The organism is Puia sp., from assembly GCF_035546395.1.
In the GTDB taxonomy this organism is placed as follows: domain Bacteria; phylum Bacteroidota; class Bacteroidia; order Chitinophagales; family Chitinophagaceae; genus Puia.
On sequence record NZ_DASZXR010000018.1, the window covers coordinates 115,344 to 165,728 of the forward strand.

Consider the following 50,385-nt stretch of genomic DNA (forward strand, 5'->3'; position numbering starts at 1 on the left):
TGTTTGATTTGCGATTATCATTTTGTAAAAGACGCTAGCAATTCTATTCCAGAATTTTCAGCCCCTCCCGCTGCCCACTTTCAACCTACTTATACCGATTATCTTTCACAACGCTTAACTTCTATCGGTCTCGCCTCGTCGGACCGAGGGCCTCCATCATTGATTTAACACTGAATACGCTTATTTGAGATCGGGGCATATTATGTCTTGTCCTTTCTGTTTACCTGGCAATCGCATTGAATTGTAATGTATGCGGAGGCATCAACGATGCTTACCGGCAATATTTCAATCCGGCTGCCAATGTGAATTACTATGGTGGTTTAAGCGGGAAGTTTTTTTATGGAATTAAAAAGTGGTATGAGATCTTATTCAGAAACAATTAATAATGGCTGAGCAGAAAAACAAACAAAAATCACATGTGCGCCGCCTGGCGGTATTTTCACAGCGAGCCGGTTTGGTCGCCTCCTTTCTACTTGTTGCCATGCTGTCGGTGAAAGCACAAGAGAAACAAACTATCCTTGTTTCAGTCGTGGACTCGGCAAGCAAAGAGCCGATTGCAGCCACCGTACGAGTGGCTTCCATGAACCAACATTACAAGACAAATGATAAGGGTGTCGCGTCCCTAAGCCTGAAGGCGGGGCGTTATGTGATGATCATTTCCTCGGCTGGCTATACCGTAAAAACGCAAACGCTTCTCGTAACCGAAGGGCAACAAAATGAGGCAATGGTGTTGCTGACGGTGGCAAATCATACACTGGCAGACGTAACCGTCACCGGGATGCGGAAGGAAGACGCCGAAGCCCTGGCCGTAAAGCGAAATGTAATGCCGGTGACCATTCTTTCTGCCAAACAGATAGAGAACCGTGCCGCTAATCTTACCGAATTATTAGCCAGGCAAACCGGCGTGCAGATAAGGCAAACCGGTGGCGTGGGCAGTGAAGCAAGAATTTCCATTCGGGGATTGGAAGGAAACAGGGTGCAGATATTTATTGACGGCAACCCGTTAAACACACCAGATGGAAGCCTTGGTATCAATGATTTGCCGCTTCAGATCATTGAACGCATTGAAATTTATAAAGGCGCTATCCCGGCATGGTTGGGTGGCGACGGCTTGGGCAGTGCGGTGAACGTTGTCATCAGGCATAGAGATGTCAGCTATATTGATGCAACGGCTTCGTATCAATCCTATAAAACCGTCCAGACCGGATTAATTCTAAAAAAGACATTTGACAAAAGTGGAATAGAAGCGGGCGGAGGCATTTTCACAAATAGTAGCGACAACAATTACGTCATGGAATCGCCCTACCAGCCCGGGTTAAAAATCAAAAGAGACCATGACCGGTTCAAATCATTACTCGCTGGCGGCTCTATCAGGTTTCATCGCTTGTGGTTCGATGAAGTAGAAATAGAAGGCGCTTATTTAAACAGTCAGAAGCAGCTCCAGGGTATTCAGCAAAACATTCAACACATACAAAGCCAGGGAACAACGGCAGTAGCGGTGTTAGGTTTAAAAAAGGCAAACCTGTTGAACAATAAGCTGTCCCTGAGTTACCATGGCATAATGGCCGCTATTAACGTAAAATTTGTGGACACATCCAGCTATAGTTACGATTGGAACAATCATGCCTCACCAAGTTTTTACGGGAAAGGCGAATTGGGCAACGGTCCGAATTTTACCCTGACAAAGCAGAATGAGTTTCGCCAGCAGGTGAATTTTAATTACGTCGCAAACAACACGTTCACGCTTAACCTCAATAACACTTCCCGCATCGGGCATCTTGATCAGAAAGACGATACGGCAGATGCATACGCTGGTAAGAACATTTACAACTATCCGGGGAAGCTTTCGAATACCATTACAGGATTTACCGTGGAAACACACGTAATGGATGATAAGCTTCTTTTTTCGACAGCCCTCAAGCATTATTACAACAAAGTAGATGGATACAACACGAACATTTATTTGCAAGCACCGCCAGACAAGGTCAATAATACCATCTCCAGGTTTGGCTACAATGCGGGTGTTCGTTACAATTTTACTAATTCTCTTCTTGTAAAAGCCAGTTACGAAAAAGCGTTGCGATTGCCCAGCAATGCCGAACTTTTTGGTGACGGTGTTCTGATCACACCTTCCATTTTGCTGAAGCCGGAGATAGCTTACAACAAAAACGTCGGGTTGGCTTATGATAAAACCAATGCAAAAGGCAAACGGCTTCAGGTGGATGCGAATGCATTTTACATGAACGTGAACAACCTCATTCAATTGGCCGGTAATGGCCTTACGATTGGCTATGTAAATTTTGCCAAAGCAAAAATTTATGGAGCCGACTTCGATATAAAATATGACGTCACCAGAAACTTATACGCCAGCTTCAACATCACCTACCAGAAGCTAAAAGATGACAATAAATATTTGCCCGGTACGCAAAACGTCGACAACCCAACGTATAAATTAGACATACCCAACACGCCGCAGTTTTTCACTAACTGGAGCGTAGAATATTCCTGGTATGACCTGTTAGGCAAAGAAAGCAAAACAAAGCTGCTGTACGAAGGCAGTCATTGCGCCCGGTACAACTATGGCTTCAACGTAAGTGCTTACGATGATTATTTCATTCCCTCTTTTCTTGTTCATACAATTAGCCTTGAACAGTCCTTTAAAAACAAGCGCTACATCATTGCCGCAGAAGCCAACAATTTCACCGACGAAAGAGTCGTCAATAATTATAACCAACCGCTTCCGGGACGCACTTTCCGGATAAAGCTGCGGTACTTGTTCCTTGGAAAAAAACTACTTCAACAAGAAACGAATCCATAAACAAAAAAAACATGAAAGTAACAGTAAAAGCGACACTCGCCATTACAGCAACGGCCCTTTTCTTTTCGTCCTGCAAAAAAAAGGATGATGGAGGAAGCACTACTCCCAACCTCGACAAATTTCTCATTGGCACAAACATCTCCTCCGCCAACCCCATTGTAGGCTATGTTGGCACAATGAAGGATTTAAGCGTGGGTAGTTACAACAACAGCAAGGCACGGCAATCGGTCAATTATCCTTATGTGACCTTGTATAAAAATGATGTCTTCGTGATGCCGCAACGCTACGGCGATGTGGTTAAGAAATATACAAGACAGACTGATGGCACACTTGCTGAAACGGGCAGCCTGACGGCACCGGCGGCTTCTGCTCCGCTGGGGGCAGTTGTCGAAAGTGACAGCCGGGCCTACCTCTCTTTAATGAATGCGGGAAAAATATTGGTATTCAACCCATCGACAATGGCGATATTGAATACCATTGACCTTACCTCTTATGGATTAGGAGATGGAAACCCCGATCCGAATGTAATGGCATTCAGGAACGGAAAGTTATATGTGGCCTGCAGCCAAACTACCGATGGATATACCAGTACTCGTCCAGTGCAAGTCCTGATCATAGACGTCAATAACAATTTTTCAATCACCTCCGCCACGGATAGCCGCAGCGGATGGGCAGGAAGCGTTAACGAGCAAAAATCCATCTTCTTTGATGAAAACGGTGACCTCTATCTCTATTGCGTAGCTTCCTATGGATTTGTGCCGGGCCAGAAAGGTGGATTTCTGCGCATCAAGAATGGTCAAACCAGTTTCGATCCTACTTACTTTTTTAATACATCCGATATAACCATTAGCGGGATTGCCGGAAACAAAATTGACTACCTGCAACGTTTTCGGTATGCCGGCAATGGCATTGTTTATTCAACAGGTAACATTTACGCGCTGGCCAGCAATCCTCCTGATTATGTAAATGACCGGACATATGGCTCATTCAAGGTTGATATTATCAACAAGACAATCACAAAGCTGAATATCCCGTATTCAAATGGAATGGCTGCCTCGGTAGGATTGTTTGAGAACAAAGTGCTATTTGGTATCGCAGGTACCTCGGCCGTAGGCATTTACCGCTATGATCCTGCTGCCGACACGGCCGGCAGCAAGCCGATTGTTACCACCCAGGGCGACCCACACCAAATTGAAGTTTTTAACTAGGCCATTGCCAAATATAGCATCAATTTCCGGGTGGCGAATTTGCCCTGGATTTTATGCATTGGTCGTTTAAAAGAAGAAAGTCTGGATTTTATCCATAGCCTGATTATGATTATTGCTATAGCCCGGGAAATGAGCAATCCATTGGCGTCAGCGGTGGGTTACCGCTTCATCCGCTCTTCATTAAAAGGCGCCCTTCCGGTTTTGTTTGCCCTTGCTATTACCCCTAAGATCGCGATCCATGCGCTTGTTGCCCATCATACAGATACGCACCCTTCACTGAAATATGGCAATGCCGATCAGTATAATGAGGCCGGCTTCTACCGTTATTCGCCAACAGTTAAATGAGAATGATGCTTAAGAATATTTCTTTCGCTGCTGGCCGAAAGGCCCTTTGCTTGAATATTCAGATCGCAATATTTAAAAATATTTAAATGAAAAAGAATTTATGGGGTTTAGTAATTCTGTCAGTTTTTTCAATTGCAGGATTTTCTCAAAATATATCAAATAAACACCTGGTCGGGTATGTGGCAGATAAAGCCACAAAAGAGTCGATACCATTTGCCAATATTGTGGTAAAAAAAACAGCAACTGGAACAACAGTGGATTCCACTGCAACGGATTCCAAAGGCCGCTATTTCTTGAAATATCTGCCTGTAGGAAAATTTACCTTGTTTGTAAGCGCTTCCGGATACATGAGGTTTGAAAAAGAAATGAATTTGTCTTCGGTTAAAACCAGAGAAGCAAATTTTGAATTAGTGCCAGACACCACAAAGTTGAAAGAGGTGATCGTTTCAGCCAGGCGGCGTGAAATCGAAGGCATGGGCAAGCTCTCAGAAGCCGTACATCCGACGACAGTCGTTACGCCGGAGGAATTGTTCATGAAAAACGCCAATACTTTTGCCCAGGCCGTCGCGTTCGAGCCCGGGGTATGCGTGCTGACTGCCTGCAGTTCCTGCGGGTTCAAGCAAATTCAGATGAACGGCCTTGGCGCTAATCAGACGACGCTCCTGGTTGATGGATTGCCTTTGTATACCGATGTCACAAACTTTTATGGCGTGGATGCTTTGACCACTGCAGGCTTAGCATCCGTCGATATAGCCCGCGGGCCGGGAGCTTCACTGCTGGCCCCGGGCGCCATGGGAGGTACCATGGACGTTCGCTTTCAGGATCCGACGAAGAATTCGATCACGGTGGATGGCGCAGCGGGTAACGATCAATATAAACGCTTGTCGATTGTGGCAACCACTTTTGACCCCAGCAGCAAACTAGGTGTAGTAATTGCCGCTCATCACTTTCTTAATGGGCCATGGGATGCCAATGGAACGGGTATGTCCCAGTCCCCATACATGCTGGATGAAAGCGCCCTGGCGAGAATCAACGGGTGGCTGGGAAAAAACGATAAGCTGGCATGGAACCTGCAATATGTTCACAGCTATAACGAAATTTTCGGTGCGTCGACGACTACCAACTTCCATGGTGCAACTTTAGGAAGCCCTGATTCACTGGCCACTCAAATGTTTGTCGGAGGAAACGTAAATAATAAATTTATTGGGAATCCCATAGATATTCTCGAGTGGATTCAAACGAAACGCGATCAAATCACAGGTACGCTCACTCTGTTCTCATCAAAAGATAGTTGGTTGCAGTTTCATGGGGGCTTTGTCAATCAGACGCAAGGTTCAACGTACGAGGGCGGCGCCGATTACTCGAATAAGGATAATACCGTTGCGACCGACTTACGTTGGCAGACACGTGTCGGAGCCCATACCCTTACACTGGGTGGCGACTACAATACCGAGACGCTCAGATCGCAATCGAACTACTACTACACGGAACTTGGAATTACCCCGGATTCTTACAACAGCTATTACGGCGGCGGTTACGTTCAGGATGCATGGGATTTGGGACATGACCGCGAACTCGACGTTGCTATACGCGCTGATAAGATACATGATAACTGGATTGACAAACCCAACTCCATTATTGATAAGTTCATCGTTGCGCCGCGTGCGAACTTCAAGTGGGGATTCAACGAAGACCTTACGCTTCGCCTGTCCGCGGGTTTGGGCTGGCGTTCGCCACTCACCTTCTTCGAGTTGGATCACGGTCTCCTGGACAACGGCTTCGACATCGGCGTCACCCAGTTGGAAAAGGGCTGGGGTTCCGGAGGGTCGCTTTCCTGGACGCCAGGGCTCTGGACGTTTACCGGTTCGATGTATGCTACCTGGCTCAAAGGTTTGGAGTATGTTGGCTCTAACCCGGACCCCAGCATTCAGCGGCCGCTCCTGCTTAGTGATTCCACAAAAATGTTCTTTCTTGATATGGACTTTCAGGTAAATAGGATTGTGAATAAATGGCTCGAACTCGGAGTCGGCATCGCCCACCAGGACTTTCCCAACTCATTCAAGGCGGACGAGCTTGTGGCAGCTCAGGAAACAGAAGTGAACGGTCGTATTTCCATTACGACGAAGCCCATTACCTTTTCGGGCGATGTCGAATGGGTGGCTTCGCGAAATCTGCTGCCATATGGCTACGGCGGCCACTATAGTCAATTCGCAGATGACTTGGCAAGTGCTCCCAAACTTACGACGGCGCCCAGTTATTTTGTCGTTAACGCAAAGGCAGACTATCATTTGACATCGCATTGGGAAATCTACGTGGGTGGCGAAAATCTACTTAACTACACGCAAACAGGGTCGGCTCACGACGAACCTCATTATTTTGATCAATATGGAAATTTCAACACCTCGCATATCTGGGGCCCGTTGCGCGGGCGTCAAGTGTATGCGGGAATACGCTTAAGGATGTAACTTTTGTATTCCACGCGTATTTGCTGACAGTTATATATTCTGAATTATTTAATGAAATATTATTGCAATTATCCTTATGCGCTTATTCTTTCTTTTTTTTGTCTTTCTTTTAAGTTGTGGCTGCACGGGAAACTTCAATGGTCGTGCCGGCAGGCTCCTGAAGGACAGCACGGCGATGGCCGTTGACAGCGTGGTACGGCCGGTCCTCGGGAAATATGCTATCCCGGGGATGGCAATAGGAGTAACTATCAATGGCAAGCGCTTTTATTATAATTTTGGAGTAGCTTCCAGGAGCACGTCCCGGGAGATCACGAATGAAACGCTTTTCGAGGTCGGATCCATCAGCAAGACTTTCACGGCGACCCTTGCCAGCTATGCTCAAACAGCAGGATTCCTTTCCCTTAAGGATCCGGTCAGCAAATATCTACCGTCGCTGCGGAAAACCAGCTTTGACAGTATAGCGCTCGTTGACCTGGCCACGCACACCGCCGGAGGATTTCCTTTACAGTTTCCTGAACAGATTAAAGACAGTGTCCAGCTAATGGATTATTTCAAGCAATGGCGACCCCGGTTTCCAATCGGCCGTTACCGGGTCTATGCCAATCCGGGCATCGGGTTGCTTGGGGTTATCGCGGCCCAAAGCATGCATCGGCCGTTTACCGATCTCATCGAAAAGACGGTGTTGCCCGAACTAGGGTTGACCAATACTTATATCGATGTTCCGTTGCAAAAAATGGCCGACTACGCCCAGGGATACAACGACGCCGACAGCGCGGTACGGGTGGGCCAGGGAGTATTGGCATCCGAGACCTATGGGATAAAATCCTGCGTCAAGGACCTGTTGCAATATGCCGAGGTGAACATGGGCATTGCCAGGGTCAATGAGCCGTGGCGGCAAGCCGTTATGGTTACGCATTCCGGGTATTATAAATGCGGGGTATTGACGCAGGATCTTATTTGGGAACAATACCCTTATCCAACCGATAGTGCTATCCTGCTTGCGGGCAACGCCACTTCCATGATCTTAGAACCGAATCCGGCCACCAGGATCGCGCCCGAATTACCACCGCAACAGAATGTGCTTATCGATAAGACGGGCTCGACGAATGGTTTCGGTGCGTATATACTGTTCATCCCCTCGAAGAAAACCGGTGTAGTTATACTGGCGAACAAATCATATCCTATCGATGGCAGGGTGCGTCTCGCGTATCAGCTATTGAAGCGTTTTGAATAAGGTTGCCGCTTGCCTTAGCGCGTCCCGCCGGCCGGGAACGGACCCCCGCCCAAGCGGGTCTTAAATTTCTCTTAATGCAACTTTAGTGCAGTTTAAGTATTTTGCTTAATATTGTCAGGACATTCAACTAAAAATATTGACTATGACGAGCAGAAGAAAATTTATCACTCAGGCCTCGCTCGCATCCGCCGGGCTTTTATTCAGTGCCGGTTTTCGCCGGCCTTCCGTGCAGAAAGTAGCCGGAATTCAGTTGTATTCTCTTCGGGACCAGCTGCCGGCCAATCCCAGGGATGTCATCCAAAAGGTGGCCAGGGCCGGATATGTCGAAGTGGAAACATTCGGTCTGAACAAAACGACCGGTTTTTGGGGATTATCGCCAAAGCAATTCGGCGAAGTGCTTAAAGTCAACGGTCTCCGGACTCCGAGCGGGCATTATGACATGAACCAATTCTTCGGCACCCGAAGCCGGGAGAACCTGGACATCTACATCGCGGCCGCGCATGTCCTTGGCCAGGAATATATCATTGTTCCTTCATTGCAGGAGCAGTTCATTCGCACGGAAAGCGATTTCAAGAAGGTGGCAGACAATATGAATGCCATTGCCGCGATCCTAAAGAAAGAGGGATTGAAATTAGGGTACCATAATCATAATTTTGAATGGAAGGCCGTCGATGGAACAACCTTTTACGATACGTTGGTGAAGAATACTGACCCGGGCCTGGTATATCTGGAGATGGATATGTATTGGGTAGTGCGGGCGGGACAGGACCCAGCAGTCCTTTTCGGAAAATATAAGAACCGCTTTAGACTGATCCATATCAAGGACATGGACAAGACGAATCCGGCCATCAACACGGAGGTTGGAAAGGGCAGTATCGACTATAAAGGACTTATTCCGAAGGCTGAGGCTGCCGGGGTGCGGCACTTTCTCATGGAGCAGGAGAATTTTACAAATATCGATCCGTATGTGAGCATCAAGGAGAGTGCTGATTATATAAAGAAAGTTCTTGGTTCCTAAGCCTTTGTTGGGTTGCAACGGCAAGACTGATGATTTTCCTGCCGGGGTGGCGGACGGAAAGATTACCTGAGAATTTCACTTTTCGATTTATGGCCTCCGCTAAACAGGCACTGCCGCAGCATTTTTTCGAAGCCCTGAGGGTTTAGGTTTTTGCCGATAAAAACGATACGGCTTATTCTGTCTTCTTCGGCTCCCCACGGTTTACCTTCCCCGACACTCAGATAATGCGCTACGGATTGTACAATGATCTTATGATCCTGTCCCTGTGCATGTACAATGCCTTTGACGCGATAAATATTCTTTGCCTGGCCCTGCAGAAAGACCATGAGCCGGAATTCCAATTCTTCCATGTCGAAACTGTCAGGAAACCGGAAGCTGAGGGAAGCGATATCATGGTGATGGTGGTGCTCATGGTGATGAGGGTGTTGATGGGCATCCGCATGAGCGCCGTGGTCATGGTGGCCGGCGTCGTGGCAGTGGCCGCCGGCGCCATGGGGGTGATCGTGTTTATGATGCTCATGGGAAGACGCCCCGGGATTGGCGGGATAGGCTCCCGGCCGATCTTGCTCGGGATGTTTGTATCGTAGAAAATCGAGTATCTTTTCCATAGGATACCCGTCGGTCTTGTTGCCTGAGAGAACCATGGCAAACGGATTGAGGCCCGCGAGTAGACGCATGATCTTCTCCTTTTCATGGCCGGAGAGATCCTCGGTCTTGGTGATCAAAAGTATATCGCTGAAGCTGATCTGTTTACGGGCTTCCTCGGTGTCGGCTAACTGGAATTCGATCAGTCGGGCGTCCGCCAGGCCGACGATGCGTGTCAGCCGGTAGGCGGCACCTATCGCAGGATTCGTCAGGAAAGGCAGGGCTACATTGGCGGGGTCGGCGATCCCGGTGGTCTCGATGATCAATTCGTCGAACTCGGCGCGTTTCTTCCATAATTCGAGCAGCAGGTCGAAGAGATCTTCGTTGAGATCACAGCAAAGGCATCCGTTGCTGAATTCAAAAAGACCGCTCTCTGCGCCAAAGACAAGCTCGCTGTCGATGTTCTCCTGTCCGTATTCATTTTCTATGATCAGCGGGCGGCGGCCGGCTGCGCGAAGGGACTGTATCAGCGAGTTGAGGAACGTGGTCTTTCCGGCTCCCAGGAATCCGCTGAGTATGGTCACCGGTATAGGTGATCCGGTCATTTTTCCGTTTGCTGGTGGCGGTCGATGCATTCGTCGATAAAGGAAGGTATAAGCGTAAACTCCGTTTTCAGGGTCACCCGCGATCCTTTGACCAGGATCTGCTTCATGTATTCCACGTGCTTCTTGTCGATTTCCGATGTGGAGGAAGTGGAATTGGCGCCTCCTTCTCCATCAATGGCGAGCCAGTAAATGACCCCCGGCTCATTCGCGGTATCCCGGAATACCGATTCGAAGTACATTTTTTCGCGCTCCAGTGTCGCGATCATGGGCTGGTAAGCTTCATGGTGCCACCGGACCCATTGCTGGTAGACATCCATATTGCTTTTATTCAACGTGAACCGGTATAGTGTGGAGTGGAGCGGATATTTCAATGTTCCGGTGGATTTTGCCTCAGGGCGTTTGGGAGCCGCCGCCGCTGAGGGGATCATTCGCCCGGCCCAATGGGAGATGATGCCGCCGGCGAAGATCCCGATGACCAGGAATAAAATGGATCTGTGCATTGTTTGATCTGTTTGAATGAAAACTCCCCTGTCTGAACGGGTGGCTTAGCGAAGATAACCCTTTATTCTTTTAAATCGCAACAATGTTGCAATAATTAATTTATTGTATATTTAGGCAGGAACGACTGCCGCGATGATGTGTCCTGTGAAAAATCCAAGGAAGAATAAACAGCGGCTATTTTTTAAATTGTCATAAAACCCCGGTTTTGATCATTTTGATTTGTACGGCGACTTTGATCTTCACATTTTTGGGCGGCTACTTCGCTCTCAGTCTCAAGAGCAGGCTTCATCTTATTTTGGGTTTTAGCGCGGGGGCCGTTATTGGCGTCGCCTTTTTCGACTTGTTGCCTGCCGCGATGGAAATTTCGGCAAAATATTGTTCGCCGAGGGAAATTGCCTCGATTACCGGCCTGGGATTTATTCTTTATTTCCTTATAGACTGGGGGCTGATCTTTCTCAATGCGCTTGCCCGAAAAAATAACCATGGCGGGTTGCGAGGTAGCATCGCTGCCCTTTTTTTGTCCGTACATAGTTTTTTGGATGGCGTAACTATCGGGCTGGCGTTCAGGGTTTCTCCAAAGATCGGAATTTTGATCGCCCTAGCGGTGATCATACATGACATTGCCGACGGGATCAATACCACGAGTGTGATCATAAAGGGGAAGGGCAGTTACCGGACCGCTGTTATATGGTTGGCCATAAATTCAGTCGCTCCTATTATCGGCGCCGTTTCCACGTTTTTTTTCCGATTGACTGCGGAGACGCTGGGAATATTGCTGGCACTCGTTTCAGGTTTCTTCTTGTACCTGGGAGCAAGCGATATCGTTCCTGAAAGCAGGCTGCATCAGCCGAGGTTGCAAACGTTATTGATGACCTTATTGGGCATTTTTGTGATCTTTGTTGCGTTGCGCATCGCGAGCGCATTTTAGGATGGTGCCACCATGATCTTCGGGGTATCTGATCATGCCGGGCTACAGTCGCTGGGATAGCCGGATATCCGGTAACTGGACCTCATGGGAAGCCCTGGCAGGCCTTACATTTCCCCTTGATCACTACCGAGCAGTGGTGGATGACGAAATTGCCGGGCATTTTTTTCAGATCAAGATCGATGCTGTCCATAGGATAAATTCTTCTACATTGTTTGCAAATAAAGACAGCGTGCCGGACCGGCGTATGGTTTGGGGTCCCGGTCTTTTGCAGGCTGTACAGCAGATGATTATTCGCGGTGGGAATGCAAAACAGAATCTCTTTCCGTACGAAGGCGCGCAGGGTCCTGTAGATCGTAACCCGGTCGATAACGCCACCCAGCGCTTTTAGGACGTCGTCATGCGACAGGCAGCCGGTGTGTTCATAAAACAGCGCAAGGATATTCAACCTTGGTGCGGTAATGTTCAGCGCATTTTTTTTCAGGATTTCGACTAAGTTTATATCCATAGCAGTAATAGTCACTTCCCGGCGACCCCGTGGCGCCTTGCGATAGCGTCGCTTGCTTAACTATTCAAATAATAATGCAAAGGGGTTGCGATAGTAAATTAGGTTCCTTGCCGACCGCGTGATGCCGCGGATAGCGCATTCCATATAAGGGCTTCGGTATGTCGCCGGCTCGCTTTATGTCGCAACCCGTCTGCGTGACTACCGTGAGGAAAAGAAACCAAAAATAAAGAAGCCGCTTGTTCATACTCATTTGTTTTGTTGTGATGCGATATAATCATTCGATTGTCTCCCGGCAATCAGAGCTCCGGAAACGGATCAGGCCAACGCCGCTTTTCCCAGTTTCGCGCCTCGTCTGCAGTGACCAGGCATTGCCGGATAGCGTCGCGGCAATCTTCTTTGTCGAGATCCTGCCCGATAAAAACCAATTCATTCAGCCGGTCTCCCCAAAGTTTGCTCCACCGCGACTCGATCTTGTCCTGATTGTTGACGAAAGCCGCATACCGGATGCGCTCGCTATAGGGCATGGCGCCCCACCAGGTGCCCGCTTGCTCTACCCTCAAGCTTCCACCAGCCTGGCTGAAGCTGATCGCCAGCTCCGGCCGGGAGGCCAGCCAGAACATGCCTTTTGCGCGGATGATATTTTCCGGGTATTTATCGTTGAGAAAGCGATGCCATCGTTCGGGATGGAAAGGACGCTGCGAGCGAAAAACGAATGACGATATCCCGTATTCTTCCGTCTCGGGGGTGTGTCCTTCGCCGTTGAGCTCGCGCAGCCAACCCGCATTCTGCTGTGCTTTTTCGAAATCGAAAAGACCGGTGTTTAAGATCAGCGAAGGATCTACGCTGCCGTACTCGGAACGGACAATACGTGCACCCGGGTTGAGCCGGCGCAGGGCCGCTTCGAGCAAGGCAAGGTTTTCCGGCGTGATCAGATCGATTTTGTTGAGGATCAATACATCGGCAAATTCGACCTGGTCGGTGAGCAGGTTCACGATGGTACGGCCATCGTTTTCGTCGGCGAGGCTGCGGTCAGAAAGCAGCTCCATGGTACCGAAATCCCGGAAGAAATTGCAGGCGTCCACGACGGTAACCATCGTATCGATGTAGCTGACTTTCGACAGATCGTACAGCCCGTCTTCCGTTTGGAAAGAAAAGGTTTGTGCCACAGGAACGGGTTCGGATATCCCGGTACTTTCGATAAGCAGATAATCGAAACGGCCTTCTTCCGCCAGCCGGGACACTTCTTTCATCAGGTCTTCCCGGAGCGTACAGCAGATACAGCCGTTGCTGAGCTCGACGAGCTTTTCATCGGTTCGCGAGAGCACGTCCTGGCGTTCGATGATCTGGGCGTCGACGTTGACTTCGCTCATGTCGTTGACTATCACTGCGACGCGGAGATTTTGTTTGTTGTGCAGGATATGATTGAGGAGCGTTGTCTTCCCGGCGCCGAGAAAGCCGCTCAGGACGGTGACGGGCAATTTACGGGGGGAAGAGGTAAATATCGTCATTAATGCATATTTGTTGCAATAATAGTTAAAATTCATTAAATGCAACAATATTGCAATAATTTTTACAATCTGCCGGGCATCGTCGGATCTGTTGAAGGCCGTGCTAACCGCTATCTGTCGGCGGAGTTTAGCGACGCATTGTCCTTGGCAGGCAAAAGCCTTTATGAGATCTTTACAATCGGCCACCCATCAATTGTGAAACACCGGATTGTACTGATCCAACTCAGAAACCGGTCGCGACGTCTCAGTATCCCCTTCACCCTCCGTATTCCCCTCGATAACCAACTCAAATTCCCCATCGATAAACGCCGCCGGCAACCTCTTTTCCGCCAACGCCCTCAAAAATGTCAACGGCTCGACCGAAAACTGCAACACCCTGGAGGTATTATCTATCGCCGTCCGGATCACCGCCGATTCATACCGGATCAGATCGGGCAATGCTTTTAAATCGATTGGCCGCCCGGCCAGGTACTCAAGGAAGTTCAACGCTTCGACCGAGGCGAATCCTTCCGGATAATAGCCCGAAAAAAAGTCTTTCAGCAACGACTCGAAATGGTCCTTGCCGAAAGCAATCAGCAGATACCGGAAGCAGCAAGGAATGCTCCTGACCACCATCGATGCGCGGAAGGAATACAGCAGGTCCTGCATGATCCCCGCGCCCCGATCCGCCTTCAGACACTCGTACAACGGCGAATCCGATTCCTTCTTCAGGATCAACGCCGCTACGGCATTCTCCCATTCCTCCGCCGATGGGACCGATCCGTCCAGCCGCTCCGCCGGCGCCGGCTGTGCGGGCGGCGCCCCATGACGTTTCGAAATAGTCCGCGTCCCTCGCTGATCCCAAATCCTCCGGATCCTATCCATTTCCAAACACAACGCACGATTGTCCATCGCCTCCAGGTAAGTAGGGAAGATCTCAAAAAAAACAGCTTTCACATTCGGCAACATCCGGATGGCCTCCCGCGCGATATCTTCCAGTTCCCGCGAGATAAGGCCTGCATGTGCATCCAGGTAATAGCCCTGGTATTCCCTGCCCCCCGCCAGGTGGATCTCATATACACTTTCAGGCGGGATCTGCCGGATGAATTCTCTTACCCCCTGCCTGCCATTCTTCTGATTGACCAGCACGTTATGCAGATCGAGCAGGATACCGCAACCTGCGGCTTCGACCACCGATGCCATAAAGCACCCGTCTTCCATCTCGTACCGTTGTCGCTGCAGGTAGTTGACCCCGGTCTCTATCAACAAAGGTATCGGCAGGTTGGCCGACATGTGGCGGATCGAGCCCGCCGCAACCCGCACCCCCTCCGGCGTCTGCAAGGGCGGCAACAGGAACCCCGTATTCACTTGCCGGTTGCCGGCGATCACTTTATTAAAACTGAGATGCTCGCTCATCCAGGGAACATCCCAGTCTTTGATCATCTTTTGCAACAGTGGTATTTGTTCATCTCCCGGCGGAATGCTGCCGCCCACCGGATAGCCGATGCCATGCAACAGCTTCCGGCACTGGTACCGGCTGATCCTTTCGAATTCGGCTTCATTCATCACCAGCTGCGGGCAACCATGCACTTCATTCGAAGCATCACCATTCTTTCGGAACCATATCGACTGCGGCTCAACTTCCAACACATCGATATGGTCCAGGCACTCTTCTAAAAAAGATTGCAACCCGAAATTATAGGTCAGTCCTATGCCTGCTTCAGGCAGCATTTATCTGATACCTTCGATTGCCAGTGACTCAGCGTTGACGTGATATTCCACTTCCTGCTGGAAGAAAATATCGAAACCGGAAAAGCACCCGGTATGCCCCAGCTTGGTGGCTAAGGCCGCAACGACCTTTTGTACTTGCTTGATATCGTTCGCGACACTGATGGGCAATGTGACCCGCACGGCATTGCCGTAACGCGCCATTTTTAAATCTGACATAACATAAAGTTTAGAAATGAAATAATTGCTAAAACTAGAAAATTGTATACGCGATGTCAATACCATGATAGTAGTACGTATTTCTACCAGAATTTTCTTTCAAAACTCAGGTAGTTGTACTTGCATGCGATAAACAAACCTTGATTACTTTTATATCCTCTACTACTACCACCCCAATCAAATTTTCCATTCTCTCCAAAAAAACGTCTGCTCATGACAGCAACGACGAATAGCAACTCCGTGGCCATGCTCACCGCCAATCTCACCGGCGCCGGCAAACACAGCGCCCGCCAACTCACCGAATTGCAACAGCAACTCGATCCAATCTTAGAACATCAAAATATCCGGGACATGCTGCCGCCGGCGGACTACTTCAGCCGCCTGAATGCCCCAATCGATAGTGGTCAGTCGCTTTCGACCGCGACGGCGGGCAGCACCGCCGCGGAACTCCGCGTCTTCCGGCGCGAGCTCCCCGTCCTCACCCCGCAACACCAAGCCTCCATGCCCAAATGGGCCGCAGGCATGGCCGTCGATCATACGCTCGGGCCCTTCACCGACACCGCAGGCCGAACCTACTGGTTCGATTTCTATCGAATCGTCCGCACCATCTCCGTGTCCCGCGGCGGAGATGTCTTTCTCACCGTGCCGATTCGCGGTTTTCTCAACAGCTCCGGGGTATACGAACTATCCGCGGGCAGCATCTGGATCAGAAGTCAATTGCTAACCACCACCGCACCGGCAGGCGCCTACACAGGCCTGCGCATAAAGTCGGGCCAACTCCGCTGCAACGGCGCGGTCACGATCTCGGGCAGCAGCATCCTCGTCAATGCAACGGAGCTTTGCCATCTTTCCATCGATCTCGATCAGCAACCCGATCACCCGGCTACCAACACCTCCACCGGGGAAGACGCAAAGAACATGACGATTACCCTGCCTGCAACCGCCGCATTCACCTTCCACCCCGTCATCGCCACCATCGACAAGGCCGCGGATATGAACCTCGATGTATACGGCTCTTCCTACACCTTTCATAAGGCCGCAGCGCCACCCGCCCCACAGTACCTACCCGCGCTGAATGAGATCCTCGTACCCTACACCGCCAACACGCCCGACTTCGTCCTAAACACCGTCAAATCCGGCACATTCTTTCCTACCGGCAAAAGCCCCATCGCCGCCAGCGCCTGGGCCCTCCCCGTGACAGTCGCCACCCCCGCCCAACTCGGGGTCGCCGCCGGAACAGGCGCCATCGTCATGACCCTGAAGCCCGGCATAACCACCACCTGGACAGGTTTCAATAAAGGAAGCATAACCCTAAACGATACTTATCTGCTCGCTGAACCGGGATATCTCGCGTTTACGGCAGCCCTCGCCGCCGGCAACCGCTCGAGCCAGTCCTTCCTCCTATGGAATGAAAACAACCCCACAAAGCTGGTGAGATCACAAGTAAAGCTCAACTTCCCCAAAACCTTCGTCCTTTTCTATCATTGCTTCAGCAACGGCACGGAAGCAGTCTTCGGCGCAGGCATCCCGATGACGACCGCCATCGATCGACCGCTACAAGCCGACAACGAACGACTCAAAATCGCTCCGCCCAATTCCGAATTCCTGCTGATCAAAAACCACGAGACGGCCCTCGTATACATCCTGTCGCTGAATATCCGGCAGCAGACCTATCCCCCCGGCCAGGCCGCCGACACCACACCCATCTCCTTCGCATTGGAGAATGCCTTTATAAAGACGACGCCCACCCAGGATTACTACCTGGCCGGTCAACTCACCCCCAATACCAGTGATATCGACAAAGGAATACTCCTGCTGCATTTCCCCATGTACTTCCTGCTACCCTCCCTGCCCGATCCCTATGTCACCAATTATTCCCCCTTCTTCCGGCAGGGCGTACGTACCAACCTGGCAGCCGGCGCAGCTGCAGGCGCGACAGGCGCGGCGACGAACATCGCCGGCGGCATCGGCATGGTCGACATCCTCACCTGGCCCGACCCCGCCAACGTCAAATTAAACATCGTCTTCCTATCAGAAGACACGCAGACCGCCTTCTTGCCGCAAACCACCAACGCCGCAAGCGCCGTGAGCACCGGCAAATCCACCACCGCAAATCCCGCCGGCATCGGCGAGACAACAAGTCTCGCAGCCCTCAGCACTAATATCCAGGAATCCGGCGCCGTCCTCGCCCGTCAACTGGAATCCATCGCCGCGCAGGTATTCTTGCTCGATGTCTCGACAAACGCCAGCCTCTTCGGCGTCGGCATCACCGTATCAAAGGTCAACCCACAATCCGGCGACAACCCCAGACTCAACGCCGCCGCGCCTGCCACCAATTCACCCGACGCAGCCGCCGCCGCCAGCGCCTTCCCCTTCTTCGTCGAAGACATGAGCCTCACCACCTACGCCTTCAACACCCGCCTCTGTACCCTACCCCAGGTGCAATGGGAACCGCTGACCACCATCCAGAACCCCGATGTCAGCCCCTACCCCTTCCCCTCCCCCGTCACCTCCAACGGCACCGGCATCCCAACGCTGATCGCCTCGGAGTCGGCGAGCCTCGTCCCCATCGCGCCAATCCCCGTCATCGATCGATACCTCGCCGATTACAACGCCGCGGCCTCCAAACCCATGATCAGCCTATTCTCCCTGCCCTTTGGGATGGAAGCGATAGCGCTCTTCAAGAATCCAAGCGACCCCACCCAACAAGGCGCACAGCTCTCCCTCAACGCACCAATCTTCAAAAACTACACCGGCGGCATCCAGATAAAGGTCCTCGCCACCAGCCCCAACATCGGCGCCCAATACGAATCCCCTGGCTTCCCCGGCGCCACGATACAATTGAGAAACCTCGTCGATCTCCTCACCGGTACCGTCCCCGTCGATGCGGATGGCAACCCGCTAAGCGTTTTAGGCCCCGCCGTCGACACCATCTTCAACAAGGAATTCAATCCCTCTACCGGCGCCAACCCACGCGTGCCCGTCGAACGGCTCGATATCTCGGGTTATGGCGCCACCATCTTCAGCAACTGGCTAAACCCCAACGCGGAGATCGCGGCCACCAGCCAGGTAAAGCTCGAGGTGCTGATCGGGCGCACCGCCCACGAGATCGTCCAGGTAAAAAGTCTGCTTTATCCCTGGGGCGTCCCCGTCGTCCGGACCATCACGATCGAACGGACCTCCGGCGGCGGCGTCACGCGCTATGACAGCGGCTGGAAAGCCCAGGGCGCCGGGAAATATGATTTCTCCTACATCGACGCTTCTCTAACTCCGCACCCCAACCCCTTCGAATTCCACCCGGGTGTAGTCCACGGCGTGACAAACGTCACGGCGATAAAGGACACCGGTCACACCTACAAGGGCCGGAATCCCATTGACAATGTCATCATGCAGGAAGTGCTCTTTAACGCGGATGTGCTCATCGAAGATGTAGTCAAGGGTGGCACCGCCACGGGTCTCGTTCCCAGCAAGGGCCAACGGGGTTATGTCCAGTTGTCTCCATATCAGGAACCCCTGACTCCTGCACAATTCGCCGATCTCCTCGAAGACGAAGGCGACCTCGGCGGACCGGTCGATTGCATCGTCAATGTCGGCAATTCGGGTCAGTTCATGCTCCTCTCCCGGGTGGCTGTGTATGATGCGCCCGGGGTCAGCTCACCCGTCTTCGTCACCCAGGGTTCGGGCTCGCTTCATCTTCCCAAGGAAGGGGCATGGGGTGTGGTCCGGCGCAAGGACAACACAAAAGACATCGATGTGGTGGACGAGAATGCCGGTATCCCGCTCATCCGCCAGGGTAAGCTGGGCACGACGCCGACCGAGCCCTATCGCTTTGCCGATCCGGTCGATATCTTCAACGCTTCGGCGCCGGTCTCCGACTATGGACTGCTGCATACCACGCTGGGACAAAAAGTACTGTATGTGCGACCGGAGATCACGCGCAACGTCGCCAACATCAACAGCGCCCTAAAACCCTATTTTGCCGATGCGTATACCTTGTTGACCTCGAAGAGTATCTTCCCCAACCTGGACGATGCCTTCCAGTTGGGTGCCGGCGGCACACAGCTTCAGGTCACGGGTGACGGCAAGCTAAAGCTCATCACCAATGCCACCCTCAACGTACCAACCGGTGTCACAAAAGACCTGCTTCACTCCGGTAACTCCCGCATCTATATCGACTACTCGGATGGAGCGGGGACGGCAACGGCCATCTCCTCCAGCTTCGATTCGGATGGGGCCACGCCCTGGGCCGTGAGTATGCAAAAGCATACGATCGCGATGGACCTCGAGACCTTTACCCGCGTGATCACCATCACCTCGAGCTACAGCTCCATCGCGGGTGGGAGACCGCAGATGAGCACCCCAGTCGTCGGCTTCGGCCCCGTCCTGCAGCCGATCGTCGACATCCTGAGTTTCCTGGGTGGCTTCGACATGGCGCAGGCCATGGGGGTGACCATGGGTAACAAAACGGATTCCTGGGAGCCAAAATTCAAGGCATCGCTCCTCGGGTTAAAGCTGAAATTCCAACCCAGCCATACCGAGGTGTATGTCTTCGGGAAAAAGGTCTCTGATGTGGGAACCGACGCCCCGACTCCGCCCCTAAAGATCGAGATCGAGATCGGTCTTGGCGTCCAGTACAATATGCTGCCCTTCTCCTTTACCTCCGATGATTCCTCGGTGGACACCGTCGCCGAAGGCGAAAAGATGCTCTCCATCGGCGGGTTTATAAAATTCGAAGGCGAGATCGATATCCTTGTCATGACCATCGGCGCCGTAGCACTCTACGCCTTTGGGTTAATAGAACTCGAGTTGGGAATCGATTCCGTAGACGGAAAATCCATCGAGTTCAAATTTGCAGTGGGTGTGCAGTTGGCCACCAGTTGGCCCGTCGTCGGCGATGTCTCGGTGCAGATGGGCATCGGCATGGATTTCGAATGGAAGGACACCGGTCAGGGCATGTATGGGCTCATCCTCTTCAAAGGCGAGGCCGAACTGCTGGAAGGACTCATCGATATCACCATCTCGATCGAAGCCAAGGGCGGCCAGGAGACGGACACTTCCGTTACGCCCCACGAGAGCTTCTGCGTCTGCGAGGTCGAGTTCGCGATGGAGATCTCCATCTGCTTTGTCATCAACTTCGAATTCGATGTCACCTGGCAGGAAAAACGGCAGATCTCCTAAACCCGCATCCGATAACCGATCCAAAAAAAAGCAATATGGCTACTTCCCCGATAAAATTGTCTACGCACGCTTTCCCGCAAAGCTTCGATGGAACGAATATCCTCGTAAACGTCCTGGTCATTCCAAGAGAAGACCCCCTGTCACCGCTGGTCGCCGGCGCGCCGGCCTTCGCCGATGCGAAGATCGCCCTCGCCGCCCGTATCATCCCCAGCCTGGCGTTGATGCCCGACCCGGTGAACGCCACCGCACCGATCCCGTTGGCGATCGTGTCTCCCGGCAATACGCGACCGTTCTTCGAAAAGCTCAGCACCAGCTTCAACATCACGAAGCCATCGAATATCTATGTTCCGGCCAAGGCCACGGACATCCTCCAAAAATACCTGCCGAACAGCTACCGGAATTCTTTCGCCTTCAGCCGCCCGCGCATCCCGAATGCCAAGACCGACGACAGCTATATGTGCGATATGACAAAGAAGGATGGCTCGTTGCCGCCGCCAAAGTACAGCAATGGAGATGTCAGCTGGGGTAAGGTCTTCGCGTTGGCGCTGCGGCAGCCGGTGCTCGCCCGGGAGTTGGGCTTCATCTATCAAACGCAATTCGCCGTACCGGCTACCGCCTTCGATGCCGGCGGCTGGCTCTATATCGACCTCGACGCGACCAGCGATTATTACACCCAGGTGATCGCGACGCCTGCGATGTTCAAACAATATGCGGCAAGGATCCCGGCCCTCCCCACCGCGCGGCCCTTATTTGGAGCCGTTCAGTTCCCCGTGTCTTCCACACCCGTGCCCGGCAACTTCGACAACGTCTTCAGCGAGGCGGAGGACTATGACGACGGCTTTGCCAAGATCGTGCATTCCGTCCAACCGGTCAGTGCGAACCTGCTGCTCGAGCCCGGCCAGGAAAGCAATGGCCTGCCGCCTGTCCGCGACTTTGGTATTCGTTTGGGTTGGGATGACGAGCAGATCCTGATCTGGCAAAACCGGCAACTGACCATCGACCCCATGGTCGGCGATCGGCTCGATGCCCCCATGGGCGTCCTGTCCTATCGCGTGGACGTTCGCCAAACCGGCCAGGACGACAACTCCTGGAATTCCTTGTGCAGGGTATCGGGCGATCTGACCCTATCGGGCATCGATGTAGGCAATATCGACGGCGAACTGGGCATCGAAGTGGCGCCCACGCAGCTGGACGGACAGAACACCGGCGTCTTCTGGCTGCCGTCTTACTACACGCAATGGCAGGGGACCTCGCTCGTGGTGAAAGAACTGAAAGCAGCCAAAATATCGGGCACGGACACGATCTCGACCCGGCAGATGAATGCGGTGGGCGACGAAAATGTACCGCTGGTCTATGGCGGTAGTTATGATTTTCGGGTGCGGCTCGCCGATATCAGCGGCGGTGGACCGCTCCCTACAGATCATCCGGTCTATGACGCGCCCGCACCCTTCGCCACCAGCCGCTTCCGGCGCTATATCGTCCCGCGGCTGCCCCGCATTCCGGGTTTGCTGAATGACGTGGCCCCGGTGACCCCACCCATGTCTTATAATATTTATCGACCGCTCCTCGGTTTCCCCTCTTTCCTGTATACCGGTTATCCCGATGCCTATAACCTTCTCGTCGCTGATCTTCCCGCGGCGAAGACCGAGCAACGCGAGCCGGGTTATCCCGACCCGGATGTGACGATGATGCAGATAGATGTGCTGGTGAGGTCTCCCCATCTCGATACCCTGGGGTCGCCGAACGGCAAGGAGTCCTTTTACTTTTTGTATACGGTAACGCGATCGTTTCCCGATGACCCGACCCAACCCTTCGTGCTCGACGTAAATTATGTTGACGCCCATGTTATAAAGTTCGGCGACGCGAGCGATCTCGGCGACCTGCCCCTGACCGTCGAGGGCGGCGCGTTGCAACTGCCGACGGCCCGCGACATCTGTATCCGCGTCCGGTCCGTTTGTAAAGCCGATCCCACGCTGGCCTATTTTGGCAGCGACGCCACGCGGACGGGGAGCCCGATCAGCATTTACACCCGTGCCGAGTCGAAGGACGAGACCGGTTTGTTTGCCGGCAACCTGCCTGGGAAGGAATTCCAGTCGATCATGCTCCAACCCGACCCCTATCCTTCCAACAACCTTTTGCGGGTGCTGGTAGCCAGCGGGCAGCAAAATGATAGCGCCGCCAGCCTGGTGCAACGTCTCGGCAATCAGCTCGACCTCGATGTAAATGGGACTACGCTGATGGGCAAGCCCGGGAAGCGCGTGGTCTTTGGCTGTTCGAAGGGCTTTCATCATACCCTCGCGCCCGATGGCGGCGGCATAACTTTCTCTTCGACCACCGATCTGGCCGGCCGGTGGATCGCTACGATCATGCTGGAGATAAAACGGGATTGGTCCTGGGATGCCCTGGATAACGAGAGCTTTGTAGTCAGGCGCGACGGTACCGAAGTGGGCGTCGTCGACGTGATCGACACGGTGTCGATGACGGCGCTGACGAACCCCGATCGCAGTAATATGACGATCATCTTCTTTGACGCGGTGGATCCAAAGCCCGTAAACGGGGCATTCCCGACTACGATCGACCTAGATTATACCGTCGAGCCGGCCTTTAAGTCGATACCCGTGAATGTCGATCCGGTGAAGGAGTTGACCATGACCGTACCTGTCGCGGTGCCGCCGAGCCAGGTGCCGGAGATCAAGTCTGCGGGTATTGCGTTGACGCCGTATACCTATGCCGATGACTACTCGTCTACCGGCGATCGCCAGCGCGTGTTATGGATCGAGTTGGCGGAACCTGTCGCCAACCCGGTGGATGATTATTTTGTGTTTGTCAAGGCGTATTCGCCGGACCCGATCTTGATCCCCGGGCAGAACCCCGTCCCCGATCCGCTGGAGAACGTCCCCTTTATTTCCCCCGAACTGATCCGCGTGATCACGCCCGGTCAAAGCGACGACAGTGCGGGCCTCAACGCCCGGCAGCTGATGCTGCAAAGCACGGACTCGCCAACGCATTTTATGGTGCCCCTGCCACCCGGCCTCGACCAAAGTTCGAAGGAGCTCTTCGGCTTCTTCACCTACGAACTCTGCGTCGGCCACTCCCGCATCTGGAGTACCGCCCAGGGCCGCTTCGGCCGGCCCATCCGCATCACGGGCGTCCAGCATCCCGCGCCCGCCCTCACCTGCACCATCAGCCGCAACAGCACATCCGTGATCATGTCCGCCCCCTATGCCAACCCGGTGTACGAAGGCAAGTCGCTGCTCAACAACAACCCCCAGACCGAGATCTGGGGCGCCCTGTATACCCAGGTGATGCAAGCCGACGGCGCCTCCTGGCGCAATATCCTGCTCGGCGAGAAGAGAATGTATCCCGGCAAGCGCGACACCCTCGGCAATAAAATAGGTGCCGCCGAGGACCTCTACGGCATCTGCGCCTGGTCCAACGACGAGATCTCCGCCACCCTCGAGGCCATGGGCCTCCCCGACGACAGTCCCCTCAGTGTTCTGGCCATCGAATTGTTCCGAAATCGTCTCGCCGTGCCCGAGCCCATTGGCTCTGGGTTAGGGAAAGAGCGGATCTATCGGACGTCGAGGTTGGAGCCGGTGCCGATGATCTGTTGTTGTTGAGAATACCAGTTGTTATGCCTGGGGGTCGGACGTAACAAAAATGTCTTACGAATGCTATGGATAAATATTGCATCAGTATTCCTTCATTCGCGGCAAAAGTGCCCCTTTGTTGTTCGAATAGCAGCGCCGAGTGCTTGTCTATCAATTCCGAGTTCAGCTACTATTTTGTTAAGTACTAGAAATGCGAGCTTGTTCATTTTCTACGTTTTTTGAAAAATTTCATTGTTCGCAGCTAATATAGGCACGCTTTAATTTAAGTAATATAGACATATTCAGCGTTTGTCCCAAGTTTTTCAGTCAACGCCAGTACAAAACAACCGTCAATCGGTTGATGGATGTCCTTTTAAGGATTAGACAATTCATACTCTTTTACCACTTCAAATCCTTCCTTTATTTCTTTGTCAAAGGAAGCATATAATTCGCCAATTTCGTCACTCGTTGATCTAATTTTATCGACCTCATACAAGCTGAAACACATATCTGCCATTCGATATAAGTAACTTTTGAAATCAATCAGGTGCACCAGTTCATTTCGATTTCGCCAGACGGCTACAAAGACATTTTGAACGAGTTCTTCCAACTTGGATTGCGGCAACGAACTTCTCGATAGATGCCTTACAATATCTTTGGCATATCGATCAAAAATTATTTTGAATGCATCTTTATCTCCTACACTGATCCTTTCCAAAAACAATTGCTCCACTATTCTATTTTGCGGTAGATTTATCCGGTCAACTATCCAATATGGTGCATTACTGTTCGGGAATGACTTGCAAGTAAGATAATTAATCGAAGGGTTATTCAGCGAAGTAAAAACTACCGTCCTGTCACGGCCGCCATAGTGATTTATTGCTCGCATTTGGCATGTCGAGAAGACTGAGCCGCTGACGACCCAATTGTCAACACTACAGACAATGTTATTCGGAGCAAGAGCTGTGGACCTGGGAGCCGGTGAAGACTGTTCGACTAATTTTGAAGTGATCAACTGCTGAAAATTTCTTTCAGTAATCGCACTTAACGCCTTCGAAAGCACGAAGCTGGCTTCTACTTCATTAAAGTCACTCTTCACGTCTTTTAATGCACGAGCAAAGTAACTGCACAAGTAATAAAAGTGTTTTCGGAACAAACCATTCAAATCAGAAACTTCAATATTCAACGCGTCCTGATACGTCAAGCTGATGTATTCCGTTATCGTTTGGTATTTCCCGTAGCGATCCTGCAAACTCTCCTCCAAAGTCTTTTCTATTGGCAAGTCTGCCATCTGATAGAATTCGTAAACATATTGCTGAACATCCTTTCTATCATAATTTTCAAGGAACAGCAGAATGCTTGACAAATGCTCCGCCTTCGGCAGTGTTCTCCCATTGGTCCATTGGGAAATAGCCGGTTCCGAAACCAACAGGTAACTCGCCCATTCAAATCGGGAGTATATCCCGGTTTTATCTAACAGATTACTTAAAGCGATTTTAAATAACGTTTCCATGTTTTTTCATTTTTGATCAATCCACAGGGGTTGATAGCTGGGTTCTTCAAGAACAATTGGTCTTTCCAAACCCGTTTGGATATTGATTTTTGCCAGTTTGAGCAGTTCCTGGGCCGCGTACCATGCCAGGGTAGCTTTTCCCGGACCCGCAACAAAGATGTTGGGAAATTCCGGCGCGAATTTCGCAGACGGGAAAATCCAGGGTAAGTGGCCATCGCATTCGGTCTTATAGCAAACACTGAAGTTCGCATTGTCTTTCATAAGCGGAATCAGCCGCGACCGCAGTTGCGGGAAGAATTGTGGTTGGCAGAGGTTTTCCAGGAACTTCGATTTATCGTCATCGGTGACATCCCGATCTGTCATTGCCTGTGTGAGATCCGGGACCAACGAAAATTGGACATCGCCAAAGAGACACATTTTTTCTCCCAACCCGTTTGTGACCACATTTACGCTCAGGTGGCTCATCATATCTACAAAAAGATCGGCGGATAGGTCGGTGATGATGGGCGCCCGCATGAGGACGCATCTCCGGGCATGGATGTTGATGTGCTGTTCAATGCCCAGCGGCGCCAGCAATTGTTTGGTGCTCACTCCAGCCATCACGAATAACATTCCCGGATCATATTCCTCGCCATTTACCACGAGAGAATATCCGTTGCGCGCCACCTGGCTTTTCCTGAGCGTAGCGTTGCCCGTTATCGATGAAAATCCTGAGCTTGGACTTCTAAGTGAATCCCGACAGAACCCTAACAGGCCACCCTCGTCGAATGGCTGGTCCGGGGTCTTAAAAAAACATGTCCCTTCCGGGTAATGCGCCGATTGGGCGAAGTCTCTCCCAAGGAGTCGTTCCACTTCTGCCGGGCGGAGGATATGATCATATTGCGGAAAACCATTGCGAATTTGAAAGTCAATTTTCCTCCAAGCCTCCTGCTCACTGGCAACAGCCATTATGCCGAACCGCTCGGTCATGGACTTCAGGCGCATCTCATTGAGGCGCCTTCCGAACCGGATACAGAGTTCAGCCTCTCGCTTTCCCTTCTCCGTTTCCAGTGGATAGATCAAACCGCTCTGCAACCAGACCTGATTCTGCGTGGATGCTGTGGGTAAGGCTTCGGAACCGATGATTAGGGCTTTCTTAAATACGCCCTCTTTAGCCATCAGGTGACTTGTCACCCGGGCCATGATCCCGTTACCTATTATAATTGCCTCCACTTGGGTCATGAGCAAAAAATGTTATCAAAATTAGATCAATTTCAAAAATTAAGCAAATCTAAAATCACTTAATTTCTACTCATTGGGCACACTGCCGGCATGTAACTAATAATCAATCGCTTATTGCAAGTTCTCGGCGATATGCCTTTAGTTAGTCAATCGACAGGCATTGGGAAATCTACATCTAGTAGGTGGGCCTGCATGTAGGCGTCATCGATTTCGGAGAGCGAGAGGATATGGCCGCCTCTCAGCGTTCCGACGCAAGCGGCAATCAGTCCGGCGAAATTATCGCGGAGGCGGGGGCCTAGCCGTGAACGCCGCCGGGGTCGGGACAAAACAGGCCCTTGAGTCGTTCTTGAGGGATGAGGGTGCCGGTACCATGATTGGTCAGTATCTGAGAACACTTTGTTGTGGGCCCCATCTATCTTCGCCTCACAGCCGCCCTCAACTTACTCAATTTGCTCTCTGCGCCGAAGTCTCGTCGATTTATTTGAGGAATCGATTAATTTTACGCACAGCCCCAACCCATCACTATGTCATTTTCAACCCGGCTGCTGTCAGTTCTTTCAAATCTCGGACAGTCATTCCATCCCAATGAGCTCGCTTTTCTGGCAGCAACGAGCAAGGTCGAGGGCCCGGTTCGAGACCGGATTGCCTATTACCTTCATGTAGCGCTCGCGCCTGGAGTGTTGGTGCACCGCGAATGGAGAGGCCGCAATAACCTTTGGGCTGACATCGCGGTTACAGACGAGCAAAACAGACCAAAATATCTCTTGGAGCTCAAAGCGCATTCAGCCCCGACCTTCGAGCCAGGATATTCGGATCTGACCCGAAACGATCTTCAAAAGCTATTTGACGCCGGAGATGAAGAGACAGAGCTCTATGTGATCTTCCTGTTTAACCATATCTACCATCCGGGGAACATAGACCCCAAATTTGCCTACACGATCAAATATTTCGGCTTGCAAAACAACGCTTCACATAAGAACGGCTTTGCGATAGACGTAAGCGTGCATATAAAAGCGCACTGGGAAAGGCACCTTGCCAAGATAGGACTTCCCGTCGAAACGGCTCACCAAGGTATTCGTATCGATGCCGGCCAGTTCTATGGAATGCCAGTGACGGTTCATGCTTACGTTCTCGGCCCGCTGGTGCGAAAGGAGTTGGAGGGAATGTTTGATAAGAACGTGGATTGATTGTTTATTCCCTATGCGTGCCTCTAGAGTCGAGAAGGAGCCATCTATTTGTAATAAAGGCCGTCCCTTTTTGCCAGCCACTTGGAAGTCGGTATAAACTTTCACGCCAGGGCATACTCGACCCCTCCTTCCACTTTCGGCAATCGGGCATCATCACTGGAATGAATGAGGAGGTGGGGGAGGATTTATTATCAATGCAGTTACACCTATGTGATCGCCAAAATTTTGATACATTTGACTTCGGTCACATACATTGCTTGTCAACCTAAACCTAATTATGACACTGCAGGACTTTACTAACTCCCCCGTCGTACAAATGATCGGCTATGTTGTCGGACTGGTCGGAATTTTCCTCGCTATTATTTTTTATATTAAGCAAAAGGTGAGAAAGGAATTAAGCTATTTCACCACGAAGATACAATTAATAAACCCCCGTCTTAAAAATGTCTCTCGCATTCAAGTAGTATATGATGCTGCTAAAATCGAAAAATTGAATATCTCGGAAATCACGTTGTTCAATTCTGGCAATGCCCTTCTTGTTTCCGATGATATTCCTTACATGTCGCCCATTTCCATCGTGTGCTCGAACGACGGAAACATCCTTGAGATAACAGTCGATGGCATGTCTGATAAAGCGAACAATTGCAGAATTATTCTTTCAGAAAATGCGCATAATGTAGCATTCGATTTCCTACGTCCCTACCAAGGTTGCAAAATAAAAATAATCCACACATCAGATGTTATTGGATTAGTTGGAACGCTTAAGGATTCTGAGTTGAAAAACTTGCCCTATTTCTCCTTTCCTGATCTTAAAGAAACACAAAAGAACCTTATCTTCAATGCTGTCCTTTTAGTTATCTTCTTAATTTTCGTGACTCTACGATGGTTTTGGGCTGTGCCAATTGTTTTGCTGTTTGGAGCTTCAACTATCAATCATTACAAAAGTTGGAATAAAGCAATTAAACTCAAGCGACAGAAGACGTTTTATACGGAACCTACTAGATAGGCGCGGCGACGACTTAGTTAGTTAATTGAATAATCGTCGTATTTTTAGGTATATTCAACACCAACATATGAAACCCCGAAACTTGTTCCCCCTACTTTGCTTTTTCAACTATTTTCTTCCGCCGCGTGCACCGATCAGGGTAATGCGGTCAAGAAAGATAAATCAAATAAGTATGTCACCATTTTCGTAGACACTCCCCTGATTGCAACGATGGCTAGGGCGCATATGATAGCGCCTTTGAAGATGGTAACTTCGATACGGGGTAAGTTTTCAAATGGAAATGAGTATATCTGGCTACCCCCCCACCTTACCCCCCCTCCCCCCGGAAATTCCGCGATTTTTGCCTATCTTCCAAATCGATTGCTCGCTATTCATTCAAAATCACCCCATCTATGTCGATACGGATAGCCATCAATCACAAAACCACCTATAAATACGACAGGTTCGTCTCCCTATCCCCCCATGTCTTCCGCCTTCGACCCGCAGTCCATTCCCGCACGCCCGTCGAAGCCTACTCTTTCAAAGTCACCCCAAAAGAACATTTCATCAATTGGCAGCAGGACCCCTTCGGGAACTTCCAGGCCAGGGTGGTCTTCCCCGAAAAAACGCGGGAACTCGACATCGAAGTGGAGGTCATCGCCAACATGGTCGTCATCAATCCCTTCGATTTCTTCGTCGAGGAGAACGCCGCAAAATATCCCTTCGTCTACAACCAACACCTGGCAAAAGAACTCGTGCCCTACCTCGAAAAAGAAGAACCCGACCCCCTGCTGGATCAGTGGGTGGAAAGCCTCGACAAGACGCCAAAACCCATCATTGACTTCCTCGTCTATCTCAACCAAAAACTCAACAAGGACATCGCCTACACCGTCCGTATGGAAGCCGGGGTCCAAACAACCGAAGAGACGCTGACCAAATCCCTCGGCTCCTGCCGCGACTCCGCCTGGCTTCTGGTGCAGGTCCTACGACGCCTGGGCCTCGCGGCCCGATTCGTATCCGGCTACCTCGTACAACTCACCGCCGATGTCAAGTCGCTGGATGGCCCATCAGGCCCCGAAAGCGATTTTACCGATCTCCATGCCTGGACCGAAGTCTATATCCCCGGCGCCGGCTGGGTCGGGATGGACCCCACTTCCGGCCTGTTTGCCGGTGAAGGGCATATCCCGCTGGCTTGTACGCCGCATTATGTCAGCGCCGCGCCCGTAGTCGGTTCCACCGACGAATGCACAACCGAATTTGTCTTTTCCAACACCGTCACCCGGATCCATGAAGACCCCCGCGTGACGAAACCGTATACGCAAGAGCAGTGGGCCATCATCGATGCCACGGGCTATAAGGTTGATGAAGACCTGGACGCCAACGATCTCCGGCTCACCATGGGCGGCGAACCCACATTCGTTTCCATCGACGACATGGAGTCCGCCCAATGGAATACCGCCGCCGACGGCAAAGAAAAACGTCTCCTGGCCCATGACCTCATCTTCCGGCTGCGCGAGCAGTTCGCGCCCAACGGCATGATCCACTACGGCCAGGGCAAATGGTACCCCGGCGAGCCGCTGCCCCGCTGGCAATACGGCCTGTTCTGGCGGAAAGACAATGTCCCGATGTGGCAGAATACGCATCTCATCGCTCACGAAACAACCTGGAAGACCTATACCTACGCCGATGCAGAACATTTCATCCGCGTGTTGGCAGGCTATCTCAACGTTAGCCAGGAAAATGTCAGCGCCGCCTACGAAGACGCCTTCTACACGGCGTGGGCCCAACGCAAAATGCCAATCAATTCCGACGAGAAGATCGCCAACTGGAAAGATCCCGCCGGCTTTACCTTACCCCTGAAATGGGATTACCATCAAAACAAATGGAAAAGCGCAAAATGGATCCTCCGCCAGGAGCTGCTCTTCCTCCTTCCCGGCAATTCACCCATCGGCCTCCGGCTGCCCCTCGATTCCCTGCCCCTCCTGGCAAAGGAATACGAACCGCAAAAAGTCGAACCCAGCCTCTTCGAGGAGCTCCCGGTCCTGGCAGATTACCAACGTTCGGTAACCACCCGCTACAATCAACCATCCACGCCCTGGCCACAAACAAACCATCTCACGGAGACCATCAAAACCACCCTCTGTGTCGAAGCCCGCGAGGGGATGCTCTATGTCTTCCTCCCGCCGATGGACTATCTCGAACATTACCTCGACGCGCTCGCCAGCATCGAAACCACCGCCGAAAAATTGCAGATCCCTGTCCGCATAGAAGGCTATGAACCACCCCGTGACTACCGCCTGGAAAGACTCGTCGTCTCCCCTGATCCCGGCGTTATCGAAGTCAACATCCATCCCGCCAATAACTGGAAGGAATTGACACAAACTATCGGCACCCTCTACGAACAGGCATTCCTGTCCCGACTCGGCACCGAAAAATTCATGCTCGACGGCCGCCATACCGGCACCGGCGGCGGTAACCATATTACCATCGGCGCCGCAAAACCCGCCGACAGCCCGCTTTTGAGAAGGCCCGATCTCCTTCGCAGCCTCATTACGTACTGGCAGCACCACCCGGGCCTCAGCTATCTTTTTTCCAGCGCCTTTATCGGCGCCACCAGCCAGGCTCCCCGCATCGACGAAGGTCTCAACGAGAAACTCTACGAGATGGAGATCGCCTTCAGCCAGGTACCCGAAGGCGGTTTTATCCCGTTCTACCTTGTCGACCGCATCTTCCGTCATCTCCTCACCGATATCACGGGCAACACCCACCGCAGCGAGTTCTGCATCGACAAACTCTATTCGCCCGATACGGCCGCGGGCCGCCTGGGTATCCTTGAATTCCGGGCCTTCGATATGCCGCCGCATAAGGAAATGAGCCTTGTGCAGATGCTCCTCATCCGCGCACTGATCGCCAAATTCGCGAACAGACCCTATAAACACGATCTCGTCCGCTGGGGAACCGAATTGCACGATAAATTCTTACTCCCCCAGTTCGTGAAAGCAGACTTGACAGAGGTCGTCGCCGATCTAAACGCCGAAGGCTATCCCTTCGACATCGCCTGGTTCGATCCCTTCCTTGAATTCCGCTTTCCGCGCTATGGCACCATCCAGCTCCACGGGATCACCCTGGAGATAAGGATGGGCATCGAGCCCTGGAATGTGCTCGGCGAAGAAATGTCCGCCGCCGGAACGGCGCGGTATGTAGATTCCTCGCTGGAAAAATTACAGGTAAAATGCAGTGGCTGGAATAGCGACCGGTATGCTCTCCTTTGTAACGGCCGCCGCGTTCCCCTTACGTCCACAGGGGTCAATGAGGAATATGTTTGTGGCATCCGCTACCGCGCCTGGCAACCTTATTCAGCCCTGCATCCGACTATCGGCATCGACGCGCCCATAACCTTTGACATCGTCGACACGTGGAACAGTCGCAGCATCGGCGGCTGTACGTATTATGTATCCCATCCGGGTGGCCGGCACTACGACGCCTTCCCCGTCAACGCCAATGAGGCGGAATCGAGAAGGGGCAATCGCTTCGATACAACCTCCTTCCACCAGGATGTTTTGCGACCCGTACCCAATCTAAAAGGCCTCAGTCGCTATATCCGGCCCGATCGGCTACCCTTTCTTTGCGACCCGCCCTCGGAAGAGATCAATAAGGAATATCCGTATACCCTGGATCTGCGGCGTTTCCGGCGAAATACCCTGCCGAGTGATCCAACAAGGTAAGTCCATAAAAATGAGATATATTACATTAATATGTACATAAAAGTGTTGTTTTATTCATTAATATGTACATAAAATTGTAAATTTGAGCATGAAACGAAACGAATTGGACTGGCTCAAGCAGTGGAAAATCAGTGGAACCCGTAAACCATTGATAATCAGAGGTGCTCGACAGGTTGGTAAAACCTGGTTGATGAAGGAATTTGGGCGTACCGAATATCAAAAAACCGCCTACATAAACTTCGAGTCCAACCCCGCGCTACAATCCCTCTTTGTCCAGGACTTTGACATTCCGCGCATTCTTTTGGCATTGCGCATAACCAGCGGGACCGAGATCGAGGCCGGCAATACGCTGTTGATCCTCGATGAGATCCAGGAAGCCCAGGGAGGGCTGACCGCGCTGAAGTATTTCTACGAGAATGCGCCGCAGTATCATGTGATCTCTGCGGGATCGTTGCTTGGCGTTGCACTTGGCGGGAAAACTTCATTTCCGGTAGGAAAGGTGGATTTCCTGGACCTGTATCCATTCGATTTTGTAGAATTTCTCGAAGCCTTGAGTGAACAGGCCTTGGCAACGTTGCTGCAAACCCATCATTGGGAGTCCCTGAAGACCTTTAAAACCCGGTATATTGAGCGGCTCAAGCAATACTATTATGTAGGCGGAATGCCCGAGGCTGTCGTCTCCTTTGCACAAAAAAATGATTTCCCGGCAGTCAGAGAGATTCAACGCCGCATTTTGATCGGATACGAACAGGACTTTTCCAAACACGCTCCCCACGCAATCGTGCCCAGGATCCGGATGCTCTGGAATTCTATCCCTGTTCAACTGGCTAAAGAGAACCGGAAATTCATTTATGGTGCTATCCGGCAGGGGGCACGCGCCAAAGACTACGAGGTGGCGATGGCCTGGCTGATCGATTGCGGACTCATCCATAAGGTCAATAATGTTTCGAAGCCGGCTATGCCGCTCAAAGCCTATGAGGAGATCGACGCGTTCAAGCTTTTTCTGGTCGACATCGGATTATTGTCCGCCATGAGCGATCTCGATGTCAGATCCCTTCTGGATGAAAATTCGACGTTGGAGGAATTCAAGGGCGCATTGACCGAGCAGTATGTGTTGCAGCAACTGGTCGCTCAAAAGAAAATTGGTATTTATTATTGGTCGCCGGACAACGCCCGATCGGAGATCGATTTCCTTCTTCAGATCGACGATCAGATCGTGCCTGTCGAAGTCAAAGCAGCGGAAAATCTTAAATCCAAAAGCCTCCGTGTGTACTATGACAAGTATCAGCCAACCACCGTTATACGAACCTCTCTGTCCGATTTCCGCCAGCAGGACTGGATGACGAATCTGCCTTTATATGCGGTTCAGGAATTGAAACAGGTTCTCCGGCTCAGGACCTCATCCCCGTCTGACACAGTTCATGAATAAACCCAAGTTTTCCAATAACAGGACCCGACAAAACAAAAGGATAAAAGTCGGCATGCCCCATGCTGCGATTAAGGCTATTCACCGCAAAACACAAGGGCAGCCATCTTTTGATAAGCCGGTCGCAATCGCTGATCGCATAAGGTTCTTTCACAATGCTGGCCCTGATACCCGTCGTATCCTCCAATTCCACCGGATCGATGCGGATGCCAAAAGACCAGGCCGTCTCCAGCGTGTCCATCATGTGCAGATAATGCGCCCAGGTCTCCGCCCAGTCCTCCCAGGGATGGGAAGTCGCATAAGGACTTACAAAACGTTGGTCCCAGTCGGCCGGCGCGCCATTGGTATAATAGTCGGCCAATGCGGTGGAATAATCCCTTCGTTCGTCGCCAAAAAGTCGTCGGAACTTTTCGATAGGCGGTTGGTCCCTGACCAGCACATCCCAATAGAAATGGCCGGACTCATGGCGAAAATGTCCCAATAACGTCCGGTAGCGTTCGCCGAGATCCAGCTTGTTCCGCGCCCGCTCCACCTCATCCGCTTCGGCGATATTGATCGTGATCATCCCGTTGTCATGGCCGGTCAGGATATGGGGGCCGGAAGGCAGGTCCGCCATAAAATCGAAACCGAGGGATTCGGGTTTCCCCTGGTACTCCACCTGGAAAGGGAGATGCAGGCGAAGCAGGGAATAAATAAGCCGGTGTTTGGCTATCTCCAGGTTCTTCCATCTTCCTTTGTTGCTATCGGTACTTAAAGCCGGGATCACCCGGTTTAGCGCGCAGGCGATGCAGTATTCCGACTCAGAGGCGGAGGGTAGCAGCCAGTTGCAGACTCCGTACTCCGAGTTTTTGCAGTACTTATATTCGGAATTTGGCTCCAGTGCCACCATCGTCAGCGCTGCGGCATCGAAGCCCACGGGATGCCGGCAATTGAGACACACGCTATTCTCAAAATACAAGGGGTTCTGGCAGTTGCTACAGGCGTATACTCTCATGGCTGGTTTATACATCGGGAAAAATGCAACAACTGTACCACGAGGCGCTCAAGTCACTTCACCCTCCTCACATCCACCGCCACCGACAACCCGTGCGTCCCGCTGCTAAGCAGGACGCCCCTCATCGGGGCAATATCCGCATAGTCCCGCCCCCAGCCGATGGTGATATGCTGCTCCGCCGGTAGCAGGTTATTCGTTGGATCGAAATCCACCCAGCCCAGATGGGGAATGTAAACGCTGAACCAGGCGTGCGAAGCATCCACCCCAATCAATTTTTCCACCCCCGGCGGCGAGAGCGTTTCGATATATCCGCTGACGTATCGCGCCGGTAGACCTACCGATCTGCAACAGGCAATCGCCAGGTGGGCGAAATCCTGGCATACCCCCTTGCGTTCGCGCATGACTGTTTCCAGCGGCGTGGAAACGGCGGTGAATCCCGGCGTGAAGCGGAAGTCGGAAAAGATCCGCCGCATCAAATCGCCCGCAGCCTCCAGCACCGGCAGTCCGGGCCGCAACGAAGCCCGGGCATAAGCCGCAATCTCTTCGTTCCAGGCCGTCATCGGGGTCTCGAAGATATATTGACCGATATCGCCCACCTCCTGCGGGTTATCCATCAATTGCCGCTTCACGCTTTCGATGGTGGCGTTCCCATACAACCCTATCTCCCGGGCCGCGACAGCCCTCTTCTCGATCTCGGAAAATACTTTCACTGACAGCCGGGCATGCTCTTTTTCAATGGAGAAATAGATCACTTTATTGCCGAAGAAATCCTCGTATTCCTGCAAGCTATCGGGTTCGGGATGGATTGTCACCGATACGGAGGTACACAACTGCCGGTCGGTATTGCGGGGCACCAGCCGGAGAACGTTGTAGCATACGCTCACGGGTTCATAGTACGTATAGGTCGTCTGATGGGAAATGAGGTACTTCATGTTTAAAATACGTTTTGGAGATTACGGCCGGGATCGCGACCAGCAATCCATACATCCGGGTCAGGAGATCGTCCAGGAACCCATATTTCGCCTCGTCGTCCTTCACCGCCGCCAAGCTATCCTTATCCGACAACTTCAGCAGGGTGTCTGCTTCCAGGATCAATCGTTCGTATTCCGTCAGCCCATACCCCGCCTGATCATTCGGCAACTGTTTGAGATGCACCCGGAGCCGTTGCAGGTGGTAGGTCAGGCTGCGCGGATTGTTCGGATCGAAAAGCAGGAAGTCCAGCACGAGCCGGTTGTCTATCGGCCGCCTGTATTTGTATCGATAGTTGACGAGGCTCTCGTGGCTCATCAGCACACTCTGCCGGAGGCTATATTCCACCTGGTCACTGCTCCGGTTCACCAGTGTGGTCTTCAACATCGTGAGCAACAGCAGGCTCTGTTCGATCTTCCTGCCGATATCCAGCACGATCCATCCCTGTTCGCGGGAGATGCTTTCCCGGTTCAGGCCGATAAAGGCCACAATAAAAGTGATGAGGTTATCCAGCGTGTGCAGCATGCGAAGATGGCCCTGGTGCGAAAGGGGAATGTCCTGGGCCAATTCTTCTTCCATGGTCCGAAGCACCCGCCAGGTATCGGTCGACCAGTGTTCGCGCACCTCATGGATGGCTCGTTGGAATTGTAAGAAATTAAACTTCAGGCTACCGGCCCTTTTTTCGTTGAGCAGCACTTCTTTCAATTCCGCCCAGGGGTTGGCGAATGCGGCATCGCTGCCCGGTCCGGTAAATCCCGGATAGGTGTAGGTATATTGGGTCAGTGCTACCAGCAGGCTCCTTTCCGTCAGCCGGTTACTCTCCGTCATTCCCTTATTGCCTTCGGCGAGAAACTGCATCACCGTCCGTAGGAAGCGGGCATTCCCCAGCACCCGCTCTGTGTACCGGCCCACCCAGAATAAATTCTCTGCGGCATGGCTGGGCAGCATATCCTCTTCCGCCGCGGCCCCGCGGTCGGGGGTCTCCTTCAGTGGGGCGAGGATGCGATCCGGCTCCGGGGAAAGGATCCAGGCGTCCTTGCTGATGCCGCCCGATTGGTTGGAGATGATAAAATTTCCCGGCTCGGAAGAGGTCCGGCAGAGCCCACCCGACATCGCCACGTAGCCATCTCCGCTGCTGACGAGGAAACTCCGAAAAAGGACTTTCCGGGATTCCATCTTTCCGTTTATCAGCGACGGCGTGGAAGAGATGTCCACTTTCTCCTGGCCAACGTAGAGGGCGGGGTGTGCAATGATCTGTGCCTTCAACTGTTGCAGCTGCGCGTGAGACAGGGCGGCGCCGTCTATCGACGAACTGCCGGCCGGATTGCGGGCGATCTTTTTTATCACGAGCGTGGAAAGCAGGTTCAGCACATAGTTCATTTCTTTGGGCTGGCCGCACCACCAGGTGGCAATAGTCGGGATCAGGAGGTCTTCCGACAACAGATAGCGTGCCATCGGCTGGAGGAAGGGCATCATCCCCGGGTTCTCGAGGACGCCGCTGCCGATGGGGTTGGCGATGCTGACATGGCCGCTGCGCACCGCCTGCAGCAGTCCGGGGACACCCAGCTGGGAATCGGCTTTGAGCTCGAGTGGATCGCAATAGATGTCGTCCACGCGTCGCAGGATGACGTCCACCCGTTCCAGGCCGCCCATTGTTTTAAGCCAGACGTAACTGTCTTTCACGATGAGGTCATTGCCCTGTACCAGGGTAAACCCCAAATAGGAAGACAGATAGGCGTGCTCGAAATACGTCTCATTGCTGGACCCCGGCGTCAGGATGACAATTCGCGGCGCCCCTCCCCCTGGCCGCGGCATCGTCCGCTGCCGGGGCGCCAGATTATTCAATCCATCTCTCAAAGCATTGAAATAGGGAGACAAATGCCGCACGTTCTGCCCTTCGAACAACTCCGGCACCACCCGCGTCATGGCCGTTCGGTTCTCCAGCGCGTACCCCGAACCCGAGGGCGCCTGCGTTCGATCACTCACTACCCAGATCTTCCCCTCCCGGCTCCGCGCCAGATCCGCCGAATACATAACGAGGTGTTGCCGGCCGGGCAGCGGTATCCCTGAACATTGCCGCAAAAAACCCGGATGGTTATACAGCAGCTCGAACGGCAATATCCCGCTGCGGACCAATCGTCCTTCGCCATAAATATCTTCGAGGATCAAATTCAGCAGCCGCGCTCGTTGCAGCAGGCCCGCCTCCATCACCGGCCACTCCTCGTTGCTGATCAGGAAGGGGATCATATCCAGTTTCCAGGGCCGGTTCAGCCCGTTCGGGTCCCCATAAATGTTGTAGGTAACTCCATTCTCGCGTAGCAGCCGAGTCAGGTCTTCGTTGCGGCCCGCGATCTCTTCGCTGCCCAGCCGAGCATACGACCGAAAGAACGCCGCCCAGTGCAGGGGCATCTTCCCGTCCTCTCCAATCCCCTCTTGCAGTCGAGCCTGGTCAGCGAAATGGTCCATGGGGTTAAAAATAGGAATTTTGGGGCGGATAAACGGGATGTGCGGCGCCCTTTCAATCCAAACGGGAGCTCTGGCTGCCCGGGGGCCTGCGTCAGGACAGCCGATGAATTCGATAGACACGCGTACAGTTTGACCCGGTTAGTCCTCAAACACTTCCGTCAACGCCTTCCCCAACGCATCCAGTATCCAATCACAGTCGTCCCTGGTAATACAAAGCGCGGGACGCATCGTAAGAACATTCCCTTCAATGACCTTCAGCGCAATCCCCTGTTCCAGGCAATGGTACATTACCCGTTCGGCTTCCGCAACGGCTCGTTCCTTCGTGCCACGGTCTTTAACCAGGTCGACGCCGATATGCAGTCCCTTACCCGCAACATTCCCTATGATAGGAAATCGCAGCTGAAGCTCCCGCAGCCCCTGCATGAGGTACTCGCCGAGGTTCGCGGAATTCTCCACAAGCCCGTATTTGTCGATATAATCGATGCCTGCGAGGCCCGCAGCGGAGCAAAGGGGATTCTTCTCATGCGTGAAATGGCCCACCGACCGGTGTTGAAGGACATTGTATTTCTCAGCCGTAAGGATACCGGCGAAAGGCACGACGCCGCCGCCGAGGGACTTGCCGAGGACCAGGACGTCCGGGACAACATAATGTTCGCAGGCAAACCATTTGCCGGTGCGGCCAAAGCCTTCGATGATCTCATCGAAGATGAGGAAGATGCCTTGCCGGTCGCAAAGTTCCCTCACCTGGTTCCAGTAGTAGGCGGAAGGCACCACGGGAGTCGCGGAGATGGGCTCGCCCAGGATGGCGGCCAAATCGGGATGCCGCTGGAGGATGACGCGGATCTGCCGCAGGTGCAACTCATCGATCTCGGTTTCATTCGTCAGTCCCCAGGGGTTACGGTAATAATTGGGGAATTCCACATGGAAGGCGCCGGGCACCATCGGGCCCAGACCGGTGGTAAAATGTTCTTCGCCGCCGACGCTCGCCGCCTGGAAGCCGTTGCCGTGGTAGGAATCCCAGTAAGACAGCGTCTTCCATTTGCCGGTGATCTGTTTGGCAATGGCCAGGGCCATTTCGATGGCTTCGGAGCCGCCGGGGCAGAACAGCACCCGGTCAAGCCCCTGCGGCGAGAGGGCTATGAGCCGTTTGGCGAGACGGATGGCGGGCAGATTGGTATATCGCCTGGGAGTGAATGCAAGTTGCTCGTTCAGTTGCGCGATCACCGCCGCTGCGACGTCGGGATTCGAGAAGCCTGCATTGTGCACGCCGTTGCCGTGCAAGTCCAGGTATTTTTTGCCCGCAAGATCATAGATATAGGGGCCTTCCGTCCGCGACAACACGTTCATCACCGGGGTCGACAACGCCTGGTGAAGGAAGTATTTGGCGTCCTCTTCCAGCCAGTGCCGGGTTTCGGCATCCAGGCTTTCTATATATTTTCGGCGTTCGTCGGTTGAATTGATGTCTCCCTGTTCCTTTGAAGGTGGCGTTCTCATGTAGATGGCTTTGATGATGCCGAAAATAGCCCATCGGAATGTCACCCCGCGCAATTTTACCGTCTTTTCTAAAAGCCCATATTTAAAATTAGATATTTTCATTATACATTACACGACTGTCAAAATCATTTTGATTATAGTAATCATTATTGTAACTTTTTGCGAGGAACTTTACCTTCGAAAGCAATAGTAATAATCTTTATATCAGACGGAACAGAAAGATCATCCAGGTCCGGTTTTTATGCATCTGCTTATGCTTATTCATAAGCCCCTTTTTTAGATGCTCGACCCCGGGTAAATCCACCAGGATTTTATTTGCCGGTGATCTGATGCTCGATCGGGGAACAAGATCCACCATAAACAAATATGGCCCCGCATTTCTATTCGGGAATATTAAGCCTCTTCTAAATACTGTCGATTTTTCCGTCGCCAATCTGGAATGTGTCATTGCCGACACGCCCCTGAATCCGATAAATAAACGATTCGTTTTTCGAGGAAATCCAGAATGGCTTTCCCCAATTCGGGCTAACGGCATTACACATGTGACGCTGGCAAATAACCATAGTTCCGACTATGGGGAGGAAGGCGTTCTTCAAACTGTTTCCAATTGCAAAAGATACGGGATTCAACCTATTGGCTTTAACGCCAAAACTTCGCAAGGCTGTCCACCTGCCATCATCGAAAAGAACGAAACCCATATAGCCCTGTTTTCATCCTGTTTTCTAAAACAACAGGATACGCTGCTTGGTAACCCCGATGCTCCCGTTTTGTCGGCCAAGATCCGGGCATTCAAGAAAATGCATCCGGATTATCTTGTTTTCGTGTGTCTTCATTGGGGTATAGAATTACAATCGACACCGACCGCTGAACAGGTCGAACAGGCGCATTCACTAATCGATGCGGGTGCAGATGCCATCATCGGTCATCACCCCCACGTTGTACAAACCATTGAACAGTATAATGGGAAGTATATTTTTTACAGTATCGGCAATTTTATCTTCGATAACAATTACCCTCCTTGCAACACCGGAATATTCGCTATTTTTTCCTTATCAAAAAATGAAATAGCTTCCGTCGGCGTTATGCCATTTACCATGGTCCGTTCGAAACCCATTCTAATGAGTCCGGAAGAATCTGCCTTGTTTATGAAACTAATAGGGTCAGTTTCAAAGAATATAACAATAAAGAAAAATGACAGCCTCTGGGAGCTCTTTTAAGGTTCTTTGTGCCAGCATTATAGTAATAATTTCTCCTCATATTAGTTCCTGTAGGAATACTACTGATTTTTCCAAATCCATCCCTGTTCGTGACGCTTATTTTAAGGGGACAGTGATGGTTGAGCGGATGGATAAATTAGATAAATATAGTATTAGCATTTTCGATTCTTTAACTGGCGGGAGTGATCGCATCTACACACCCTATGCTATTTTCGAAATGGAAACCGGAGATGTAAACCATGATGGCAGAACCGATATTTGTATTGGCATTATCAAGCCTACTCCTTTCGATCCGGTTTTAAAAAAACGTCTTTTCATTTTTCAAATAGATAGGGATTACATACGTCCCTTATGGCTGAGTTCAAGGCTGGTAAGGCCCCTGGAAGAATTTGCCGTAGTGGGGTCCGGTGAAGGATTCCGGATTCGAACGATGGAAAGGGAAAAGGCTGACCTATTTTGCATCAATGAATATGAATGGGAGTCTTTTGGGATGACTTATATAAAAACCAGAAACGACTCTTTGGATTATACAGATGCCAAAGCACTATTACTCAAATAGATTGATTGATAAAATATCGCTTTTATGAACCTGAGACCCTTTTTCCCTTTGCTCCTTCTTTTATTGTCTGTTGCCTGTAAATCGAAAAAAGAAAAGACAACTGCGCCCGCTGCATACAAATTAAGCCAGTCTCCTACGAGGATGGCTAACTATGATGAAGGCTATCCGCTGACAGATGATTCCATCGACATAGCCGCCCGCGATAAGACGGAAGAGTACCAGAAATATTACAAGGATTACTATAAAGACAAAACATCCCCCCCTCCTTTTGATTTTAATATAGGTCTCTCCCATAAAACGTTCAACGAACTTCGGCTATTGAGGGCGGAAATAATGGCCCGCCATGGATATCTATTCATGGATTATGTGTTTCGTTCCCATTTCAATGCCACTAAATGGTACCAACCCGTTTTTTGGGATAACAATTTCAAAATCCACCTGAGCGATGAAGAAAAAACGTTTGTCGCGAAGGTGTTGAAATTAGAAGAGGAATTGTATAAGAAAAACTATATCGATACGAATGGAACAAAAAGAGCAAACCTTGAAAATGTAGTCAACTGGGAACAGTTTGAAAATATACCGAAAGAACTCGTCAACCACCTAAAGACCGACGGCTTTGTGATCAACAAAGCGGAACATGAACAACTATTTCATGCCTATGACGAGAACTATTACGACTATACCCCAAGTTTTATAACTACCGATCTCTATCTCCAGGTACTGCATATGCATATCAGTAAAGAGATGCAGTCGATTGAAGAGGAAAAAATGATCCCGTTGGTAACACAGCTGATAACAGACCAGATCAGTATTGCCAAAAAAACAGCCGATTCAACAAAGAATCCGATGATTAAAAAGGCGTCGGAATGGAATGAGGTATATTATGCCATCGGGTTATCGTTAATAACCGGGACTAAGCAGGAGGTGCCGGCAGCATATACCACATCGTACGAGTACGAGTATGACCATACCACGGAAGGGCAGGGAGGGAAATCCGATTTCCTTGGAGACTCGTTAATGGACTATACGCAATTTCAACCAAGAGGAAACTATACAAGGACGAATGCGCTGAAACAATATTTTAGATGCGTAAAATGGTTAAACAGTGCTTCCATCTATATCGATAATGATCCGGGTTTAGCCAAAGCCGTGTTGCTGGGGGATGGCCTTCTTCACTCCGATTCCTCATTAAAAAAATATCAAACCTTCTCTAAGATCATCCAATTTCTTGCCGGGGAAGAAAATAATCTTTCCATCGCCCATTTAATAAAAGGGCTTCAGGAAATAAAGTATAAAACGGTCGGGGAACTATTAACCAAAGAAAACCTTGACAAACTGCGCAGTGCCCTGTACGCTGCCGACCCACGTAAAATGTTTCCAAAGGGAGCCAATGAAACAACAAGCGATTTCCTGGCCAGAAAAAAAATCCTGTTCACAGCGGGCAGGTACACTTTTGATGGAGAAATTCTGCAACGACTTGTGGATATCACAGGTCCGGAACCCAAACGCCCCTTCCCCAAAGGATTAGATGTTTTTGCCGCGATGGGGAACCATCAGGCAGAGGCTATTTTGCTGAACGTGTATAACGAAAAACAGAATTGGGCAGGCTACCCCGATACGCTAAATGTTCTAAAAAGAAAGATGGAGGGCTTCCACAACTGGAATCAAAGCATTTATAACAAGAAAATGGAGACAGTTCTTTCCCTTCAAAATCCCAATCCGGATGCCCCCTATTTTATGCAATCCTCCAATTGGCAAAAAAAGAATTTGAATACGATGCTCGCTTCGTGGACGGAACTAAAGCATGATATGGTACTCTATATTGACCAGCCCAACGGGGCGGAAATGGGCGATGGAGGTGAAGTGCCGCCACCCCAAAAAATAGCCTATGTTGAACCACAAGCCGAATTTTGGGAGCACTGTATCGCTTTGCTTAGCCTTAATAGAGAGATCCTTGAGGACAATGGACTGCTGACTGAGAAGTTGGACGATAGAAACAATGAATTATCGGGCATGGCCAGCCTTCTTTTAAGAATAACCAATAAAGAACTCAAAAAGCAACCGGTATCCAATGAAGAATTCGACAAACTATCGTTCATTGGCGGGGAAGTGGAAAGCCTGACCCTGAAAATCATCGAATCCGGCCAGGGTTCTACTGCAGCTGTCTCTACTCCTGAACGATACATGGCTGTTGCCACCGATGTGTACACCTATAATGACAAGTGCCTTCAGGAAACCGTTGGCATGGGTGATGACATCTATGTCATTGCAGAGATCAACGGATTGCTTTACCTAACCCGCGGTGCGGTCTTCAGTCATTATGAATTTACAGGACCGGTAAGTCAAAGGCTAACGGACGAAATATGGCAAAAGCAGTTGTTGGATCATACCGTTCCGGCTCCGGCCATTTGGATGAATGATATTAAAATCAGCGTCCCCCAACCAAAAACCGCCCCTAATTTCAACTTGTATTAGGCCTGCGATGCCCTGGTGCCGGCCTTCATTTTGCGCCGGATCAAATAAATATTGGTCGAAGCCAGCAGGATAAAAAAAACGGGAAGGATGGGGGGCTTTATTTTTAACGGTAGAACTTCTGCCGGAACATCGGGTTGCAAATGGACATAGATAGCTGTTGCCATCATGGGAAGTATGGTAGCAGAGGCAAGCTGTATAATCATCTGAAACCTTTTGATGGCGACATCTTTGTCCATAACCAAACTAAAAAGCAAGGCCGATCCAACAACAATCTCGCCTCCAATTCCCGCCCACATCGGAAGATACGCTCCTACGCCACTGTTTTTCATTTGAATAAAATACCATCCATTGATGGTTGGACTCAGGACTTTTAAAACGCCGAACATAAACATCGCGACTCCCAGGAACCAGGAAATGAATTTTATCAATTTCATTTTTTCAGTTATTGGTAACATTTAAAGAGTTCGTGTTTAAACCAGTGCCATTCCTCCGTCTACATTCAATTCAACCCCCGTTACGAATTTGGAATCATCAGATGCCAGGAATAAAACGGCCGCGGCAATTTCTTCCGGCTGCCCGATCCGCCGATAAGGCACCAGGGAAACAATGGCTTCCACCATTCCCGCCGGAGCCTGTTCAAAAACCCCGGTCTGGATGGGGCCAGGGCTGACCACATTCACCCGGATCCGCCTGCTTTTCAATTCCACCGACCAGGTACGGGCAAATACGCGGAGCGCCATCTTGCTGGCACTGTAGGTGCTCAAGCCCTCCATTACCTTGGAAATCGCCGCCGTTCCCGTCATGATAATGGACCCTTCGTCCTTCATCAGGCGCAACGCCTTCTGTACAGTAAAAACGGTTCCCTTCGTGTTCAGGTTGAACGTCTTGTCAAAATGTTCCTCCGTCATGGACCCGATAGGAAATCCAAATTCGGCAACCCCGGCGCTGGCATACAGGATGTCAATTTGGCCTTTTTCTTTCTCTACGACCTCAAAAAGATGGTCCAGTTCGGAAAGAACGCTTGAATCGCATTTTACCCCGATGACGTTTTTGCCGATAGCTGCAACGGCGAGGTCGAGTTCCTTTTGTCTGCGGCCTGTGATGAACACGAAAGCGCCCTCTTCTACAAATAATTTTGCGGTAGCTAATGCCATTCCGCTGGTGGCTCCGGTGATGACCGCCACTTTGTTTTCCAGTTTTTTCATAGCCCGAAATTACCATTGGGGGAAAGCCCCTGCTTGGCAACCAGGTTCAATAAATGGTAAATTCGGTTCAACCGGGGACCGTTACGGCCGATGGGCGCTTCTAAAAGCCAGGGGGGACTGTTTTGTATGTTTTTTGAATGCCTTGGTAAAATGCGAAGCGTCATTGAAGCCAATTTGAAAACAGATTTCACTTACCGACAAGTCGGATTGCGTAAGCAAATCCATTGCTTTCTCGATCTTTTTTGTTCGCAAATAATTGGCAGGAGTATCATGGTAAATGTTCTGAAAGGCTCGCTTGAAGGAGGACAGGCTAAGCCCCGCCAATTGTGCCAGTTCGGTAATGGAGAAATTGGAGAACAAATGAAGTTGAATAACCTCTTTTAAATTGACCTCCCGGGGGGAAAAAAGGTCGGCCATTAATTCGGCGATAGTTGTCGCATTGTGCGTTTGTAAAAGCAGAAGGATCAGTTCCTTTATTTTTAAGACAAGTAGCTCTGAATTTACCAGACCAGGGTTTTCAAAATAGAAAACCAGGCTATCGATAAAGTGATTGATGATACTATGGTTGTCGATGAGTTTTGCGTTTTGACCGGCAGCCTTATGTTTGAGGAACTCGGGCAGGGTATCTTTATAAATTTCCTTAAGCAGGTCGGGGTATAAATGGACCGCATAAACCTCGATGGTTGCCAATGGTGCTTTTGGCAGGAAATCGGCGAAGTAGTTGCTGCAGTTCAACAACACGCTTTCTGTGGCGCCGATGGCCAATCTTTCGGTGGGTGAAGACAGTATTGTTTTGCCTTCTTTGAAATAAACGAAACATGCTTCATTCTGGAAGGTTGCGCCAAGACGAAAAGGCGTCTGGATGATGAATTTTTCAATTACCCGTTTGTTTCCTAGTTCGAAATATTGTTGGCTTACTATCATTTTCAGGTTCCGATCCCTTGTCCTGGTCGGTTTTCTAAAGGTAGTTTAGTAGTTTTCATTTTCAAAAAAGGGACCAGGTCAATATTTTTGGACACATTGCCCAATCATCGGATTGTCATGCCCCCGAACCTGGTGCCGCAGCTTTTCGTACCTTTAATCCATGCCTTCGGATCTATTCTACATATTCGAAACCTATCTGCAGGATAAAGTAGCCCTGACCGCTGAAGAGATCGACCGTCTTCGTGCTATCGCCGTCGAAAAGAAAGTGTACAGGAAACAATATCTCCTGCAGGAAGGCGATACCTGGAAAACCGACGCATTCGTTGCCAAGGGGTGTCTGCGAACCTATTTAAGAACCGAAAATGGCCAGGAGCATATCATCGGTTTTGCAATCGAAAACTGGTGGACTGGCAACCGCGAGGCGCTCCTCAGCGGTCACCCTTCCAGATGGAACATCGATGCCATCGAAGACAGCGTCATCCTGTTGTTCCCGCACGACCGGTTCGACCAGTTGTGCCTCGACATCCCACCGTTCGGAACGTTTATCCAGACCATCCTCCAGCGAAGCTTTGTCAATTCCCAGAAGCGAATTGAAACGAACTTAAGCGCTACCGCTGAACTGAAATATGCGGACTTCGTCGAGCGAAATCCGCAATTCCTGAACCGCGTGCCTCAGTCAATGATCGCCTCCTATCTCGGCATGACGCCCGAAACCCTCAGCCGAATCCGCCGCCAGGCGGCAAAACGATAGGTTAAGCGGTATATTTCTGAACCCATTTTGCCTTAATGACCGCCCGGGCTTCGATAAATTCCTTGTCAGTGCCTTGAGCAATTGCGTCCAGGGGCAACCGGAGCGGCCTGGCTCCTGGTTTCATCCGGATCAACTCCAGGATGCCGTCGGCGATAACCTGCGGGTCCATTTTAAACTCCGCCATCTTGCCAAAAAGACCTGCTCCAAGCGCCGCTGCTTTTTTCGCCGCTGCGTCACCATATTTGGTCATGATGTCGGCCTTATCGGCATTTACGCCGCTTTTTGCGCCGTTATTCATTTCGGTGGGATAGACACCCGGCTGGATGCTGACGGAATCGATGCCATAATCTCTTAATTCGTCGGCCAGTCCTTCCGTGATGCTTTCGACCCCGAACTTGGACGCAAGGTAGGGAATCATGAACGGTAAGGTATGACCGCTCGCGCCGGAGGTGATATTAATGATCAGTCCGTTTTTTGCGTCGCGCATCGAAGGCAATACGGCCTGAATGGTCCGGATGACGCCATAAAAGTTCACTTCGAATATCTTCCGGATCTGCTCCAGCGAGTATGCTTCGAGGAGACCGAACCCCGAAACGGCCGCGTTATTGATGAGTACGTCCACGTGCGGGTGATGCAAAAAAACCTGCCGAAACGCCGCGTCGACCGACGCATCATCGGTGATATCGACATCGACAACTTCTACATTCGGTATAGCCGCTAACTCCGCGGCGACGGCCGCATTGTGTCCCCTGGTGGCGCGCATGCCTGCGAGCACTGTATAGCCGGCCTTGGCCAGCGTGAGCGTAGTGAGCTTCCCGAAACCGGTGCTGGTTCCGGTGATGAAAATAACCTTAGACATAGTGTTAATTTATTTGTGTTCTGTCACACAAATTTCCGACACCAAAACTACCCGGCCATTGACCTTTGATAAGATCGGATATTGATCTATGTCAAGAGAGATTTCCTCGAAGGCGAAACGCCGAAACGATCCCGAATTTTATTTCTCCTAATGCACCTGAGAATCGCTAAATGAATTACGAGGGCTTGCGTACGTCATCTCCGGGCCAAATACCCCTGCCGCATAGCAAAAAAACGATTTGATTATCAGGTCGCAGAGAAGTTGTCGCCCTGGCAGGACGATTCTCGAACCGGTTGCTACATGATCCCAAGGCTCTCGCCGGCCTAGCACATTGATAAACAACCTTTTACCCTACTTACACAAAGAAGACGTCATCCCCGGAATGTTAAAAATATCTAAAGAAGGAATGTTACCGATTTGGTAACAAATGTGTATATTTGTAGATGAGGGTTATTGCGGTTAAAACTTTGAGAGCATCATGCGCGGCCTTTCCTGAAGCAGAACAAGCCTTATTGGCTTGGTACGAGGAAGCCGAAGCCGCAGAATGGAATACTCCCAATGAATTAAAGCGGCAGTATCGCAATGCTTCTATAATAACCGATAAAAGAGTGATCTTTAACATCCATGGAAATAGCTACCGCTTGATTGTGGATATCGAATATCGGTTGAAAATCGTCTTTATAGTTTGGTTCGGCACGCACAAACAATATGATAAAATCGATACAAAAAAAGTAAGCTATGTTAAAACCAATAAAAAATAAGATTCAGTACGAAGACGCATTGCAACGTGTGTATGAACTAATGCAAAAAAATCTTAAACCGGAATCAAAAGAATCCGATGAATTAGAGGTTTTGTCTATCCTCGTTAAAGAGTACGAGCTTGAGCACTATCCTGTGTCTAAACCGTCCCCACTCGAAGCCATCAAATTCCGAATTGAACAAATGGGTATGTCGGAGGTGGAGCTTTCGGAAATTTTAGGTGCCCGCTCCCGAAAATCAGAAATCTTATCTGGCAAAAGAAAGCTCAGCCTTGCGATGATCCGCAAACTTAATGAGGTGCTGCATATACCTGCTGAAGTATTAATTCAGGCATATTAAATACGTGTATATGCCTGGCCAGCGAGCACCTTCATCAGCTGATCTAGTTAAATGCAATGGAAACCGTAAAACGACTAACAGAGTCTTACCTATTTGCAAACCCGAACGGGATATTCCGGGCAATCCCATTTTACGAACTTTCAATAGAAGAATGGGTCGTCTATCAAAAAGGACAACCAAAATATCTTATTGACTTCAACAGGCGAAACAAACCATTGATTCAGGACCTGAGGAAAAAACTTGAAAGCGGGGAAGAATTGGATAAAGTCGTTTCTGACCTTGGAAAGTTTCTAGGCAAGGAATGGACCGTCCGCCACAATATTAATGGAACGGAAATTCCCAATAGCTGGCAACAAGAATCCGTTGAGCTTACCCTGTTGGATGATCTGAGCGATCTTTTCATCGACCTTACATTCATTGCGACCGACGTGATTGATACCGAAATTTTGTTAGATGAGGACAAACTTCTTGAAGAATATTCTGGCGAAGACGAAAATGGCCACATCGGTGTCGAATCGGCTCATATTGACAATGACAGCAACCTGGAAACAATGCTTAGTTTTCTTTTCGGGACAAAAGTTGAGTTGCACAAATTGGCTTTCCGTAATGGCAGAGTTATGTTACGAAGTACGTTCACAAGAAAAGCTTAGTACTTATAACCGAGAAAAGAAGACATTTTGTCTAATCTCGGGAAGACAGGATTCGAACCTGCGTCCCGGCGACGTCTCAAGGCAGTAAATAAAAAAGCCTCATCACTTTCGTGACGAGGCTTTTAAATGAATATGGCATCTACCTACTCTCCCGCATTGTGGTGCAGTACCATCGGCCATGAGGGGCTTAACTTCTCTGTTCGGTATGGGAAGAGGTGAACACCCTCGGCAAAAACACCATAAGACGCTCCTG

The 50,385-nt window shown here is 50.9% G+C and carries 36 protein-coding genes and 1 rRNA gene; 20 read left to right on the forward strand and 17 right to left on the reverse strand.

Going from position 1 to position 50,385, the window contains the following annotated elements; all coding sequences use genetic code 11:
* The first annotated feature begins 385 nt into the window (after positions 1-385).
* From VHE34_RS26005 to VHE34_RS26030, 6 genes are all read left to right on the forward strand, one after another.
* Positions 386-2,818 (forward strand): TonB-dependent receptor, encoded by a 2,433-nt coding sequence (locus VHE34_RS26005; RefSeq protein WP_325593441.1) that lies wholly within the window; start codon positions 386-388, stop codon positions 2,816-2,818.
* Between the two features lie 11 nt (positions 2,819-2,829).
* Positions 2,830-4,026 (forward strand): hypothetical protein, encoded by a 1,197-nt coding sequence (locus tag VHE34_RS26010; RefSeq protein WP_325593443.1) that lies wholly within the window; start codon positions 2,830-2,832, stop codon positions 4,024-4,026.
* Between the two features lie 39 nt (positions 4,027-4,065).
* A complete protein-coding gene (locus VHE34_RS26015) occupies positions 4,066-4,371 on the forward strand; it encodes a hypothetical protein (RefSeq protein WP_325593445.1) in 306 nt (101 codons plus the stop codon).
* A gap of 86 nt (positions 4,372-4,457) precedes the next feature.
* Entirely contained in the window at positions 4,458-6,836 is a 2,379-nt protein-coding gene (locus tag VHE34_RS26020; RefSeq protein WP_325593447.1) for a TonB-dependent receptor, read from the forward strand.
* 76 nt (positions 6,837-6,912) lie between these two features.
* Positions 6,913-8,070, forward strand: a complete 1,158-nt coding sequence (gene ampC, locus VHE34_RS26025) for a class C beta-lactamase (protein WP_325593449.1) — start codon at positions 6,913-6,915, stop codon at positions 8,068-8,070.
* Between the two features lie 142 nt (positions 8,071-8,212).
* On the forward strand, positions 8,213-9,088 hold the full coding sequence (locus tag VHE34_RS26030) for a sugar phosphate isomerase/epimerase (RefSeq protein WP_325593451.1): 876 nt from the start codon (positions 8,213-8,215) through the stop codon (positions 9,086-9,088).
* 62 nt (positions 9,089-9,150) lie between these two features.
* On the opposite strand, the gene VHE34_RS26035 is transcribed toward VHE34_RS26030, so the two are convergent.
* Positions 9,151-10,278, reverse strand: a complete 1,128-nt coding sequence (locus VHE34_RS26035) for a GTP-binding protein (RefSeq protein ID WP_325593453.1) — start codon at positions 10,276-10,278, stop codon at positions 9,151-9,153.
* Entirely contained in the window at positions 10,275-10,778 is a 504-nt protein-coding gene (locus VHE34_RS26040; protein WP_325593455.1) for a DUF6176 family protein, read from the reverse strand. Before VHE34_RS26040 ends, VHE34_RS26035 begins: the two co-directional genes overlap by 4 nt.
* Before the next feature lie 206 nt (positions 10,779-10,984).
* On the opposite strand from VHE34_RS26040, the gene VHE34_RS26045 reads away from it, so the two are divergent.
* The gene (locus VHE34_RS26045) at positions 10,985-11,707 is read left to right on the forward strand and encodes a ZIP family metal transporter (RefSeq protein WP_325593457.1); all 723 of its coding nucleotides are present in this window, start codon (positions 10,985-10,987) and stop codon (positions 11,705-11,707) included.
* Between the two features lie 82 nt (positions 11,708-11,789).
* Here VHE34_RS26045 and VHE34_RS26050 read toward each other — a convergent pair whose 3' ends face one another.
* The 4 genes from VHE34_RS26050 to VHE34_RS26065 all read right to left on the reverse strand — a co-directional run bounded on the left by VHE34_RS26050 (position 11,790) and on the right by VHE34_RS26065 (position 15,646).
* The gene (locus VHE34_RS26050; RefSeq protein WP_325593459.1) at positions 11,790-12,212 is read right to left on the reverse strand and encodes a Fur family transcriptional regulator; all 423 of its coding nucleotides are present in this window, start codon (positions 12,210-12,212) and stop codon (positions 11,790-11,792) included.
* 296 nt (positions 12,213-12,508) lie between these two features.
* Positions 12,509-13,720, reverse strand: a complete 1,212-nt coding sequence (locus tag VHE34_RS26055; RefSeq protein ID WP_325593461.1) for a GTP-binding protein — start codon at positions 13,718-13,720, stop codon at positions 12,509-12,511.
* Positions 13,721-13,909: 189 nt separating this feature from the next.
* Positions 13,910-15,430, reverse strand: a complete 1,521-nt coding sequence (locus VHE34_RS26060; RefSeq protein WP_325593463.1) for a DUF692 domain-containing protein — start codon at positions 15,428-15,430, stop codon at positions 13,910-13,912.
* Positions 15,431-15,646, reverse strand: a complete 216-nt coding sequence (locus VHE34_RS26065; protein ID WP_325593465.1) for a hypothetical protein — start codon at positions 15,644-15,646, stop codon at positions 15,431-15,433.
* 213 nt (positions 15,647-15,859) lie between these two features.
* On the opposite strand from VHE34_RS26065, the gene VHE34_RS26070 reads away from it, so the two are divergent.
* Both VHE34_RS26070 and VHE34_RS26075 read left to right on the forward strand, forming a co-directional pair.
* Complete coding sequence (locus VHE34_RS26070; RefSeq protein WP_325593468.1) at positions 15,860-20,824, forward strand: hypothetical protein; 4,965 nt, start codon at positions 15,860-15,862, stop codon at positions 20,822-20,824.
* A 35-nt stretch (positions 20,825-20,859) separates the two neighbouring features.
* On the forward strand, positions 20,860-24,444 hold the full coding sequence (locus tag VHE34_RS26075) for a hypothetical protein (protein WP_325593470.1): 3,585 nt from the start codon (positions 20,860-20,862) through the stop codon (positions 24,442-24,444).
* 343 nt (positions 24,445-24,787) lie between these two features.
* Here VHE34_RS26075 and VHE34_RS26080 read toward each other — a convergent pair whose 3' ends face one another.
* Both VHE34_RS26080 and VHE34_RS26085 read right to left on the reverse strand, forming a co-directional pair.
* The gene (locus VHE34_RS26080) at positions 24,788-25,927 is read right to left on the reverse strand and encodes an RNA polymerase sigma factor (protein WP_325593472.1); all 1,140 of its coding nucleotides are present in this window, start codon (positions 25,925-25,927) and stop codon (positions 24,788-24,790) included.
* A 6-nt stretch (positions 25,928-25,933) separates the two neighbouring features.
* Entirely contained in the window at positions 25,934-27,148 is a 1,215-nt protein-coding gene (locus tag VHE34_RS26085; RefSeq protein ID WP_325593474.1) for a hypothetical protein, read from the reverse strand.
* 524 nt (positions 27,149-27,672) lie between these two features.
* Between VHE34_RS26085 and VHE34_RS26090 the strand changes: the two genes are divergently transcribed.
* From VHE34_RS26090 to VHE34_RS26105, 4 genes are all read left to right on the forward strand, one after another.
* Positions 27,673-28,335, forward strand: a complete 663-nt coding sequence (locus VHE34_RS26090; RefSeq protein WP_325593476.1) for a hypothetical protein — start codon at positions 27,673-27,675, stop codon at positions 28,333-28,335.
* A 277-nt stretch (positions 28,336-28,612) separates the two neighbouring features.
* Positions 28,613-29,341 (forward strand): hypothetical protein, encoded by a 729-nt coding sequence (locus VHE34_RS26095; protein WP_325593478.1) that lies wholly within the window; start codon positions 28,613-28,615, stop codon positions 29,339-29,341.
* A gap of 392 nt (positions 29,342-29,733) precedes the next feature.
* Positions 29,734-33,045: a transglutaminase family protein gene (locus tag VHE34_RS26100; protein ID WP_325593480.1), complete on the forward strand. Its 3,312-nt coding sequence runs from the start codon at positions 29,734-29,736 to the stop codon at positions 33,043-33,045.
* Between the two features lie 88 nt (positions 33,046-33,133).
* Positions 33,134-34,474 (forward strand): ATP-binding protein, encoded by a 1,341-nt coding sequence (locus VHE34_RS26105; protein WP_325593482.1) that lies wholly within the window; start codon positions 33,134-33,136, stop codon positions 34,472-34,474.
* Here VHE34_RS26105 and VHE34_RS26110 read toward each other — a convergent pair.
* The 4 genes from VHE34_RS26110 to pbfA all read right to left on the reverse strand — a co-directional run bounded on the left by VHE34_RS26110 (position 34,437) and on the right by pbfA (position 40,439).
* Entirely contained in the window at positions 34,437-35,465 is a 1,029-nt protein-coding gene (locus VHE34_RS26110) for a zinc-binding metallopeptidase family protein (RefSeq protein WP_325593484.1), read from the reverse strand. The two genes, VHE34_RS26105 and VHE34_RS26110, sit on opposite strands and share 38 nt — an antisense overlap.
* Before the next feature lie 53 nt (positions 35,466-35,518).
* The gene (locus tag VHE34_RS26115) at positions 35,519-36,397 is read right to left on the reverse strand and encodes a transglutaminase family protein (RefSeq protein WP_325593486.1); all 879 of its coding nucleotides are present in this window, start codon (positions 36,395-36,397) and stop codon (positions 35,519-35,521) included.
* Positions 36,354-38,900, reverse strand: a complete 2,547-nt coding sequence (locus tag VHE34_RS26120) for a circularly permuted type 2 ATP-grasp protein (protein WP_325593488.1) — start codon at positions 38,898-38,900, stop codon at positions 36,354-36,356. The genes VHE34_RS26115 and VHE34_RS26120 overlap by 44 nt, the downstream gene beginning before the upstream one ends.
* 138 nt (positions 38,901-39,038) lie before the next feature.
* Positions 39,039-40,439, reverse strand: coding sequence for a (R)-1-hydroxy-2-aminoethylphosphonate ammonia-lyase (gene pbfA, locus VHE34_RS26125; protein WP_325593490.1), 1,401 nt, complete (start codon positions 40,437-40,439; stop codon positions 39,039-39,041).
* A gap of 263 nt (positions 40,440-40,702) precedes the next feature.
* Between pbfA and VHE34_RS26130 the strand changes: the two genes are divergently transcribed.
* The 3 genes from VHE34_RS26130 to VHE34_RS26140 are packed head-to-tail and all read left to right on the forward strand — an operon-like array spanning position 40,703 to position 44,645.
* Positions 40,703-41,611: a CapA family protein gene (locus VHE34_RS26130; protein WP_325593518.1), complete on the forward strand. Its 909-nt coding sequence runs from the start codon at positions 40,703-40,705 to the stop codon at positions 41,609-41,611.
* Positions 41,586-42,170, forward strand: coding sequence for a hypothetical protein (locus VHE34_RS26135; RefSeq protein WP_325593492.1), 585 nt, complete (start codon positions 41,586-41,588; stop codon positions 42,168-42,170). The genes VHE34_RS26130 and VHE34_RS26135 overlap by 26 nt, the downstream gene beginning before the upstream one ends.
* 24 nt (positions 42,171-42,194) lie before the next feature.
* Positions 42,195-44,645, forward strand: coding sequence for a DUF3160 domain-containing protein (locus tag VHE34_RS26140; RefSeq protein ID WP_325593494.1), 2,451 nt, complete (start codon positions 42,195-42,197; stop codon positions 44,643-44,645).
* Here VHE34_RS26140 and VHE34_RS26145 read toward each other — a convergent pair.
* The 3 genes from VHE34_RS26145 to VHE34_RS26155 form a co-directional block, all read right to left on the reverse strand.
* On the reverse strand, positions 44,642-45,079 hold the full coding sequence (locus VHE34_RS26145) for a hypothetical protein (RefSeq protein ID WP_325593496.1): 438 nt from the start codon (positions 45,077-45,079) through the stop codon (positions 44,642-44,644). The genes VHE34_RS26140 and VHE34_RS26145 overlap by 4 nt on opposite strands.
* Before the next feature lie 36 nt (positions 45,080-45,115).
* Positions 45,116-45,850: an SDR family NAD(P)-dependent oxidoreductase gene (locus VHE34_RS26150; RefSeq protein ID WP_325593498.1), complete on the reverse strand. Its 735-nt coding sequence runs from the start codon at positions 45,848-45,850 to the stop codon at positions 45,116-45,118.
* Positions 45,851-45,931: 81 nt separating this feature from the next.
* A complete protein-coding gene (locus VHE34_RS26155; RefSeq protein ID WP_325593500.1) occupies positions 45,932-46,774 on the reverse strand; it encodes an AraC family transcriptional regulator in 843 nt (280 codons plus the stop codon).
* A gap of 160 nt (positions 46,775-46,934) precedes the next feature.
* Between VHE34_RS26155 and VHE34_RS26160 the strand changes: the two genes are divergently transcribed.
* Complete coding sequence (locus VHE34_RS26160; protein WP_325593502.1) at positions 46,935-47,525, forward strand: Crp/Fnr family transcriptional regulator; 591 nt, start codon at positions 46,935-46,937, stop codon at positions 47,523-47,525.
* Between the two features lies 1 nt (position 47,526).
* Here VHE34_RS26160 and VHE34_RS26165 read toward each other — a convergent pair whose 3' ends face one another.
* Positions 47,527-48,384, reverse strand: a complete 858-nt coding sequence (locus VHE34_RS26165) for an SDR family NAD(P)-dependent oxidoreductase (RefSeq protein WP_325593504.1) — start codon at positions 48,382-48,384, stop codon at positions 47,527-47,529.
* A gap of 467 nt (positions 48,385-48,851) precedes the next feature.
* On the opposite strand from VHE34_RS26165, the gene VHE34_RS26170 reads away from it, so the two are divergent.
* The 3 genes from VHE34_RS26170 to VHE34_RS26180 are packed head-to-tail and all read left to right on the forward strand — an operon-like array spanning position 48,852 to position 50,132.
* Positions 48,852-49,145 carry a type II toxin-antitoxin system HigB family toxin gene (locus VHE34_RS26170; protein ID WP_325593506.1) on the forward strand — a complete coding sequence of 98 codons (294 nt, stop codon included), beginning with the start codon at positions 48,852-48,854 and terminating at the stop codon, positions 49,143-49,145.
* The gene (locus VHE34_RS26175; protein WP_325593508.1) at positions 49,123-49,482 is read left to right on the forward strand and encodes a transcriptional regulator; all 360 of its coding nucleotides are present in this window, start codon (positions 49,123-49,125) and stop codon (positions 49,480-49,482) included. Before VHE34_RS26170 ends, VHE34_RS26175 begins: the two co-directional genes overlap by 23 nt.
* A gap of 56 nt (positions 49,483-49,538) precedes the next feature.
* On the forward strand, positions 49,539-50,132 hold the full coding sequence (locus tag VHE34_RS26180; protein WP_325593510.1) for a hypothetical protein: 594 nt from the start codon (positions 49,539-49,541) through the stop codon (positions 50,130-50,132).
* 130 nt (positions 50,133-50,262) lie between these two features.
* On the opposite strand, the gene rrf is transcribed toward VHE34_RS26180, so the two are convergent.
* Positions 50,263-50,374 (reverse strand): 5S ribosomal RNA (rrf, locus tag VHE34_RS26185).
* Positions 50,375-50,385 lie beyond the last annotated feature (11 nt).

Excerpts from the sequence above, each read along its gene's own strand:
- VHE34_RS26005 (WP_325593441.1), top strand. The coding sequence starts at position 386 with ATGGCTGAGCAGAAAAACAAACAAAAATCACATGTGCGCCGCCTGGCG.
- VHE34_RS26010 (WP_325593443.1), top strand. The coding sequence starts at position 2,830 with ATGAAAGTAACAGTAAAAGCGACACTCGCCATTACAGCAACGGCCCTT.
- VHE34_RS26020 (WP_325593447.1), top strand. The coding sequence starts at position 4,458 with ATGAAAAAGAATTTATGGGGTTTAGTAATTCTGTCAGTTTTTTCAATT.
- ampC (WP_325593449.1), top strand. The coding sequence starts at position 6,913 with ATGCGCTTATTCTTTCTTTTTTTTGTCTTTCTTTTAAGTTGTGGCTGC.
- VHE34_RS26030 (WP_325593451.1), top strand. The coding sequence starts at position 8,213 with ATGACGAGCAGAAGAAAATTTATCACTCAGGCCTCGCTCGCATCCGCC.
- VHE34_RS26035 (WP_325593453.1), bottom strand. The coding sequence starts at position 10,278 with ATGACCGGATCACCTATACCGGTGACCATACTCAGCGGATTCCTGGGA.
- VHE34_RS26040 (WP_325593455.1), bottom strand. The coding sequence starts at position 10,778 with ATGCACAGATCCATTTTATTCCTGGTCATCGGGATCTTCGCCGGCGGC.
- VHE34_RS26050 (WP_325593459.1), bottom strand. The coding sequence starts at position 12,212 with ATGGATATAAACTTAGTCGAAATCCTGAAAAAAAATGCGCTGAACATT.
- VHE34_RS26055 (WP_325593461.1), bottom strand. The coding sequence starts at position 13,720 with ATGACGATATTTACCTCTTCCCCCCGTAAATTGCCCGTCACCGTCCTG.
- VHE34_RS26060 (WP_325593463.1), bottom strand. The coding sequence starts at position 15,430 with ATGCTGCCTGAAGCAGGCATAGGACTGACCTATAATTTCGGGTTGCAA.
- VHE34_RS26065 (WP_325593465.1), bottom strand. The coding sequence starts at position 15,646 with ATGTCAGATTTAAAAATGGCGCGTTACGGCAATGCCGTGCGGGTCACA.
- VHE34_RS26070 (WP_325593468.1), top strand. The coding sequence starts at position 15,860 with ATGACAGCAACGACGAATAGCAACTCCGTGGCCATGCTCACCGCCAAT.
- VHE34_RS26075 (WP_325593470.1), top strand. The coding sequence starts at position 20,860 with ATGGCTACTTCCCCGATAAAATTGTCTACGCACGCTTTCCCGCAAAGC.
- VHE34_RS26080 (WP_325593472.1), bottom strand. The coding sequence starts at position 25,927 with ATGGAAACGTTATTTAAAATCGCTTTAAGTAATCTGTTAGATAAAACC.
- VHE34_RS26085 (WP_325593474.1), bottom strand. The coding sequence starts at position 27,148 with ATGACCCAAGTGGAGGCAATTATAATAGGTAACGGGATCATGGCCCGG.
- VHE34_RS26090 (WP_325593476.1), top strand. The coding sequence starts at position 27,673 with ATGTCATTTTCAACCCGGCTGCTGTCAGTTCTTTCAAATCTCGGACAG.
- VHE34_RS26095 (WP_325593478.1), top strand. The coding sequence starts at position 28,613 with ATGACACTGCAGGACTTTACTAACTCCCCCGTCGTACAAATGATCGGC.
- VHE34_RS26100 (WP_325593480.1), top strand. The coding sequence starts at position 29,734 with ATGTCGATACGGATAGCCATCAATCACAAAACCACCTATAAATACGAC.
- VHE34_RS26105 (WP_325593482.1), top strand. The coding sequence starts at position 33,134 with ATGAAACGAAACGAATTGGACTGGCTCAAGCAGTGGAAAATCAGTGGA.
- VHE34_RS26110 (WP_325593484.1), bottom strand. The coding sequence starts at position 35,465 with ATGAGAGTATACGCCTGTAGCAACTGCCAGAACCCCTTGTATTTTGAG.
- VHE34_RS26115 (WP_325593486.1), bottom strand. The coding sequence starts at position 36,397 with ATGAAGTACCTCATTTCCCATCAGACGACCTATACGTACTATGAACCC.
- VHE34_RS26120 (WP_325593488.1), bottom strand. The coding sequence starts at position 38,900 with ATGGACCATTTCGCTGACCAGGCTCGACTGCAAGAGGGGATTGGAGAG.
- VHE34_RS26135 (WP_325593492.1), top strand. The coding sequence starts at position 41,586 with ATGACAGCCTCTGGGAGCTCTTTTAAGGTTCTTTGTGCCAGCATTATA.
- VHE34_RS26140 (WP_325593494.1), top strand. The coding sequence starts at position 42,195 with ATGAACCTGAGACCCTTTTTCCCTTTGCTCCTTCTTTTATTGTCTGTT.
- VHE34_RS26145 (WP_325593496.1), bottom strand. The coding sequence starts at position 45,079 with ATGAAATTGATAAAATTCATTTCCTGGTTCCTGGGAGTCGCGATGTTT.
- VHE34_RS26150 (WP_325593498.1), bottom strand. The coding sequence starts at position 45,850 with ATGAAAAAACTGGAAAACAAAGTGGCGGTCATCACCGGAGCCACCAGC.
- VHE34_RS26155 (WP_325593500.1), bottom strand. The coding sequence starts at position 46,774 with ATGATAGTAAGCCAACAATATTTCGAACTAGGAAACAAACGGGTAATT.
- VHE34_RS26160 (WP_325593502.1), top strand. The coding sequence starts at position 46,935 with ATGCCTTCGGATCTATTCTACATATTCGAAACCTATCTGCAGGATAAA.
- VHE34_RS26165 (WP_325593504.1), bottom strand. The coding sequence starts at position 48,384 with ATGTCTAAGGTTATTTTCATCACCGGAACCAGCACCGGTTTCGGGAAG.
- VHE34_RS26175 (WP_325593508.1), top strand. The coding sequence starts at position 49,123 with ATGTTAAAACCAATAAAAAATAAGATTCAGTACGAAGACGCATTGCAA.
- VHE34_RS26180 (WP_325593510.1), top strand. The coding sequence starts at position 49,539 with ATGGAAACCGTAAAACGACTAACAGAGTCTTACCTATTTGCAAACCCG.